Origin of the sequence: Paenibacillus sp. JJ1722 (genome assembly GCF_048282685.1) — a bacterium.
In the GTDB taxonomy this organism is placed as follows: domain Bacteria; phylum Bacillota; class Bacilli; order Paenibacillales; family Paenibacillaceae; genus Paenibacillus; species Paenibacillus polymyxa_B.
This window is the reverse complement of sequence record NZ_CP182500.1, coordinates 2,242,985-2,300,655: the sequence shown is the minus strand read 5'-3', so window position 1 is coordinate 2,300,655 and position 57,671 is coordinate 2,242,985. Positions and strand designations below refer to the sequence as shown.

Sequence of the window (57,671 nt, the reverse complement as noted above, 5' to 3'; positions counted from 1 at the left end):
GAGATGCAATCGCTTTGCGATAGGTAGCATCCAAATCCACCTCCAGTCCGTTATAGCCTGGAATAGCCTTCCATACCCTGTCGATCTTGGCATCAACTGGTTCCCGCCGCTGACGGGCTGCTTCTGTTCTTAGTCGCTGCATAAGCGCATTATCGGGTAAAGCCGCCATCGCCATCGTTGTTTCAGCTTTAGGCTCCCCAACTCCTGTAGCGTCTCCATTGCGTAATTGATTAGCGAAGTCACGAACCCCGCTAAACTGTCCGATTACCAGTGTGATGGCTAAACTGGCTACCACCCACACTGCTCTTTTTGCCCTACTCATGATTCCTTCATCCTCCCGCCCGTTTGTCCACATTGTATGCGGGGAGGACAAGAACTATGACGCAGTAGCCTCTAGAAGCCTACTTTGGCGAAGCTTGTGCATATGTATGAAAAAAGAGCCAGAAACGTAGCTCTGCCTCTTTCCAAAAGTTTAAACAATGCTATTCAAATCCCTTGTACTATTAATACGAAAAGCTACTCCTGCCTTTCTAGTCTGCAACATGCAGGTACCTAGGATTTTGCAGGTGCTTCTGCAGTCAGAACAGCCTTACGGGACAGATTGACACGACCTTGTTGATCAATTTCGGTTACTTTCACCGTAATTGTATCCCCAATAGCAATTACATCTTCAACCTTGGCTACACGTTCAGTAGACAGTTGAGAAATATGAACCAGACCATCTTTGCCCGGTAAAATTTCAACAAATGCACCGAATTTCTCAATCCGTTTTACTGTACCGATGTAAATCTCACCGACCACGACTTCCTTTACGATACCCTCAATAATGGAACGTGCTTTTTCATTCATCTCTTGATTTGTGGAAGCGATGAACACACGACCATCTTGTTCAATATCGATTTTCACGCCGGTTTCTTCGATGATTTTGTTGATGATTTTACCACCAGCTCCAATAACATCACGGATTTTGTCCGGGTTAATGTGCATCGTCATAATTTTTGGAGCATACTGAGACAACTGCTCACGTGGCTTCTGGATCGCTTCCATCATTTTGCTAAGAATGAACAAGCGTCCTTCTTTAGCTTGCTTGAGCGCATCCTGTAAAATCTGGCGGTCAATACCGTTAATTTTAATATCCATTTGAATGGCAGTTACGCCTTCCGCGGTACCAGCAACTTTAAAGTCCATATCGCCCAGGTGGTCTTCCATCCCTTGGATATCAGTCAATACGGAAACATGGTCTCCATCCTTGATCAATCCCATCGCTACACCTGCAACCGGAGCTTTAATCGGTACACCTGCATCCATCATAGCCAGTGTACTTGCACAAATACTAGCTTGTGAAGTCGAACCATTTGATTCCAGTACCTCGGAAACCAAACGGATGGTGTATGGAAATTCAGTTTCGGAAGGAATTACTTTGGAAAGTGCACGTTCACCAAGAGCACCATGTCCGATTTCACGACGGCCTGGCGCACGCAAAGGACGAGCCTCACCTACGCTGAATGGCGGGAAATTGTAATGATGCATGAAGCGTTTTGTTTCTTCCAGATCAATACCGTCCAAAATTTGTACATCACCCAATGCACCAAGTGTACAAATGCTAAGTGCTTGCGTTTGACCGCGTGTAAATAAGCCCGAACCATGAGTACGCGGCAAAATGCTAGTGTCGCTTTCAATCGGACGAATTTCGTCAAGCTTACGACCATCAGGACGCACTTTATCATGCGTGATCAGACGACGTACTTCTTCCTTGACGATATCATAGAGAACTTCGCTCACGTCGCTCAAAAGCTCAGGTGTCTCTATGTATTGTGATTCAAAATGGGCAACTGTCTCTTCGTTGACTGCATCAATCGCCTCTTGACGGGCGTGTTTTTCTGCAATTTTAACAGCTTCCATTAAACGTTCAGCTGCATAAGCACGTACTTCACTGTTCACTTTTTCATCAACAGCATGCAGTTTAACCTGCATTTTTTCTTTACCTGCTACTTGCACCAATTGTTCAATGACTGCCACAATGTTCTTAATCTCATCATGACCGAACATAATAGCTTCCAGCATAACTTCCTCTGGAATCTCATTGCCCTCGGCTTCTACCATCATGATGGCATCTTTCGTTCCGGCTACAACCAGGTACAGATCGCTTGCATTCTGCTGTGCAATATCCGGGTTAATCACAAATTGCCCGTCTACACGTCCTACAGCGACTCCTCCGATTGGTCCATTAAAAGGTACATCCGAAATGCTAAGTGCTGCCGAGGTTCCGATCATTGCTGCAATTTCAGGTTCGCAATCCTGATCGACACTCATAACCAGGTTCAACACCTGTACATCATTCCGGAAACCTTCCGGGAACAATGGGCGAATTGGACGGTCTGTCAAACGGCTGGACAAAATCGCTTTTTGACTCGGACGTCCTTCACGTTTAATAAATCCGCCAGGAATTTTCCCTACAGCATACAATCTTTCCTCATAGTTTACGGTCAGAGGAAAAAAGTCCAAATCTTTCGGTTCACGGGAAGCGGTCACGGTACAAAGCACAACTGTTTCTCCGTAGCTCACTTTAACTGCCGCATTGGCTTGTTTCGCAAGACGTCCTGTTTCCAGCACCAGCTTTCTTCCGCCGAGCTGCATTTCTACGCGTTGCTCCATGGTATCCCTCCATTTCATTTCATTGTAAAAGTTCTATACATATCCAGTATTTCCTGCGCAGGGCTTATTCATAAGAAGCTAGCAGACAAATCAGGATATGTAATTCAAAAAAAGATTCCTCATTTCAAAAAAGAACCCGGCTGCTGTCCGCCGTCGCCTTAGCAGGGACAAGCGGTGAACAACCAGGCTTCTTTTCTCATTACATGTCTGAAAATTAACGACGCAGTCCGAGACGCTCGATCAACGCACTGTAACGTTTAACATCAGTCTTCTTCAGGTAAGCCAAAAGTTTACGACGCTGACCGACCATTTTCAACAACCCGCGGCGGGAGTGATGGTCTTTCTTGTGCGAACGAAAGTGACTTTGCAAGTTGACGATGTTTTCAGTAAGGATAGCGATTTGTACCTCTGGTGATCCTGTATCGGATTCATGAGTTTTGTACTCCTCGATCAATTGCTGTTTACGCTCTTGAGTCAATGCCATCCTGTTCACCTCCTTCATTATAATCGCCATTAGCCTCGTAGCCGCCGGTGAAAGCGGACAACCAAGCTAAGGTTCATCGTTGTTTACACAACATAAGTCAGTATAACACAGCGCCTGTCTTATGTAAATAAATTAGCCTAACAGCTTTTTAGCCGTTTGTGCGTCATTGCCAATTTGGCTGATCAGCTCATCCACCGAAGAGAATTTGCGTTCAGGGCGGATGTAATGGTGAAGCTCCACAAGCACAGAATTCCCATAAATTTGCTGATTAAAATCAAATAGGTGTACCTCAAACGACGGATTCAGCACACCTTCATGAAAAGTAGGCTTAACCCCTACATTCATTACACCATTTATCCAACGATCGCCTACAAGCGCCCGTACAGCGTATACACCCTTAATCGGAATCACGTAGGTATCATCCAGTTTGAGATTAGCGGTCGGAAAACCGATCGTACGTCCGCGCTTCTCTCCATCCATTACAGTACCTTGGATACGATAAGGACGTCCCAACCAGCGAGAGGCATGTGCTAGATCCCCGTTCTGTAAAGCACGGCGAATGCCAGAACTGCTCACCTTGTCCCCATCCAGCTCGAACGGTGATACGGTGTGTACAGACATCAGCTCTCCTCCCAGCTTACGGAGGGTATCCTCATGCCCGGCTCCCCGGTGGCCAAACCGAAAATCAAAGCCTACTACCGCTGTTCGAATTTGCAATGGAAGCAGCACATCGCTTATAAACGCCTCAGGGCTGACCTTAGAAAATTCTTCGTTAAAACTCAAAATATAAAGTACGTCCACACCCATATCAGCCAGAATAGTCTGCTTGTCCGCAAGCGGTGTTAAATAACCTTCATAATCGCCTTTTTTCATGACTTCCTTTGGGTGAGGATGAAATGTCATGACAGATACCGGCACTTGCTGTTCACGAGCCAGCGCAACGGCCTTACGTATCACGCTTGCGTGTCCCAGATGAAGACCATCAAACTGACCGATCGCCGTGACCTGTGGACGTCCCCATTGCTGCAAAAGCTCATCACTCAATGGATAAGATAACGATACGGTAATCATTATTAATTCACCTGCATTTCACATCATTTGACTAACTTCGTCAAAATTATAGCACAATTCAAGGTAAAAAAACTTTAATGGGAGCGATCGCGTCTGATTCATCCCGACCATATATGCCTAAAAACGTTTTATCCTCTTTATACAAACGGAAGGGCTGGTTGTCCGTCACAGGTGGTGAAATCATATTCAGCGACAGACGTTGGCCTTGCAGAGCCGCAGTTACCTTGGCTTCAGCCACTATATGCTCAGGCATATAGTCAATCGCCTGATCCGTTGTAATAAGTCGCTCTCCAAGACTACCATCCGCTACGAAACGCTCTATCTCTTCGAAAGTCAGACAACGTTCCGCAGGAATTCCCGCAGACATGGTTCGCTCCAGCTTAACCATCGTTGAAGGATATCCTAATTCACGGCCAATATCAACACATAGTGTACGGATATAAGTACCTTTGGAGCATAAGGCACGAAAAGAAATATCCACATACGCCCCCGTCTCCGCGAATCCCGTCATTTCCAACTCGTAAATGCTCACTTCACGACTTTTGCGTTTCACGGTTTTGCCTTCTCGAGCCAGTTCATATAGACGTTTGCCATCCACTTTTAGCGCGGAGAACATTGGAGGCACTTGGGAAATCGTACCAACAAAACGTTTCAAAACCGCTTTGACTTCCACTTCCGTCACCTCTACTGGACGTTCACTCTCTTCCGTGATTTTCCCAGTTAGGTCTTCGGTATCCGTGGCAATTCCTAATCGCAGTGTAGCCCGATATTCTTTGGGCCGCTCTTGCATGTATTCCACCACACGGGTGGCACGTCCCAGACACAAAGGCAAAACACCAGTTACTTGCGGATCAAGCGTTCCAGTGTGTCCGATTCGCTTCATACCTAATAAACGGCGAGCCTTGGCCACCACATCATGAGAGGTAAATCCAGCAGGTTTATAGACAGGTAGAACGCCTTCCCAAGTTGCCTGTTCCTTCTTTATCGGGTTCATAGCTCAGACTTCACCCGCCCTACAACTGTCTCAATGATATCTCCCAGCTTACCCTCTAGCCGGCAGCCAGCTGCACGTACATGTCCACCGCCTCCAAATGATTGAGCCAGCGCAGCTACATCAACATTCCCTGCCGACCTCAAGCTGGCCTTGACCGCTTGATCATTAATAACCTTAAAGAAAATGCCTACCTCAACTCCACGAATATTTCTTGGATAATTCACAATGCCTTCCAAGTCCTCATTTACAGCGCCACATTCCGTCATGTCGTCAGGTGATACTACGACCCAAGCAACTTTTCCATCCTCCGACATCGTGAGCGTTTGCAATGCTTTTGTCAGCACCTTCATTTGTGGAAAAGTCATCTCCTCGAGCAATTTCTCGGATAAAGATGGACCATCTACACCGTAAGCAAGTAGCTGTGACACAGTAGACATCACTTTCGGTGAAGTGTTGGAGTAACGGAAACCTCCTGTATCCGTTAGTAACCCTGTATATAAAGCCGTAGCTATTTCGACATCCCAGGTTACTGCAAACTTTTTCAGTAGGTCAAAAAGAATTTCTGCTGTTGCCGCAGCATCCGACTTAATCACATTAACTGTACCATACGCATCATTCGTTGGATGATGATCAATATTCAGGATAATGGCATCTTCCGTAAAAAACTGCTCTGTCAAACCAACACGACGGTAATCCGCACAATCTACACAAATGATCCGGTTGTATTTCCGTTCTGGCGGTTGCTGGCTCATATCCATAATCTCATCGGCATGCCATAAAAAATCCATACGCTTGGGAATAGGTCCCTCATTTAGCATGGTAAATTTCTTCCCCAGACATGAGAGAAGCCAGCCCACCGTTACGGTGGAGCTGACTGCGTCTCCGTCCGGCTGTACATGCGATACGATCAGGAAATCATCATGCTCCAGAATAAATTCCTTCGCTTGTTGAAGCGCCTGTTCATAGGTATGCATTGCCTTCTCCTTTACATTCAGTTCATGGTTCCTTCAGACAAACTAAAAGTTGTATTTTTCATCCTTGTCGATATCACTCAGCAGTTTTTCAATTCGACTACCGTAAGCAATAGATTCGTCAATTTTGAAAATCAACTCAGGAATATGGCGCAGCCGTATCCGTTTGCCGAGTTCAGAACGAAGATAACCGTTCGCTTTGTCCAATGCCTTCAGGGAAGAATTTTTTTGTTCTTCATCCCCGAGCACGCTCAAGTATATTTTCGCTTGGGACAAATCATTTGTAAGATCGACACCCGTTACCGTGATAAAACCGATGCGGGGGTCTTTTAATTCAGTTTGTATGAGTTGGCTTAGCTCCTTCTTGATCTGCTCGCCAACCCGACCTGTACGTATTTTAGCCATGGATGCTCACCTCTCTGCCGTTAGCGCTCCACTGTTTCCATGACGAACGCTTCAATAATGTCGAGTTCCTTAACATCATTATAGCCATCAAGGGTAATACCACATTCGTAACCTTGGGCAACTTCTTTTGCGTCGTCCTTAAAGCGTTTCAGTGAGTCGATTTTACCTTCAAAAATGACGATACCATCACGAATCAGGCGTGCTTCTGCTGAACGGGTAATTTTACCAGATGTAACCATACAACCAGCGATCGTACCGACTTTAGTAACTTTGAATACGTTACGTACTTCAGCATGCCCAATCACATTTTCTTTATATTCAGGATCCAGCATGCCCTTCATGGCTTGCTCTATTTCTTCAATGACATTGTAAATGACACGGTGTAGACGAATATCCACTTTTTCAGCTTCCGCTGTAGATTTCGCCTGGTTATCCGGACGAACATTAAAACCAATGACAATAGCATTGGAAGCTGCTGCCAAAATAATATCGGATTCAGTGATTGCTCCTGCACCACTGTGAAGAATTTTAACGCGCACACCTTCGACTTCAATCTTGTTCAAGGAACCTTTCAACGCTTCGACGGAACCTTGTACGTCACCTTTAATAATGACGTTCAGATCCTTCATTTCGCCATCCTTGATGTGTTGGAACAGGTCATCCAGTGTTACACGGGTATTACTGCCCAGATCAGATTGGCGTTGCGTGATCGCACGTCTGTCAGCAATAGCACGAGCTTTGCGCTCATCCTCAAACACCATGAATGGATCGCCAGCAAGTGGAACTTCTGTCAAACCAGTAATTTCAACTGGAGTGGAAGGACCTGCTTCCTTAAGACGACGACCTTTATCGTTGACCATGGCACGCACACGTCCGAAGCAGTTACCCGCTACGAAAGCATCGCCGACTTTCAGTGTACCGTTCTGAACGAGGATACGGGCTACAGAACCGCGACCTTTATCCAGTTCTGCCTCGATGATGGTACCACGTGCCCGTTTGTTCGGGTTCGCTTTGTACTCATTCACTTCAGCTACGAGCAGAATCATCTCGAGAAGGTCTTCCAGACCCATTCTTTGTTTCGCGGAAACGTTGACGAAAATTGTATCGCCGCCCCACTCTTCAGGTACCAATTCATATTCAGTGAGTTCTTGCTTCACTTTATCCGGGTTGGCATCCGGTTTGTCGATCTTGTTCACAGCTACGATAATTGGCAGACCTGCCGCCTTCGCATGGTTAATAGCTTCGACCGTCTGTGGCATAACACCGTCGTCAGCTGCAACCACGATAATCGTCATATCTGTCACTTGGGCACCACGTGCACGCATAGCAGTAAAGGCTTCGTGACCCGGTGTATCCAGGAAAGTGATTTTTTTGCTGTTAATTTCAACTTGGTATGCACCAATATGCTGTGTAATACCGCCAGCTTCGCCACCGGTTACATTAGTTGAGCGAATGGCATCCAGCAAAGTTGTTTTACCATGATCGACGTGACCCATAATCGTTACAACCGGTGGACGTGTTTTGAGATCCGCAGGATCATCATTTTCTTCCACGGTTTCAAAACGATCTTCTTCGACAGGAATTTTCACTTCTACCTCGACACCAAAGTCTCCGGCAAGCAAGAGGATGGTATCCATATCCAGTTCCTGGTTGATGGTCGCCATTGTTCCGAGCACAATCAGTTTTTTGATGACTTCTGACGCATCCTTATGAAGAAGCTTGGCTGTTTCGCCTACGGTCATCTCACCACGCACAATAATTTTCTTAGGCGTGTTGTCGATTTTCTCGCGACGCTCCTGTTGTTGACCTTTACCACGATTGTTAAATTTCCCGCCACGATTGCTGCCGCCGCGATTATTGCCTCCACGACCACCGTTACCACCGCGTCCGCCGCCTTGACGGTTATCGTCAAAACGTCCTTGACCGGAACGGTTACCACCGTTGCTGGAGTTACTACCTGTACGGTTGCCACCACTACGGTTCGCATTGTTGCTACCTGTGGAGGATGATGTTCTTACAGCCGTACCACCCTGACTACTTCCCTGAGGGCGTGAGTTAGTGCTTTGGTTACCTTGAGGACGCGAACCTGTGTTACCGCCGGGACGCTGTTGTCCTCCCTGTTGTTGACCATTACTGCGGTTCTGTGTACTTTGCTGACCAGTGGGTCTGCTAGTACTTTGTTGACTGCGGTTTTGACCGCCCTGCTGACTGCTTTGCGCTTTTGGAGCGCTACTTCGGTTACTGTTTTGGTTGTTGTTTGTCCTATTCATACTTACCTGCTTTTCCTGTTGATTTTTGGTTTGCTCAGTTGAATGATTACTATTCTGGCTTGAACCGGCCTGATTCGAGCTTACTTGCGCCGTACCTGCTCCGCCTTGCTTGGCCGCAGCATTGGATTTAATATTCTTAAAAAAACTTTCCACTTTACCTACGGCATCATGTTCCATGACGCTCATATGGTTGTTCACGGGAATATCCAGCCGTTTAAGAATGGTGATAATTTCTTTGCTGCTCATGTTCAACGATTTGGCGTATTCGTATACCCGCACTTTGTCTTTGCTTTCTTGTTTACTCAATATACTCCACCTCCGACATTATCCCCGCATGTTTCTTGATCAATTTCGCGAATCCTTGATCCGTCACAGCCAGCACAACCCGTTCAGGTTTGCCGATACTGCTTCCCAAGCTTTCCCGGTCAAATCCTATCAATAAGGGGATTTTGTACGTCCCGCACTTGTCGCGGAATTTCTTTTGAGTATTCATTGAAGCATCTTTCGCAAGAATGACCAGCTTGGCTTCTGAAGACCTGATCGCTTTAAAAACGATCTCATCACCTGTTAGCAGCTTGCCAGCTCTCATGGCAAGACCCAATCCAGACAGCGCCTTATTCATCCTGCACGCTGCCTTGTGCCGCCAGGAATTCTTCCTCGACGGCAGCAAAATCACGACTTAGCTGCTCATAAATATCAGGATGAACCGAGTGCTTCAATGCTCGATCCAGTGCCTTGCTCTTTTGAGCCAGCTTGAAGCAGGCGGCTTTGCCGCACAAGTAAGCGCCGCGTCCCGACTTTTTGCCAGTCAAGTCAATCAATACTTCGTCTTCAGGGGTTTTGACGACACGGATCAACTGCTTCTTTGGCATCATTTCATGACAGGCCACACATTTGCGCAAAGGTATCTTTCTCTGTTTCATGCATTAACCCCCCCCTACACTCCGCTTAATCTACAGAAACGGAATCCTGATGCATTTCATCGGTGGATGTTCTCGGTCTGCCGAGTTCTTCCTCCGCCTGTGTTTCACTCTTAATATCAATTTTCCAGCCCGTAAGCTTAGCAGCAAGGCGAGCATTTTGCCCTTTGATACCAATAGCAAGAGAAAGCTGATAATCAGGCACAATAACACGCGCCATTTTCTCTTCTTCAAATACTTGCACTTCGAGCACCTTGGATGGACTCAGCGCATTAGCCACGTATTCATCAACATTATCGGAATAACGTACAATGTCAATTTTTTCGCCACGCAGCTCATTTACAATGGTCTGTACACGTGTACCTCTAGGACCCACACAAGAGCCGACCGGATCAACCTCGGCGTTACGGGAATGAACCGCGATTTTAGAACGGAAGCCTGCTTCACGCGCTACGGAACGAATCTCTACAACACCATCAAAAATTTCAGGCACTTCGAGTTCGAACAAACGCTTAAGCAGACCCGGATGTGATCGGGACAGCATAATTTGCGGTCCTTTGGTTGTGTTTTCTACCTTGGTGATATAAGCCTTAATTCGATCCAGATGGCTAAATTTCTCATTAGGCATCAATTCACCTAACGGGAGAACCGCTTCCACCTTACCAAGATCAATATAAATATTACGTGGGTCTTGGCGCTGTACAGTTCCTGTTACAATATCCTCTTCCTTGTCCACAAACTTGTTGTAGATCAGTCCCCGTTCCGCTTCGCGGATACGCTGGGTCACGACCTGCTTCGCAGTTTGTGCAGCAATCCGTCCAAAATCACGTGGTGTGACTTCAATTTCAGCGATATCTTCCAACTGAAAATGCGGGTTAATCTCACGGGCCGCAGGCAACGAAATCTCGGTGCGAGGATCCAATACCTCCTCAACGATCAGCTTGCGGGCATATACCTTAATGACTCCCGAGTTGCGGTTCATATCAACACGCACATTTTGTGCGGTGTTGAAATTCCGTTTGTAACTGGAAATCAAGGCTGCTTCAATGGCCTCAAACAGCACATCCTTGCTGATCCCCTTTTCTCTTTCCAACTCGTTCATTGCTTCAATAAAATCCATACTCATGGATTACTGCTCCCCCTTTCAAATGATGCACCTGCGTACTGGTCGGCACACGAGGTAAAAAAACGTGTAGTACATGTCAAACAGCAACAGTCAAATCTGAATTAAAATATGATCGCGAGCCTTGCACCAGCTACCTTGTCATAAGGTATAACATGCTTCTTTTGTCCGTTTTGAACGGTGAGTTCCCCATCTTCAAAAGAAAGCAAACGACCTTCGAATTCCTTCAGGCCGTTGATCGGCTCGTATGTAGTAACGAATACGTTTTTGCCTACCGCTTTAGTAACGTCCTCCGCTTTTTTCAGCGGTCTTTCGGCGCCTGGTGAAGACACTTCCAGAAAATATGCTGTAGAAACAGGGTCATTTTCATCCAACTTTTGACCCAGATATTCACTGATCATACTGCAGTCGTCCAGATCAATTCCTCCGTCTTTGTCTACAAAAACGCGAAGAAACCAATTGCTGCCCTCTTTGACATACTCGACATCGACCAGTTCAAAACCATGCTCATCGAGGTAAGGTTGGGCCATTTCTTCTACTACTGATTTGATCTTTGGTGTGCTCAAAGATTATAACCTCCAAAAGTGAACTTTCCTGTGGTGAAAAAAAGACGCCCTATTGCCATGGACAATGCTTCTCCATCACCGGCATTTTCATTTTCATTTGATGTAATGTTCATTTCGGGCTCACTGCAAATAAACCGGCGTACCGGTTTCGTGCCCAAAAATAACCTTTTCACGTTGTAACTGTATATCAAACAGTAAAGAGTGGGTTTCCCCACTCTTTTAGCAACGGTTTTATCTCCATGATTACCAAAAAAATTATAACATAACCATAGTTATGTGACAAGTGCCAGAGCTTGACTACTGTAGTTCGGATTAAAACAGAGACAGCTGATTACTCTCTGGCAGACCTCGAAAGCATCCCAACTGGGATAGCATTTCGACAATGGTTTTACTTGCCTTCGATTTTTGTTGAAAATCCTCGACAGACAAAAATTCACCCTGTTCACGGGAGGCTGCGATGTTACGTGCTGCATTGTCTCCAATTCCCTGAAGAGCTCCGAATGGCGGAATGAGTGAATCTCCATCGACCTTGAAGCGTGTAGCTTCGGAACGGTACAAATCAATGGATTTAAAACTAAACCCGCGAGCCGTCATTTCCAGAGCCATTTCTAGGATCGGAAGCATCCCTTTTTCTTTGGGCGGTGCCTGAAAGCCGAGCTGCTCGATTTCGACAATCTTCCGCGCGATTGCATCATATCCCTGACAGCACAGCTCAATATCAAAATCGGCTGCACGTACTGAAAAGTAAGTCGCATAATATTCAATCGGATGATACAGCTTAAAGTACGCTGTGCGCACTGCTGAAATAACATAGGCTGCAGCATGCGCCTTCGGAAACATGTACTGGATTTTCAGACAAGAATCAATGTACCACTGTGGCACTTTGCATTTTTTCATTTCCTCAATCCATTCAGCACTAAGCCCCTTACCTTTACGTACGCTCTCCGTAATTTTAAAGGCCAGACCTGCGTCCATCCCTGCCTTGTAAATCAGAAACAGCATAATATCGTCACGGCAACCAATTACAGTCTTGATGTTGCAGGTATTATTCTTAATCAGTTCCTGTGCATTCCCCAGCCATACGCCCGTGCCGTGAGACAGTCCGGATATTTGCAGTAAATCAGCAAAAGAACTTGGCTGCGACTCTACTAGCATTTGGCGTACAAACTTCGTCCCCATCTCTGGTACACCATAGGTTGCTACAGGCGTGCGGATTTGCTGGGGGGTTACACCGAGCGCCTCCGTGGAGTTGAACATGCTCATCACTTTAGGATCATTCATTGGAATGGTCGTAGGATCGACACCGGTCAAATCCTGAAGCATTCTCATCATAGTCGGATCATCATGACCCAGAATATCGAGTTTGAGTAAATTCGCATCAAAAGCGTGATAATCAAAATGCGTTGTTTTCCATTCCGAGCTTGTATCATCGGCGGGATACTGTACCGGCGTAATATCCTCGACCTCAATATAATCGGGAACAACGACAATTCCGCCTGGATGTTGCCCTGTACTACGTTTGACCCCTGTACAGCCCGAAGCCAGCCTGTTCAGCTCAGCCCCACGCCATTTTTTATGATGCGCCTCTTCATATTTCTTTGCAAAGCCAAAGGCAGTTTTTTCGGCAACTGTACCTATGGTTCCAGCACGGAATACACTTTTCTCACCAAACAGTACTTTCGTATAGTTATGTGCGACAGGCTGATATTCGCCAGAGAAGTTCAAGTCAATATCGGGAACTTTATCTCCCTTAAACCCAAGAAACGTTTCAAACGGAATATCCTGTCCCTCACCCTTCAATTTGCCACCACAGTTCGGACAGTTTTTGTCTGGCAAGTCAAATCCACTCGGCACACTACCGTCCAAAATCCATTCGCTATGTCTGCATTCAGGATTACCACAAATATAATGTGCAGGCAGTGGATTAACCTCGGAAATTCCGAGAAAGGTAGCGACCACAGAAGATCCAACAGAACCCCGTGAACCTACCAGATATCCATCCTTATTAGACTTTTTAACCAGACGCTCGGAAATGAGATAATTGGCAGAGAAACCGTATTTAATAATCGGCTCCAGTTCTTTTTCAAGGCGGGCTACAACCACCTCGGGCAATTCCTCACCATAGATGGATTTAGCCGTCTCGTAGCAAGTGTTGCGGATTTCCTCGTCCGCCCCATCCAGCAAAGGTGTAAACAGCTTGTCAGGGAACAACTCCAGCTCCTCAAACCGATCCGCCAGCTCAATGGTATTCTTCACAACGACTTCATAGGCTTTCTCCTCGCCCAAAAACTCGAATTCTGCCAGCATTTCGTCTGTGGTGCGTAAATGCGCATCTGGCTTACGAATATCTTTTAGCGGGCTAAATCCCGTAATGCCGTGTATCGTAATATCACGGTACAGCTTATCGCGAGTTTCCAAATAGTGAACATTACCTGTGGCAATTACGGGCTTATCAAGTCGCCGACCAATTTCGCATACTTTGCGTATCGCCGTTTTCAGAGCATCAGGCCCACTTACCAATTGCTTTTCCACTAGATGCATATACATTGTCAAAGGCTGAATCTCCAACACATCATAAAACTGTGCAATTTCCTCGGCCTCTTCCTCGGACTTGTTCAACACAGCCTCGAAGAACTCTCCTTTTTCGCAGCCAGAAATAATAAGCAACCCGTCTCTCATTTCTGACAATTTTGATTTAGGAATACAAGGCACACGCTTGAAATATTCGGTATGAGACATCGAAACCAGCTTGTACAGATTTTTTTTACCAATCGGGTTGAGGGCATAAATACAGCAGTGAAAAGGACGAACGGTCGATAAATCCTTACCCACATAATCATTCAGACGATCGAGCATTTTTAAACCCTTAATTTGTTCCGCATCATTCAGCAAGCCATTCAGCACTTCAGTCAGTGCGACTGTATCGTCAATGGCCCGGTGATGGCTTTCGAGCGCCACTTTATATTTGGTCGTCAGCGTATTCAGACGGTGGTTTTTCATCGTTGGAAACAGTAAACGAGCCAGTTCGAGCGTATCCAGTACCGGATTGGTCATTTCAGGCAAGCCCATATTTCGAAGGGTGGCCTGGATAAAGCCGACATCAAATCGCGCATTATGGGCAACCAATACAGCATCGCCAGCAAAAGCTACAAACTCCTTCATAACAGGTTCTACATCCGGCGCATCCTTGACCATTTCATCGTTAATGTTGGTCAGTTGTTGGATATTGTAGGGTATACGCTCATGCGGATTGACAAAGGTAGCATAACGATCAACTTCTTTGCCATCATGCATTTTTACAGCCGCAATCTCAATAATTTTATTCTGTGTAACCGATAAACCGGTGGTTTCAATATCAAAAACGACATAAGTCGCTGTTTTCAAATTTAATGGTTGTGCCTGCATTACAACCTCAACGGCATCATTAACCACGTTAGCCTCAATACCGTAGATCATTTTAATTCCGTTTTTCTTCGCTGCTTTTGCTGCATCAGGATAGCATTGCACACCACCGTGATCGGTGACCGCAATCGCTTTGTGCCCCCATTTGGCGGCTGTTTTGACGTATTGATCAATCGAGGCGACAGCATCCATTGCACTCATCTTTGTGTGTAGATGGAACTCAACCCGTTTTTCCTCTGCCTTATCCTTACGTGTGGGTGGAGCCTGTACTTCAACTAGATCGGAAGGAATCATAACCAGCTCGGGAATTTGCATAAAACGATCATATTCAACTCGCCCCCGCACTTTGACCCATTTCCCGTTAGCCAACAAACTGAGGATCTTCAGATCTTCTTTAGTTTTAGCAAACATTTTCATTTGCAGGGAATCACTAAAGTCGGTCAAATAATACGTAAACAACGTACTGCCATTGCGCAATTCTTTACTATCCAAACCGAAGATTGTCCCTTGTAAGGTGACTTTCTTTTCTTCGTCCTGAATATCTTGCATCGGAACAGCCGGTTCTTTGATGTCATAACCAAATTGAAGCCGTACGTCTCCTTCTTCTTCGTCCAAAGGCGGCATTTCGGATTCCATACTTTCCATCATCTGCTGAATAACTTCGCGTTCTTCCTGCATCTTCTTCTCTTGGAATTGCTGTAATGCCTCCTGGTTACTTTCACCCACCTGGACTTTAATGCGCATAGAGAGCCCGAAATATTTATTGTAAAATTTGATGATAGCTTGATCTATCTGCTTTTTACGCGCCAGTTCCAATGACATACTGTCGCTCATCGTTAGCAATAATAGACCGTCTTCCCACTCATGCACAGCCCGATTCAACCAACCGTTAACAGAAGGAATCTCACGATGTACCCACTCTAGAAAAAGTTTCCAGTATTCACTAATGATATCACCCGGCTGAATCTGCTCACTATACTGAAAACGGAACGTAATTTTTGCGATGTGACTCATTTTTTCCTGTACTTGAATACAGAACGTACGATACACCTGAGCGGGGACCAGTGTCTCCTTGGCAATAGTGATATTCCAATCCTTATTGGTACGGCTAATCTCCACTTGATCAATCCAACCGTCCAAAAAATAAGGTTCAACCACTCCCGTCGGCATCACAACCTGCTTCATCAGCAGTTCCAGCCGCTTTCTCTTTTCTTCAGCTCCGCCCATGGCTCTCCCCCCAATTTCAAATCTACCATTCTGAAAACATGAAAAGCTTCTGCGTCAAAAACATCTCCGACCGCAAAAGCTTTTCGTAACCCTCTTTAATCCTCCTCACAACGACATAGATCCTTCGGAACATTGTCCGGTAACAGCTACCCTGTCGGCGAAGAGAATGAAGTGAGTATAGTGGTATTGCCCTACTTCTATATTAGTACGCCCGTGCGAACACTACTGTATGCTTGGCAGGTTTGCCACAGCACAAACATGTGGACTTTTGCTCGGTTGTTTTAAACGGTATATTACGGCTTGTAGCACCTGTCACTTCTTTAACTTTGTCTTCACATTCTTCAGATCCGCACCAACCTGCCAAAGTAAAACCGCGTTTTTCCTCCATGAGAGTCTTCATTTCGTCCAACGTATCGACAGAATAGAAATTTTCTTCCATGAAATTTTTCGCACGATCAAACATCTCCTGCTGTACCTGTGCGAGCATCGCGTGTACTTCCTCAACCAGATTATCCTGCTGCACGATTTTTTTCTCACCGCTGATACGGGATACGAGCACACAGACGCCGTTTTCCATATCACGAGGCCCGATTTCCATACGAACCGGCACACCGCGCATTTCATATTCATTAAATTTCCAGCCTGGGCTTACATCACTGCGGTCGTCCATTTTAACACGCACTCCCGCTTGTTTCAACTCAGCAAATAGTTCATCTGCACGAGCGATAACGGCATCACGCTTCTTAGGTGGTCCAATTGGAACCATAATAACCTGCGTAGGCGCAACTTTAGGAGGTAATGCCAGACCACGGTCATCTCCATGGACCATAATCAGTGCGCCGATCAAACGTGTACTTGTTCCCCATGAAGTCGTATGCGCGAATTCCAGGTTGTTTTCACGGCTCAAATATTTAATGTCAAATGCAACAGCAAAATTAGTTCCCATATAGTGGGAAGTCCCAGCTTGTACCGCCCGTCCATCCTTCATCATCGCTTCCAGTGAAAATGTATCCTTCGCACCTGCAAACTTTTCAGAAGGTGTTTTCTGTCCAGTAATAACTGGAATAGCTAGAACTTCCTCAATAACCTCACGGTATACTTCCAGCATTTTCATCGTTTCTTCACGTGCTTCTTCTTCTGTTTCATGGGCCGTGTGACCTTCTTGCCACAAAAATTCACTTGTGCGCAAGAAAGGCAGTGTGCGTTTTTCCCAACGCACTACGTTAGCCCATTGGTTAATAAGCACCGGCAGATCACGATAGGATTGAATCCATTTAGAGTACATATGACCTATCATGGTTTCCGAAGTCGGACGTATTGCAAGACGCTCTTCCAGCTTTTCTCCACCAGCCTCGGTTACCCAAGGTAGTTCAGGATTAAACCCTTCAACATGCTCTTTTTCCTTTTGAAAAAAGCTTTCGGGAATGAACATTGGGAAATAGGCATTACGGTGGCCTGTTTCTCTGAAACGCACGTCCATGGCTTCCTTGATATGCTCCCAAATTTCAAAACCATCGGGGCGGAATACAATACATCCGCGAACAGGGGAATAATCCATCAGTTCTGCTTTTTTAATAACATCAATATACCATCGGGAAAAATCTTCGCTCTGCGGCGTAATTTCCTCGACAAACTGTTTATCATTCGACATAGAAATGCATGTCCTCCCATATAGACCGTTTTTATATAAGTCCGTCTCTAATTAACCATTAATTAAGCGTAAAATATCGTTATACGTGACCGCAATCATAAGCAGGAATAGCATAGCAAAACCAACGAAATGGACCATTCCTTCCCTGCTCGGATCAACGGGACGTCCTCTTACCGCCTCCACACCAAGGAAAACAAGTCTGCTTCCATCCAGCGCCGGAATAGGCAATAAATTAAATATCCCCAGATAAAGACTCATTATAGCAGTCCAATATGTCAACTGCTCAATCCCCTGCTTGGCAATTTGCCCCGTCACTTCAAAAGTACGTACCGGGCCTCCCAGGTCGTTGATAGAAAAACGTTGAATGAGCTGGCTAAATCCTTGGAAAATAATATCGGTCGTTCTGACCATGGATTGTCCGGCAAATTTGAACGTTTCACCCACACCTGCTTGGCGTTTTGGAAGTTCAGGCACAATGCCCACCTTGCCACCCTTTTGTCCTTCCATTGCACGAGGTGTAATAGTAAGATCAAAGGTCTTATTATCACGGCGAACCGTCCACTTCATCGGCTTGTCTTGAGAATCCGCAATCAGTTTGATCATGTTTTCAACATTTGCACCAATGGCTATTCCATTCACCGATTCGATGATATCTCCCTTATGCAAATCAGCTTCAGCAGCGGGCATACCTGCTGTAATTTCACTAATTTGGACATAGGTCGGGTTGTCCACTTGTATGCCGACCATCTGAATATGAAGACCAAACAGAATAAAGGCAAGTATAAAATTCATCAGTGGTCCAGCAAAAATAGCCATCGCACGCTGTCCTACTGTTTTACTCCCATACTGCCGATCCTTTGGTGCAATCTGAATGGATTGTCCTTTGGTTACCATCATCGCTTGCGGGTGTACTGTGTATTGCTGATCTTCGCCATCTACATCCAATTTTAAAGTTAACGACTGTTCCAGATCAATATCCAACACTTCGCCGCGTACCACATTCTTGCGATTATCCAGTTGATCTAGATAGATGGTTTTAACGACGTCATCCGTTACGCGTACAGCAATCGTTTGTCCGGTCTCAATTTCATTGATCTCCGGATCCTCTCCCGCCATGCGGGCAAAGCCACCAAACGGCAACAAACGCAGCGTAAATCGCGTCTCGTTTCTTTTATAAGAAAACAGTTTCGGACCGAAACCGATCGCAAACTCCCGTACCAGAATCCCGGCGCGCTTGGCAAAATAATAATGCCCCCATTCATGCACCGTCACTATGACGAAAAACATGAGCACCGTCATCAACACTATTTGAATCGTTTCCAATCGTTTCCGTTCCCCTTTCAATGAGATCGAGTTTGTCTTCCTAGATTATCATTATTCTCCAATCCCGCACAAGAGAATCACATTTCGTTTCTTAACCCAGCATTAGCCTACAACCCCGCAGCTATGCTACGAGTCTCTCCGTCACAGGCTTCAATCGCAGAAAGATCAGGATTAGCCACATTGACATGCCGCTCCAGCACACGTTCAATAATAGCTTCAATATGCAGAAAAGAAATTTCTCCACGCAGGAAACGGGCAACAGCAATCTCATTAGCTGCATTAAATGCGGTCGGTGCTGTACCACCCATTTTACCACATTCGAAGGCAAGCCTTAAACAAGGAAAACGATTATAATCCATTTCCTTAAAATGGAGTCTACCCACTTCAGCCAGTGACAACGGCTTCGCCGGGGACTTCATACGCTCAGGGTAAGTCAACGCATATTGAATGGGTACTCTCATGTCCGGATTCCCAAGTTGAGCAACAATGCTTGTATCCTGAAACTCAACATAGGAATGAATAATGCTTTCCGGATGAAGCAACACATGAATCTGCTCATAATCAAGTCCGAATAGCCAATGCGCCTCAATGACTTCCAGCCCCTTGTTTACCATCGTTGCTGAATCAATCGTAATTTTGGCCCCCATTGACCAATTGGGATGCTTGAGTGCATCTTCCACGGTAACTTCACGCAACTGTTCTCTTGTCAAATCTCGAAAAGAACCCCCTGATGCTGTGAGGGTAATATGTGCCACATCTTTCATACGCTCACCATTCAAGCATTGGAAAATAGCTGAATGCTCACTGTCAATCGGCAGCAACGGCACTCCTTTCGCCCGAGCCCGCGCTGTGACCAGATGACCAGCAGTAACCAGTGTTTCCTTATTGGCCAAACCGATCTGTTTTCCAGCCTCAATCGCGGCCAGCGTGGAGTGCAATCCGACACTGCCCATTACAGCCGTCACAACCATATCCGCCTCTGTGTTCGCAGCAAGCTCAACGAGTCCTTCATTTCCCCAATACAGTTCCATTCCAGAAGGCAGTAAAGGACGAATTTCATCCGCCAACTGCCGAGTACCCACAGACACCTTTTTGGGTTTATAGAGATGCGCCTGCTCAGCAAGTAACTTTATATTAGAACCACCTGCTAAAGCCTCAACAGTAAACTGATCCGGGTGCATGGACACTACATCCAGCGTTTGAGTTCCAATAGATCCGGTTGAACCAAGTACCGTAATTCTTTTCATGATGCACCTTCCTATCCTGAAAATCACTTTTAGCCAGGAGCTCATTGTTTGTTATTCAGGCAGCTATGCTACTGGTTCCATCCTTCTAATAACGCAGAGTGAGCAACATAGAGATTAAGCCTGAGCATAAACTGTAATCAACAGACTCATGGAAGCAGCATCAGCATATGTACAAATGGAAAAACGACAATCCAGCTGTCGCAGCGGTCTAGTATACCACCGTGCCCTGGCAGCAGATTACCGGAATCTTTAATGCCGTACACTCGTTTGTATGCAGATTGTACCAAATCGCCCAGTTGTCCCACAACTGCACACGACAAACCGATGCCGATGGCTTTGCCCCATGGCAGCAGTCCACCTGACAATCCAGCGAATACTAGAGCTATAACCAACGCTAAAACAATGCCGCCAATGGATCCTTCGACCGTTTTGTTTGGACTAATCGCAGGCCATAGTTTCGTCTTCCCTGCCATTTTGCCTACAAAATATGCCCCTGCATCACTTGCCCAAATACAAGCCAACAATAAAAAAGTCCATAACAGTCCATGTTCCATATGACGTGATTCCGCTATATACGAAAATCCAAACCCTATATAAACGGTACCAAGGAATAGTATAGCTACCGTTTGAATTGGGATTTTATTTTTCGTTCCTACCGTGATGATCATAAAAGCTATCATTACCAGCCAAAGCATACTGGCAATGGGTAAGGGTGAGTGCAAACCAAAAGGTTCATATGGAAATACAAAAGCTAATATGCTTACGTATCCGAGTATTGCTGTACCTCCAAAAGGAGATACCTGCGTCATTCGTGCGAACTCATAAAATCCGATTAGGGCCATCGCCAATATAAGCAAATGGTAGGCCAAGCCGCCCCACAGGACCATCGCCAAAAAGAATATGCCTGCCAGAATACCGGTAATTAATCTCTGTCTCAACGGCTTTCATCCTCCATTTACTTCAGTCCGCCATACCGCCGTGTTCTTTGCTGATATTCGATCACTGCTTCGTATAAGTGTTCTTTCTTAAACTCAGGCCAATAAATATCAGTAAACCACAACTCACTGTAGGCAAGCTGCCAGAGCATAAAATTACTAAGTCTAAGCTCACCGCTTGTTCGAATCAGTAAATCAGGGTCTGGCATACCACTAGAAAGCAACGTATTACCGATCAGCTCAGATGTTATATCTTCTGTTTTAAGCTTCCCATCCGCAATTTGACGCCCCAATGTTTGCATGCATTCTGTGATTTCCAACCGACTTCCATAATTTAATGCGAAATTAAGAACAAGTCCGGTATTATTTTCAGTTCGTCGAGTCGCTTCAGTCAGCGCCTCAACGGTATGGGAAGGTAAATGTTCCTTGTTTCCCATCATACGCACTTGCACATTTTTTTCAATCAGCTCATCTAGCTCAATAGCCAGAAATTCCTGCGGTAAGCGCATTAGAAAATCAACTTCGTCCTTTGGACGCGTCCAATTTTCAGTTGAAAATGCAAACAAAGTCAAATACTTAATACCCAGTTCATCCGCCGCAATTGCTGTGCGTTTCACTGCCTTCATTCCATTTTGGTGCCCTACAATCCGCGGCATTCCAATCCGTTTGGCCCATCTGCCGTTCCCATCCATGATGACAGCAACATGCTGCGGAATATTGTCTTTTGAAATGGCCGGTGTTTGCTGTTTTTGTTCCCCGTTCCACCAAGACCGAACCCGTTTGATCATTCCAGTTCCTCCAGCATTCTCTGAAAATGTGCCTCAGGCTTGAAAAGAGACAAACCCCACCGTAAGGGAGGGGCTGCCAATCTTTTAAACTTCCATAATTTCTTTTTCTTTTGCAGCTAAAACTTTATCCACTTCAGCAATAAATTTATCAGTTGTTTTCTGGATATCTTCCTGATATTTACGAGATTCGTCCTCGGAAATATCACTTTTCTCCATTTTTTTGATGTCATCATTTGCATCACGACGAATGTTACGAATAGCGACCTTCGCTTCTTCACCGTTCTTTTTCGTCAACTTCACCAAGTCAGTTCTGCGCTCCTCCGTCAAAGCAGGAATGCTCAGACGAATGGTGTTGCCATCATTCGAAGGTGTCAAACCTAAATCGGATTTTTGTATAGCGCGCTCGATATCGGCCAAGGAAGATTTGTCCCAAGGCTGAATCATCAAGGTCCGGCTGTCAGGTGTATTGACATTCGCCAGCTGGTTGACTGGAGTCATTGCACCATAATACTCTACCTGCACACGGTCCAGTAAAGCTGGTGTCGCCCGTCCTGCACGCAAAGATGCAAGATCACGTTGCAATGCTTGGATTGCTTTTTGCATGCGCTCCTCAGCACTCTTTTTCACAGATTGTGGCATTAATTTACACTCCCTTTGACGATCGTACCAATTTTTTCACCCAGCACGACACGTTTAATGTTACCTTGCTCTGTAATAGCAAAGACAATCAACGGAATATTGTTATCCATGCACAACGAGGAAGCAGTAGAATCCATGACACCGAGATTTTTGTTGAGCACATCCAAATACGTAAGCTGCTCATATTTCTCAGCTGTGCTATCTTTAAACGGATCAGCAGAATATACGCCATCCACTTTATTTTTAGCCATCAGAATCACTTCCGCTTCAATCTCAGCGGCACGCAGTGCAGCTGTAGTATCAGTCGAGAAGAACGGATTACCTGTACCTGCTGCAAAAATTACAACCCGACCTTTTTCCAAATGACGGATAGCTCTACGGCGGATGTATGGTTCTGCAATCTGTTGCATCGCAATGGATGTTTGTACACGCGTAGGTACTTCAATCTGTTCCAAAGCATCCTGTAAGGCCAGTGAGTTCATCACTGTTGCCAGCATACCCATGTAATCTGCCGTGGCCCGGTCAATTCCGTTGGCACTTCCAGCAATACCACGCCAGATGTTACCGCCACCACACACGATAGCAACTTCTACTCCCAGTTCCACCACATCTTTGACTTGTTCAGCAATGGACGCAATCGTATCCGCATCAATACCGTAACCGTTAGGGCCTGACAGCGATTCACCACTAACTTTCAGGACAACACGCTTAAACACAGGTTTTTCCAAATGATCACCCTCCAATATCATTTATACTTTATGTAACAGGATAGGTGTCCTGTTGCAAGAAAAGGAACACTGATGTGTTCCATTTCCGTTTTTTTCATATGCAATTACCGTTCGTTGGTAATTATTGTTTCACTTGAGACATAACTTCTTCGTAGAAGTTGTCTTCTTTTTTCTCCAAACCTTCACCCAGTTCAAAACGAACAAAGCGACGCAGGGAGATGTTTTCGCCAATTGTACTGATTTTTTCGTTGATAAGCGTGGAGATTGTTTTGTCCGGATCTTTGATGAAAGATTGCTCCAGCAAACAGAACTCTTCATAGAACTTACCAATGCGGCCTTCAACCATTTTCTCAACGATTTTCTCTGGTTTACCTTCGTTCAGAGCTTGTGCTTTCAGGATTTCTTTTTCTTTTTCGATTTCTTCCTGTGGCACTTCTTCACGACGGACATAACGAGGGTTCGATGCAGCGATATGCATTGCAATGTCGCGTACAAAATCTCTGAACTGGTCTGTTTTAGCTACGAAGTCTGTTTCGCAGTTTACTTCTACCAGTACGCCGATACGGCCGCCAGCATGAATGTAGGATTCAACAACACCTTCAGTAGCAATACGACCTGCTTTGTTGGCTGCAGCTGCAAGTCCTTTTTCGCGCAGAACTTCAACCGCTTTTGTCAAATCACCGTTTGCTTCTTCAAGCGCTTTTTTACAATCTAGCATTCCTGCGCCTGTTTTTTCACGAAGCTCTTTTACTGCGCTAGCATTAACTGCCATATTATTTCCCTCCAAATTTGATTTTCAGTGGTATACCGTGCTTTATTCCTTAAAAAAAGGGTAGTGAGAGGTTATACACCTGCCAACCACCCTTTTCATTTAATTCATATAGGTATTTCCTAATGGAAATATTATGCTGTAGTTTCTTCGCCTTGGTTTGCTTCCATAACTGCATCAGCCATTTTACCTGTCAGCAATTTAACAGCGCGGATTGCGTCGTCATTACCTGGGATAACATAGTCGATTTCGTCTGGATCGCAGTTTGTATCAACGATACCTACGATTGGGATACCCAATTTGCGAGCTTCAGCAACCGCGATACGTTCTTTGCGTGGATCAATGATGAACAGAGCACTCGGAAGGCCCTTCATGTTTTTGATACCGCCCAAGAATTTTTCAAGACGATCTTTTTCTTTGCGAAGAATGATAACTTCTTTTTTAGGAAGAACTGCAAATGTACCGTCTTCTTCCCAAGCTTCCAGTTGTTTCAAACGGTCAATACGTTTTTGAATCGTTTGGAAGTTAGTCAGCGTACCACCCAACCAACGTTGGTTAATGTAGAATTGACCAGCGCGTGCTGCTTCTTCTTTAACGGAATCTTGTGCTTGTTTCTTCGTGCCTACGAACAGAATTGTACCATTCTCAGCTGCAATGCTTTTTACGAAGTTGTAAGCTTCCTCAACCTTTTTCACTGTCTTTTGCAAGTCAATGATGTAAATACCGTTTCTTTCAGTGAAGATATAACGATCCATTTTCGGGTTCCAGCGACGTGTTTGGTGACCAAAGTGAACCCCAGCTTCCAAAAGCTGTTTCATGGAGATTACTGCCATCTTCACGCACCTCCTAAGTTTGGTTTTTTGTGTGTCCTCCGCCGACATCATTTTTCATAAAGACTTTCCATTGGAAAGCACCCTCTATAAAATTAACCGACGTGCGTTTTTAACACCGTCAATTAATATACCATAACACTTGCATCGTTGCAACCAACTTTTCGACAATAGTTGGAACAACGCAAAATGTGACGTTTTACGCCACTTATCGAACTTGTCAGCATGAATAAAAGCCGTCCACTTCCCGGTCTGGTCAGTTGGACGGCTTTTTCGTAATTTTAGTAATAATAGAACTGAAATCCTCACCTTTAGCAAACTGATAGGTACCCGTACGAATTTTGGTATTGATTTTTTCGGCCTTAGCTGCTGCCTCAAATGCACTAGCATCAGATACGACCCCTGCCCGTTGCAATCCTGATGCCACACTTCTCAAATTGCTTCCCGATGCAATGCTATACTGCACTTGTGGGGTGGCAGGCTGCTTGGGGATATTGGGAGTCGGTGTAGTGCCGGATCTTTGAGTTTGCGGCTTATTCGGACTTTGTGGAACCGATGTGCTAGTCGAAGGTTTAGACGCAGTCGAGGATGTGCTGTTTGCAGGTGCCTTTGGTGTTGCCGGCGTTTGAGCTGGTTTAGCCTTTTGGGGTGCAACCGGAGTTTTATTACCTTCCTTGATCACCTTATTACGCCATTCCTCTTCTGTCATTTTCGGATCAGAGCTGTCACTGATCTGAAGATTTAATTCGGCTGCTGCCTTTTCTAACTGCTCTCGCGTCATGTTTTTCGGGTCTGTGGAAGATTGCTGTGATTGTCCCTGACCGATCATTGCCAATTGCAACAGCAATGCCCCCGTTATCAGACCAGTACCCATGCCTAGCATAAATGAACGGTTTTTGATCACGTTACATCCTCCCGCTCCGCGAGTTGCAATATGAGCTGTACTTCACCCCGTTGAATGCCTGATTGCTTGGCTATATAGTCCACTGACTTGCCTTGCTCATGCAGCGCAAACAACTCTTGATAACGATCACGGATGGACTCTGCTTCCTGCTCAGTTTCAGGGTCTTGTAATACCGTCTGCTCCTCCATAGTTATGAGGGGAGCTTCTGAACCAGAGTAGCCTTCCTGCACAGACATTCCAGGTTGCGGACTTTGAAATTGACCGTATGCAACCGCTGCCTGATGAGAAGTAGCTGTATGTTGTATTTCCTTAGATACAGGCTCGGTTTGCATAGAGACAGTCGCAAACATAGCCTGGTGCTCAAGCTCCACGATACGGCGCCGAAGCTCAGCTACTTGCTCCTGTAATGCCGCCTGTTTAACTGTATGCTCCTGCTTCATACCCGAAACGAGCTCAATCAACTCGTCATTATCGTTTTCAATATCGGCCATATATTGCTCCAATGTGGCCTCGACCTTTTGGACGACGGCCTCTTCTGTTCCCCGGCTTGGCTGACGCTTAGGCAGAAGCCAGGCGTAGACAACAGCTGCGGCGCCCAGCAGAACAATATAAATCCATGGTTGATCCACTGCCCATCGTCTCCTTTAATAACGCTTCTCCACCTGTCGGATCAGAGCGAAAAATCAATATGGTGTCCCTTGAACGGATGCTCTGCCGGATGCTCCTTAGGTAGCTCAGACTCATCTGAGCGGGAGCGGCTCTGCTGGGAAGAATCTCTGCTCTGCCCTCCTGTTTGCCGCTCACCGACGAATGTTTCCGCAGACTGGTCTACGGCACTGCTTCGCTGACGCATGTTTTCCGTCTCCAACGCGGCCTTTTGTCCAAGCAATGCTTGATCATTCATCGGCCGCTGCTGGGACTCACTTTGGTATTTTCCTGCTTCGCTGGTGCGAGGTACGGCAATTTGCAATTCAACAGCCTTCAAGCTCATTGGACCACACCCTTTCCGATTGGGCATCCGTTCTGTCTTCCAAGGAATACAAAGTTTAATGTTGTTTTTCAGTGTGCCGAATTACACGTAGGAGGACATGCTGATGTCTCCTTCGTGATAATAAAACGCCATTCTTTCCACTGAATCTTTAATAAATTTTGTATATCTGCCGATAACTATTTTAGAGCCACCGTAAATCACATTTTTCACTTCTACCCGTGCGCGGCTTGTATCCTCTAATGTTCGTTCAATTTCAAGCATTCTGGACTTGGTTTCCAAAAGCTCCTGTTCATTAGACTTTTTAGTAGATGTCAGCTTGATTCGCATAGCCATTCTTTCAGGTGCAAGCTGTCCGGCGGCGGCAAGCTGATCCAATATGGTAAGAGCCTTATTCGTTTTATCCTGACTGTCTGTCTGCTGCTTCAAACGTGCGCGGAGTTCTGTCAGTTCATCGCGCAGTTCGGGAAGCACACCAACTTCGATAACAGTAGCTGTGGACATCGTATTACCGATGGTACGAGCCACTACCTTTTTACCAGCTTGTACACTGCCACCTACGATAAGCCCTTTGGTCCCCTCACAGAGTACATTTACACTCGCTTTAATCTGGGAATGCATGATGCTCTGGGATACAAGTATATCGCCTCCGGCAATCACGTTACCATCTTGTATGAATGAGCATTTGACATTTTGTGCAGCTTTCACGAACCCCTTATGGTATCCGATAATACCGCCACTGATTTCCACTGAACCTTCCGCCTCAATTTCAGCGCCTTCCACACCACCGATGACACGAATGTCGCCAGCCGCCCGAACACGAAAACCAGTCAAGACATTCCCACGAATGACGACGGTTCCAACAAAATCAATGTTACCGACACTATAATCGACGTCCCCGTTCACTTCATATACAGGGAATACATTAAGTTTGCCCTTTTCAGTCGTAGTCACCAGTCCGTCAATAGCCGCATACATCGCAACACCTTCTGGATGGATCACTACATTTTTTCCGACTTTAAAACGCGCCTCTTTACCTGGAAGAAAAGGAATTTCCTCTCCGGTTACAGCAATCCCCGGTACACCCGGCACAGGATCAACCCGTTCGGCAATCAGTTGACCACGTTTTACATTTCTTAAACGAGTTAATTCTTTATAATCCACCCGTCCATCCACGGTTTCAAGCGGCTTATGTGCATCTTCGCCAGTCACAATATCAGCCAGATTAATTTTTCCGTCTGTGCCATGGATCGGCTGCTTTCCCTGAGCAATCAGTAATTTTCCGAAGAAATGATCTTCCGGACTTGCCGCAAATACACGAATTGCATCGGTCATTAAACCGTAGGATATTTTTTGGTTGCTTAGAAAACGCTCTAATTCTTCCACAGAACAGGCAAAGCCTTCTTCACGTTTGGCAAACTCCAAGTAGGCGGTTTGTTTGTCAGGTGAGACAACCACTTTTAAAAACTGGTCCAAAGCATATTGCTTCTCCACAAGGGTGCTCCTTCCGTCTAACTGTTACTGTAACCTCCCGTACGTTAATCTTTACGCATTAGCAAATCCCGTTGTTTGTCCAATGTCGCTCTCAGACGTAATATTGCTTTGGAATGCAACTGTGAAATTCGCGATGGAGATAGCGACATGACCTCAGCGATTTCACTGAGTGACAAATCCTCGTAATACAATAAAGAAACAACGATACGTTCTTTTTCAGTCAATTTATCAATGCCTTGTGCAAGGGCATCACGAAGTGTAAATTCATTGACCTTATGATCCGGATTTTTCGCCTTCTCGTCCACCAAAAGGGAAAGCCGTGTTTCCGATTCCTCTTCGCGGATCGGGTCCTCCAGTGAGACAATCGACATAACGGCGACCTCCTGGATCATATTTTGAAACTCTTTCTCAGAAACGTCCAAATAATGACTCATCTCTTCGTCGCTTACCGTGCGTAGATATCTTTGTTCCAAATGCTGGTAGGCATCCTCGATTTTTTTCGCTTTTTCCCTAACTGAACGAGGAACCCAATCCCCTTGACGAAGACCATCCAAAATCGCTCCACGAACACGCCAAGAAGCATAGGTCTCAAACTGCAAGCCACGCTCATAGTCAAATTTCTCTAAAGCGTCAATCAAACCCATAACGCCATTACTCGCCAGGTCATCCTTGGATACATTTTTAGGCAATCCTACTGCAAGACGGCCTGACACATATTCCACAATATGGAGATACTTTTCAATTAACTGTTTTTTTGCTTCCTTGTCACCGTGTTCTTTCCATTGTTCCCATAGTTCGGAATGGTTTAAATGAGCGGCTTTTCGCTCGTTCATCGGCTTCACCCTCCTTATTTGTCTGTCAGGTGACGAACGGCCTTGGCCAATTCTTCAGGGTCCTTGTTGGAAACCAGCTTAGGTGGGTTTAAAGGTGCGAAACCATTATTCCCCTCGTCCGTCTGCTCTGGTTTCGGTTTCAGCAATTCATTCAGGTCTTCATTTTCGTCTGGTGTCGTCAGGTCCAGGTTACCCCCTACGCCATCTACCTGAGAGCTTGCCCGGCTTTGGGCATTCCCCAGATCTGGCCGCGCCACAACACCTAGTGTCCAGCGCAGCACAAATGCAAGTAGGAACCAAAAAACGAAGGCGATCAAGCCACGAATTAAGCTCGTGGTCAGCAGATTGCTGCCAACGGACAACACAAAAGTCAGAATAAATCCGACTACTCCAGACCAAAGATTAATGCGTAAGCTGCCAAATAACATGTTTATAATTCCTTTACACCTTTTTGTACGCTTCGAATATTCAAAACGCCAGTTTCAGAGTCCAACTCAATCGTTCGTCCATAATTGCCACCTGTGTCCTCCGCAATCAAAGGAATGCCGAGATCTACGAGCATTTCCTTGCATGATTCTACATTACGTGGACCAATCCGCATGGTGTCTCCACTACCAGCAAAGGCGAACATCTGCGCTCCCCCTGCCATTTTGGCAATCAGTCTGCGTCGTTCAGCACCCAATTTCAGCATCCGCTCAAATAACTCGGGCAGCGCCGTATCGGCGTATTTAGCAATATTCAGTTGCCCTTCACGTGCAATATCCGAGGATGGTAGCATCACATGTGCCATACCTGCCAATTTCAAATGAGGATCGTAGAGAGTCAATCCGACGCAGGAGCCAAGTCCTGTCGTGCGAATCGAGTTCGGGTTACTGGTAACATTTAAGTCAGCCATACCGACTTTAATGATGCTTTTATCCTCAATCATCGTTCATCGGGACTCCTAACGACCTAAAGATTTTCCCGAACGATTCTGGATCAGGAATCAGGAAAAATTGACCCTCTATCTGATTCTGCCCTTCCAGAAACGATGTGTCAATCAATAATGCAGCATCCCCCATCTGCCCAAACTGCAGCAGTCCATAGCTGAGAATTGCTCCTGCCATGTCCAACGCCAGCGCAGGGACTGTTGGATACATAGATAAACGCGTAAAGTCTGCCAGCGAAGACAGGTATGAGCCCGCTAAAATGTTTCCGATCTCCGACAGGGCTGAGTGCTCCATTTCGTTAAAACTGTCCTCGTCATCTGAAGGAATATTCGCCAAACGGGAAAGTAAGCTTTTTGCCGCCTGAGGCTGCAATATGAAGAATAGATTCCCGGGGGCTTCCCCTTCTACCCTAAAAAATATTGCAACAACAAGTTGCTCATAGCCGCCGACTTTCTCGGCAATTTCCTCAAAGGGCAGCATTTGTACTTTGGGGACACCCATATCGACCGGTTTATTGAGAAGCCGGGAGAGCGCTGTAGCAGCGTTCCCCGAGCCAATGTTGCCGACTTCTTTCAACACATCCAACTTGAAGTCTTCAAGATTTCCGAGATTTTCCATATGTTAATCCTCTAAGCCTTCCAGTTGGTTCATCTCGCTACGATTCAGGACTTCGGACAAGTTCAGCATAATCAACAAGCGCTCTTCACCAATTTTAGCAACTCCGCGAAGGTATTTAGCCTTAACTCCGCCAATCACTTCCGGTGGTGTCTCGATATTGTCAGTATTCAGGTCAATAACGTCATTCGCTGAGTCAACGATAAAGCCGACTTGCATTTCACCCACTGCAACGATAATGATGCGAGTTTGATCGGTATATTCAGCTTCAGGCAATCCAAATCGGCCACGAAGATCAATAACCGGAATGACTACGCCTCTCATGTTGAATACGCCTTTAACAAAATCGTAGGTTCTTGGAACCCGTGTAATCGGCACCATGCGTTCAATAGATTGGACTTTTTCTACTTCAACACCGTATTCCTCTTCACCAAGCTTAAATACGATAACTTTAATTTCTTCTCCCATGTCTAAAAACCCTCCTTATTGATGTCAGCAACTTCACATTTCTTTCATTTCTGATGAAGACATTATTTAATGAAAACATTCGGGTCAATGATCAAAGCAACCTGACCGTCACCCAGAATCGTGGCGCCTGAAATTCCTTGGATGTTTGGAAGGTATTTGCCCAGATTTTTAAGGACAATTTCACTTTGCCCCAAAAAGTCCTGTACGGAAAGAGCTGCCAGACGGTCTCCCTTGCGGATGACCACGACCTCTGTCTCTTCTTCTTCATCTTCATTGAAGTCCGGTACCTCAAACAGCTGACTCAAGGAGATGAGCGGGATATGAGAATCGCGGAAAGCAATCATTTTATTGCCATGTACAGAACGAATTTGTGTCCGTTTGACGATCGCAGTTTCCACAATGGAGGACAATGGAATCGCATATTTTTCAGAACCGATCTGTATCATCATGGCTGCAATAATGGATAGGGTCAGCGGCAATTGCACAGAGAAATTAGTGCCTTGGCCCAGTGTAGAGTGAACCGTAACATTGCCACCCAAAGCGGTGATTTTGGATTTAACAACGTCCAAACCGACACCGCGTCCTGATACGTCTGAAATGACTGCAGCTGTGCTAAAGCCCGGAGCAAACAATACCTGATAGGCTTCCTCGTCGGTCATGACCGCTGCCTGCTCTGCCGTCAAAATCCCTTTAGAAATAGCACTGTTTAGTACCTTATCGCGATTAATACCATTTCCGTCATCTTCAATCTCGATGAATACGTTATTTCCGCTATGGAAAGCACGCAAGTTAACCGTTCCTGTCTCAGGTTTACCAGCTGCTATCCGATCGGCTACCGACTCAATGCCATGATCCACGGAGTTACGAAGCAAATGCACCAGAGGATCGCCAATTTCGTCGATAACAGTGCGGTCCATTTCAGTCTCTGCTCCAGTAATAACCAAATCAAGTTTTTTATCCAGCGATTTGGCCAGATCGCGCACCATACGCGGAAAACGATTGAAAACAGTATCTACTGGTACCATCCGCAATTTAAGAACGACGTTTTGCAAATCGCTGCTCACACGACTCATGTGCTCTACGGTTTCTGTCAGTGCTGGATTGGAAGCTTCACTTGCCAACTGCTCTAACCGCACACGGTCAATAAGCAACTCGCTAAATAAGTTCATAAGTACATCCAGACGTTCAATATCTACACGAATCGTACGGTTATGCGTAGGCGCAGCTGCCTTAGCTGCTGGCGCCTTACCTGCAGCTGGCTTAGCCACAGAGGCCGCAGCTGGAGACTGCGGCTGGGAAGGAGCAGGTGGTTGCACGGCAACAGGAGCTTCCTGTACTGCAGCAGTCTCAGCCAGTCCAGCAGTAACTTCGCTCATTTGTTTAAGCGATTCCTGATCTAGTTGTACCACTGAGACAGTCTCAATTTCAGAGATACCCGCGATTTCCTTTTCCAGCTCCCCAACTTCTTTCTGCGTTATGTAATATAACGAGAAGCTTTGCTCGAATTTCTCCTGCTCAATATCCTGTACCGACGGATAGGCCTTGACGATTTCACCAGAGTTTTCCAGCGTATTGAACACCATAAAAGCACGTGCCGCCTTCAACTGGCTCTCTGAGCTGATTGTTACCTGTATATAGTGAACACGATGTCCTTCAGAAATAGATTGCTCCAGTACAGAATACTGGAACTGATCCAAGACAAGCCCAGCACTATCGTTTTTGTCCACTTTTTTAGATGGAGACTCCTCAGTGGCAGCATTTGCGCCAGACTTTTGGAAATCCCCGCTCACGATGGATTGTAGTGAAGATACAATAGAGGAGACATCCGCTTTTCCGTCGCCTCCCTCTGTAATGTGCTGCACCATGGACTCCAAAGCATCCAATCCTTTAAATAAGGTATCGAATATAAATTCATGCATCGCCAGCTTGTTGTTACGTACCAGATCAAGAACGTTTTCCATTTGGTGAGTGAGCGATGCTAGGTCTTCAAACCCCATCGTAGCAGCCATTCCCTTGAGGGTATGGGCAGAACGGAAAATCACCTGAACGATGCCTAGATCGGTTGGATTGCTTTCCAGTTGAAGCATTTTTTCGTTAAGAGATTGCAGATGATCATTCGACTCATCAATAAACATGTTTAAATATTGGTTCATGTCCATTGTGAGACACCTCCTCCATGAGTTACACTCCGATTATTTCACAACTTGTACAAGCTTGGGGGCGATCTCCTGCATTGGCAGAAGGTGACGCACACATTTTAACTCTACTGCTGAGCGGGGCATTCCGTACACTACACAAGTTTCCTCATTTTCAGCAAATGTGGATTGCACCCCAGCATCATAAAGCTTTTTCATCATTTTGGCCCCGTCGCTCCCCATTCCAGTGAGCAATACTAGATGCCGCTCCAACGAGGTTAACGAGAGCAACGATTCAAACATCGTATCTACGGAAGGACGGTGACCATTGCGAGCTTCCTCCATCTTCAGTGACACAGTGTATTTACCACCGGCTCCTGGCACAATTCTTAGTTGATATCCCCCTGGGGCAATGTAGGCCGTTCCAGTCTCCAGCGTCATTCCCTGCTCAGCCTCCACAACTCGGAGTGGACTTAACGTGTTTAAGCGTTGTGCCAGCGAACGAGTGAAGTTTGGCGGCATATGCTGAACGATAACGATTGGAGCAGGAAAATCACCAGGAATGCGTTCCAACAGCGTCTTGAGCGCCCGCGGACCGCCCGTAGAACATCCCACCGCCACCAGTTTGCGAAAGCTGGACGTGTGCACACCTTTTTTAAGAGAAAATCCCTTAGGTGTGGCAGTAACTGTAGGTGCCGTTACTGGAGGCGTAGCAGCCGCAGGAGTAGGCGTAGCTGATGAAATCACCGTCTTACGGGGCTCCGGCTTAACCAGCCCTGCTTTATCCTTACCATGCAGCGATTTGCCAGCGGCCGCATTAGAACTGTTTAGTTGCCCTGGTGTTCGTCCCATCCCCTTGGACAAGTCTTCCTTCTTCTGAACAGTAGGTGCTTGGACTGACTTGCTTGGCTGAGCAGCTGGCTGTTCTATGCGCCCCGCTGTAACAGATGTTCCAGACTGTTGTCGTTTAGTTTCCTGCTTGGCTGTTGCCGGGGCGGACTTGCCCGCATCACGCTTCGGCTGAGCTGATACAGCAGGTGAAGGAGCAAGCGGAACAACAGGAGGCTTGTCTGTCGAAGCTTGACTGCCTGTTCGTTTCTCAGTCACAGCCTGTCCTGGAGGCTTTTCCTGTGGCGTTTTTTCCGCTTGTTCCAATGCAGCTTTGCGCTCATTAGCTTCCTTGCGTTCCAGGCGGCTCCGCACTGCTTGCATAGCAGTGTGCATCTGTTCCAGCAGCGCCTTGCTCACTTGCTCAATATCTTGCGCATGAGCAATGGAAGGCTTTCTTATAAAATCGAAAGCTCCTGCCTCCAGAGCCATGATGGTCTCCTTCATACCTTGTTCATTAATGCCTGACAGCATAATAACAGGTAGCGGATGGGCTGCCATAATCAATGGTAATGCTTCAAGACCATTCATTTCAGGCATCTCGACATCCATGGTGACCAAATCGGGCTGCAATTCCTTCACTTTCTCTACAGCCTCTTTGCCATTGGCGGCTGTACCTACGATGTTGAACGACTCATCCCTTACAATTAAATCTGTAATAATTTTGCGCATAAAGGCCGAATCATCTACAACCAGCACCTGGTAAGCACACATGTTAAACACCTCTGTTTCCTCTCATCAAAATCAATGTACAGAACGCCGCAACCATTTTTGCATAAACCCTTTAATTCCACTCAATGCACCTGATTGCGGAATCTGTGGCATTGCTGCAAAACGGTGTGCCAGATTCAATACATCTCTTGAAGCCGCACATCCCGGAAAAGCAACCATAAAAGGTACTTGCCTTTTGACTGCTTGCATGACATGAGTATCATCACTGATATGTCCAAGCAACGGGATTTCGATCTCCAAAAAGCGTTTCGCAACCAGTGCGATCTTATCGGCAACTTGACGGGCCTCATTATCGTTATCGGCACGATTGACTATAATTTTGAATACCGTATCCTTTTGTAACCCGCTGACGACTTTAATTAGCGCATACGCATCTGTTAAGGACGTCGGTTCCGGTGTGGTTACGACCAGGCATTCGTCAGCTGAAGTGATGAATTTAAGGTTTTCTTTGGATAAACCTGCACCTGTATCAAATAGAATGTAATCCATATCTGCCGCCATTTTCTCTACTTCTTCGGCAAAATAATTCAGATCGTTATCCGATAACGTAAACAATTCGCTCAAGCCCGATCCTCCAGCAATATAAGGCAAACCACCTACACCCGTTTGAATAATTTCATCAATTGATTTCTCTCGTTTTAGCAGGTGAAGAAGATTGTATTGTGAATTGGCTCCCATTAATACATCAATATTGGCCATACCTATATCAGCATCAAACACAAGTACCTTTCGACCAAAGGATTGCAGAGCCAGAGCAAAGTTCAGCGTGAAATTGGATTTGCCCACCCCGCCTTTACCACTGGTGATCGTTATAATTTTTGCTTGACGATTACGTGGGGGCAATCGATATTTATCCAAGGAAGAAGCCATTTGTCTAAGTGATTGGGCTTGGTCACTCATATGGAATCTCCGTTAACTCCTGTTGATGCTTTGGGTCCAAGCAGCATGCTTGTCACCATTTCTGTATCGGGATGAAGCAGGTCGTCAGGAACATTTTGTCCATTGGTAATATAGGCCAGCTGCATCGGAAAATGATGCAAAAGGTTAAACATCCCACCACAGCTACCTGTCTCGTCCATCTTAGTAAATACAACCTTACCAAGACCAAACTTGCTGAAATGTCCAGTTATATTGAGCATATCTTTACTTTTGGATGTCAGACTGAGTACCAGATACGTCTCACTTTCATTAATAGGCGAGAGCAGACTTTGCAGTTCCGAAACAAGTAATTCATTACGATAATTTCGTCCTGCGGTATCCATGAGGATCAGGTCACAATGTTCCAGACGTTGAATGGCTCTGTGGACGTCACCAGGAGATTGCACAACTTCAAGCGGTACATTCAAAATCGTAGCATATGTACGCAGTTGCTCGACGGCTGAAATCCGGTACGTGTCAGAAGTAATAAATCCAACTTTGCGATGATGCTTAAACAACTGCTCTGCTGCTAACTTGGCAATGGTTGTCGTTTTCCCTACTCCGGTAGGACCTGCCACATACACAATTTTGGTATCTTTAGAGATCCCTTTGTCCAGTCTTGTCTGAATAAAACTGGCCACTTCCTCACGAAAGGCTTGTTCCCAATCAAAAGTTTCAGGCGCAAAAGGGTGCTCACTCCGACGCACATATACCTGTTCGAGCCAATACTCCAGTAAATCACGTTCCACTTCCTGCTCCAGTACACGCTCACAAATCTCTTGCAACGGCTCCGGCCAAGTACTTTCCAATGAAGAATTTCGGGAAAACCGAGTCATCATGGCTTTCATTTCCCGCAATTCATTAAGCAGAGCCTGATTTTCTTCTACTCCGCTCTTATCTGGAGCACTTACTTCAATGGGCTGTTTAAACAGTTCACTGGATGATTTCATGTTCGAAAGCAATGCTTCATGATCAAGTGCTTGAGATATAGTCTCCAGATTATTTGCAGACCTAGATGACAAATGCTCAGTTGCTGAAGCAGCTTGTTCTTCATTAATCGTTAATTCAGCTTGTTCTTCTTTGGAACCACCCGTCATCTGCGTTACCCGTCGATAAGCTTCTGGAGCAGCTTGTCTGGGAACCACAGGCATAAATGATTTTTCTGGCTGTTCAGGAGCGTTCATTAGAGGTGAAGCCGCCTGGGCAAGTTCTTGTGAAGAGGGTCCAAACCGTCGTGGCTTTTGAGGTTGCTTCTCCTCTACCGCAGCAACCACTTCGATTTTCTTTTTACTGAACATTCCCATGAAACCGCCGACCTTCATTTCTTTTGTACTTAAAATGACGGCGTCTGTTCCTAAGTCACCCCTGATTTGCAGCATAGCTTCTGGCATGGTATCCACTACATATCGTTTCACTCTCATAAGTTCACCACCCCGACACTTTGAATTTCAACGTTCGGCTCCAGCTCACTGTACGACAGCACCGGGACATCCTGCATCGTCCGCTCCATCACTTGCCGCAAATACATACGAATTGTCGGTGACGTTAACACAATAGGCTGCTGTCCAGATTGAATAAGGCGGTTGATTTGCTCCATCATTCTTTGATACACCGTTTGCGTAGACACCGGATCAAGAGCCAAATAGCTACCTTGCTCCGACTGTTGCACGCTTTCAGCAATTTTCTTCTCCAATCCTGGTCCCACTGTAATAACGCGTAACGTCTCCCCTTGTTGGGCAAATTGCTGCGTAATCTGGCGGGACAACGCCTGACGGACATATTCAGTCAGCACGTCGGGATCTTTTGTATAAGTGCCGTAGTCAGCTAATGTTTCGAAAATAGTCACCATATCGCGAATGGAGATTTTTTCTTTCAACAGCTTGGCCAGCACTTTTTGTACATCCCCAATCGCAAGCACAGAAGGAATAAGGTCGTCCACCAGCACTGGATAATTCTCTTTGAGATTGTCGACCAGCGACCGTGTTTCCTGTCTGCCAAGCAACTCATGAGCATGTTTCTTGATCGTCTCCGTAAGATGAGTAGCTACAACTGAAGGTGGATCAACTACGGTATAACCCGATAGTTCCGCAACATCCTTGGTGTTCTCATCAATCCAGAGCGCAGGTAATCCGAAGGCTGGTTCCGTCGTTTCGATTCCTGTAATAGAATCATCGTCGTATCCTGGACTCATAGCCAGGTAATGATTTAACAGAAGCTCTCCGCCGCCCACGGTATTACCTTTAATTTTAATTACATACTCGTTAGGCTTGAGCTGAATGTTGTCCCGAATACGAATGACCGGCACAACCAAACCCAGCTCCAAAGCACATTGACGACGGATCATAATAATCCGATCCAATAAATCCCCGCCCTGCTGTGTATCCGCCAGCGGAATTAACCCGTATCCAAATTCAAATTCAATTGGATCTACTTGAAGCAGATTAATGACACTTTCCGGACTACGGACTTCTTCAATTTGTTGCTCCTCTTCCAGCTGTTCATCGGCTATCTGCTTGCGCTCCATATTGCCCTGCATTCTTCGAGCCGCGAAAAACAGCAGTATCGCCAGTGGAAGAGTTGTAATGATATGAATAGGTGTGAAAAGTCCCAATAATGCAATTGTGGCTGCCACAATGTAGATCAGTTTTGGATAAGAAAAGAGCTGTCCAGTTAAATCCTCCGCCAAGTTGCCATCCGACGTAGCCCGCGTAACAATCAAGCCTGACGCCGTGGATATGAGCAGTGCGGGAATCTGGCTGACCAGTCCGTCACCGATGGTGAGGACAGAATAAGTCGACAGCGCCTCTTGAAATCCTTTTCCCTGAACGGCCATACCGATAATAAAGCCACCGACCAAGTTAATGATCAAAATGATAATACTAGCAATGGCATCACCTTTAACGAATTTACTCGCACCATCCATCGCTCCGTAAAAATCTGCTTCCCGTTCGATTTTACTGCGTCGTTCACGGGCTTGCTGCTCATTGATCAAACCTGCATTCAGATCAGCATCAATACTCATTTGTTTACCCGGCATCGCATCCAACGTAAAGCGTGCGCCTACCTCAGCAACCCGCTCAGATCCCTTGGTGATAACAATGAACTGTACGACCACGAGAATGAGAAAGACAACAAAACCGACGGCAATTTGCCCTCCTGCAATCCAACTACCAAACGTAGCAACTACTTCCCCTGCATGGCCCTCTCCTAAAATAAGTTTGGTTGTAGAAATATTAAGTGCCAATCGAAACAACGTTGTAATGAGCAACAATGAAGGGAAAATAGAGAACTGTAATGCTTCCTTCGTGTTCATAGAAACGAGTAGAATCATCAAAGCAATAGAAATATTAATGACGAGTAGGATATCCAGCAGCCATGATGGGATCGGGAGAATCATCATAAGAACGATACCGATGACGCCTGCAAGGACAGTTATTTCTTTTATTTTCACGGGTCTCTAGCCCTCCGATCCCTTTATTTCACTTTACCTTTTAATTTATATACATACGCCAGCACTTCGGCAACGGCCTGGAACAGATCAGCTGGTATCGCATCCCCGATTTCGGCTCGTTGAAACAGCGCCCGCGCCAGCGGCTTGTTTTCCATCGTTATTACGCCGTTTTGCTTGGCAATTTCTTTAATTCGGAGTGCAACGTAATCTTGCCCTTTCGCAATAATCTGCGGCGCTTCCATCTCCGAACCGTCATATTTCAATGCCACAGCAAAGTGCGTAGGGTTGGTGATGATGACATCTGCATTAGGAACCTCCTGCATCATACGCTGCATAGCCATACGGCGCTGACGCTCGCGAATTTTCCCCTTGATCAGCGGGTCACCCTCCATTTTCTTGTATTCATCCTTGATGTCCTGTTTGGACATTTTCAGGTTTTTCTCATGTTCGTAACGTTGATACATATAATCCAACACCGCTAAAACGAACAGCACCACACCAATTTTGAGCCCCAGTTCCATTGTTAATGAAGCTGTAAAGCTCAACATCTGATCGCCGGACATTTCAGCTAGTTTGGGTAGGTCAGCCTTTGTTTTCCAGAGTACGCTGTACACCAGATAACCAATTACGGTCATCTTTAAAACAGATTTCAGGAATTCAACCAATGACCTCATGGAAAAAATATTTTTGAATCCTTTAATCGGATCAATCTTGCTAAACTTGGGCGTAATGCCCTCTCCGGTTAATAAAAAACCGATCTGCATGTAATTTGCTACTATCCCGATGACAATAGCCCCAATAAAAATAGGTGCCAGCATAATCAAGATTTGCACGCCGTACTCACCCATCATCAGCAGCGTTGTGTTCGGCGTTACCTCCATAGAGAGCCGATTCACAAAAATATCTCGAAATAGTCGAACTGCATGATCCTTAAAATACCCGCCGAAAATCATGAGGCAAAAAAACGTAACCAGCAGGACACCAGCGGCGGGCAACTCCATGCTTTTGGCAACCTGCCCTTTTTGTCTTGCATCCTGTTTCTTTTTGGGTGTAGCTTTTTCCGTTTTTTCCCCTGAGAACAACTGCAGGTTCATAGCATATTTAAATGACAAACTACGTTCCTCCAGACCAGACATTAAGGACGATTACCCATAATATCCAACAAGTTGCGCATGGATTCGAACATCACAGAAAACAATCTTTCGAATATAAAAGCAAAACTTGGCATGAGAAGCAGTAACATGAACAGTCCCACAATAATTTTAAGAGGTACACCAATAACAAAAATGTTGAATTGTGGCGCTGTTTTAGCTAAAAAACCGAGTCCCACATCTGTTAAAAAGGTAGCCACTACAATGGGAGCAGCAATTTGAAAAGCAAGCATAAATGATTCCGCAAAAGAACGTACCAGGAATTCAGTTACACTGCCACCATACAGCTTTACAAAAAAATCATTTGTCAACGGTACCCAATCATAGCTGTATAAGATAGCATTTAGCAGATGATGGTGCCCATTTATACTTAAAAAGAACAATACAGCTATGGCAAACTTGAAATTCCCCGTTAAAGGCGTTGAAGCCCCTGTCATGGGATCAAACACACTCGCCATTCCGAAACCCACCTGTAGGTCTATAAAAGAACCTGCGGTTTGGATCGCTGTCATGAACAGATATGCAGTAAACCCCAATAACAACCCAATCAGCACTTCACGGCCCACTAAGAGCACATACGCTACATCAGTCGGTACCTGTTGATGCGTACCATATGTAAGATACACGACCAAAGCTAGAAATCCTGAAATTCCGACCTTAAAGATATTAGGTACCCCTCGGGTTGAAAAAATAGGCGCTACTACAAAAAATGAGGTAATCCGACAAAAAATCAGCAAAAAAACAGGAAAACTCTGTAACAATATGTTCATAACATTCAGCCTAACCTATATATTTGTACAAATTGTCCAGAATGTTATACGTAAAGTCCACTAATGTGGTCAATATCCAGGGCCCGAACAAAAGCAATGCCAGCAATACGGCGACAATCTTCGGAACAAAGGCCAGTGTTTGCTCCTGAATTTGGGTTGTCGCCTGAAAAATGCTGATAATCAAACCCACGACTAGCCCCAAAATCAGCATCGGAGCGCTCACCTTGAGTACAATGTACACCGCTTGCCCAGCCAGGGAAATAATAAACTCCGAAGTCATTGCCGTCCTCCTTGATTGCTGTCCTTGCATGAAGTATTCATGTGTTAAAACTCAGAAGCAATGATTTGACAACCAAATACCAACCATCTACAAGTACGAAAAGCAGTATCTTAAAAGGAAGTGAAATCATTACTGGTGGTAGCATCATCATCCCCATAGCCATGAGTGTACTCGACACCACAATGTCTATAACTAAAAACGGTATGAAAATCATAAAGCCCATCTGAAATGCCGTCTTCAACTCACTGATTGCATAAGCCGGAACCATCACCGTTAGTGGAATATCCTGATAATTCTTTGGTTTTTCCATCTTGGTGTATTTCATAAAGAGCAGTAGATCCTTCTCACGTGTATGAGAGAACATAAAGGTCTTGATCGGTACCGATGCCTTATCCAGCGCCTGAGACTGTGTTATATCCCCCTTGAGATACGGCTGAAGTGCAGTTTCATTCATAGCTGAGAACGTCGGTGCCATAATGAATAAAGTGAGAAACAAAGCCAGCCCGACAAGCACCTGATTAGGCGGCATCTGCTGGGTTCCCAGCGAAGTTCGCACAAAGCCAAGCACAATCACAATTCGCGTAAAACTTGTCATAAGTACAAGCAACGCCGGCGCTACACTAATGACAGTAATAAGTAAAATAATAGACAGCGAGGTGGCACCGGGCTGTCCTTTGTCCGAATTGCCGACTTGAATATCAATGTTCGGAATCGGTTCCGCAGAGGCCGCCGTCACCGAAATGAAGCTGAACAAGACAAGCAGCAAACATGCAAGTATAATCTTTTTTCTCATGAATCTCCCGACCGATCTGTAGTATTCTCCTCATTGCGCAGCTTTTCAAGTTTATCCTTGCGATTCGGCATTTGCCGAAGCTTGGATTCAAACATCTCGTGAAAAGATGTCTCCTCTTCAGGCTGCTGCTGTGCCGCGTTGTTCCGGCGAAGCTTATCCGCAATTTTAGCGAATAGCGGGGCAATCGGGCCGCGCTGCAGAGAAGCTTCTTGCTCCAGTGCGGCCAAAATTTGCTCCACTTCTTCAGGATCGGATACTTTGTCAACAAGCCGGATATCTTCTCCCACACCAATGAGGTACACACTGCTACCAACTTCAACAAGCTGAAGGGATTTATTGGGACCAAGTCCCACGCCTCCCAGTATGCGAACGGAGCGGTTGCTGAACCAGCTCTGATTTCTTTTACTCAAAAACCGTATCAAGTACACGATCAGTACGATGATAAAGATTAGCACGAAAAGGACCCAGGCAATGTTGCCTATATTGCTGGATGTACTCAATGCGTCAGAGGCACCCTGTTGTGTATCCATACTGGGTGCGCCTTACACACCCAGTGTTTTGTTGATGGCTTCGATAACCCGATCCGATTGGAAAGGCTTAACGATAAAATCTTTTGCGCCAGCTTGAATGGCATCAATAACCATTGCTTGCTGACCCATCGCGGAACACATGATAACCTTTGCGTTCGCGTCAATTTGTTTGATTTCCTTCAGAGCGGCAATGCCGTCCATTTCAGGCATCGTGATATCCATCGTAATCAGGTCCGGACGAAGCTCCTTGAATTTTTCAATGGCCTGTGATCCGTCCTGGGCCTCTCCTACTACTTCAAATCCATTTTTGGACAGGATGTCCCGAATCATCATTCTCATAAATGCAGCATCGTCCACGATCAAAATACGGTTTGCCATCTGAAATAAATCCTCCCTAAATTATGCTTTTATTGTAATTTTTGAATACGGTCCCATTGGCTTACAATATCTGTTACACGCACGCCAAAGTTCTCGTCGATTACGACAACCTCGCCCTTGGCAATCAGTTTGTTGTTAACCAAAATGTCCACCGGCTCCCCGGCAAGCTTGTCCAGTTCAATAATTGAACCTTGTGAGAGCTCCAGAATATCTTTAATTTGCTTTTGGGTCCTTCCTAATTCTACGGTGACTCTAAGGGGAATGTCCATCAATAAATTTAAATTGTTTTCATCCACTTGCGCAAATGCACCGGACTGCAAGTTAGAAAATTGTACAGGTTGTACATTTACATTACGTCCCGGTACTGCGCCGTAGTGATGAGGCGTTCCGTAAGGAGCTTGCGGTGGTACACCAGCTGGCATTCCATAACCCGGTGTTCCATAGCCTGGAGCGCCCTGCTGCCCGTATCCCGGGTCTTGAGGATACATTGGCGGTTGTTGCCCATAGCTTGGGTCTTGCGGCGCCTGCGCGGCTGCAGGCGGCTGCTGATAGGCTGGTGCAGGCGGTTGCTGCGGAACGCTAGCTTGTTGCGGCGCTTCAGGAGTTGCTGTTGCAGCTACCTGCTGTGCGGACGCTTGCGGTTGTTCCTCTTCCTCTCCGCCATTCATTAGGATGCTCACCATTTTTTTGGCGAAATTAACAGGTAACAATTGCATCAGCGTAGAGTCAATAAGATCCCCGATCAATAACCGGAAGGATACTGTAATGAGCGTCTCTTCATCCGGCAGACTGGATACTCCATCACCGTGCATAGGATCCAAAATATCAATCCCCGGTGGAGAGATATTAACAAAACGATTAAACATGGTAGACATAGAGGTCGCCGAAGATCCCATCATCTGGTTCATCGCTTCTTGCACGGCACTGATGTGGATTTCATTCAATTCTTCATCTACTGGGTTTCCTTCACCACCAAGCATTAAGTCCGCTATCACTTGTGCATCACGCTTTTTGATTACGAGTGAGTTAATACCCTCGAATCCATCGACATAATTTACATGTACAGCTACGTGTGGCTTTGGAAATGCAGTTTCAAATTCAGAACGGGTAATAATTGAAACTTTAGGTGTCGTAATATCCACCTTTTGACCGAGCAGTGTGGAAAGAGCCGTAGCTGCGCTGCCGAACGTTATATTACCGATTTCCCCGAGAGCATCCTGCTCCAGAGGAGTCAGAAAATCGTCAACGGTCTTGTTGGCGGGAGTAGAATCCGTCCCCGCTTCAGACTGTTTCAGCAAGGCATCGATTTCCTCCTGGGACAAATAGTCTTTACTCGTCAATTTCTTCAACTCCTTCGTTGACAATTTCATCAATTTGTACGGCAACACGATCTCTTACCATGCCGGGACTTCCCATAAACTTCAATTTCTCGCCTACCCGGATGGATAGTCCTTCTTTGACAGGCTTGTTCAATGAAATGACATCCCCTACCGAAAGACCCAGAAACTCGGCTACATTTATCCGGGATTCACCCAACTCCGCAATAATAGGGAGCTCTGCTTTGGTGACCCGTAATCTCAAGGCGTCGATCTCTTCGGGCGCCCTTGATTTCTTTTCGGATGTAAACCACTGGTGCGTGGACAGTCTAGCCATAATGGGTTCCAATACCACGTGCGGGATACAGAGGTTAATCATCCCTGTGGTATCACCAATTTTGGTGCTAAGCGAAATCAGAGCAATCGTTTCATTCGGCGAAACAATCTGCATAAACTGCGGATTTGTTTCCATCGCCTCTAGGCGCGGTTCAATGTCTAGTACCGTTTTCCAAGCCTCTTGCAGGCTATCAAAGGTACGACTGAAAATTCGCTCCATGATCGTCGTCTCGATTTCGGTCAACGCAGCAACCTTTGACGGTGCCGAACCTGTTCCTCCGAGAAGCCTGTCCAACATGGCATAAGCAACGTTCGGGTGAACCTCAAGCACCATACGGCCTTCCAGCGGTTCAGCTTCAAAAATGTTTAGAATGGTCATTTTCGGAATGGAGCGAATGAATTCATCATAAGGAAGCTGCTCCACCTGAACGACATTAATTTGGACAAAAGTACGAAGCTGCGCTGAAAAATATGTGGTCAGATACCGTGCAAAGTTCTCGTGTATCCGCGTCAGACTCCGTATATGATCCTTGGAAAACCTCAGCGCTCTTTTAAAATCATAAGCGCGAACTTTCTTTTGGGTATCTTCCTTTTTAAGTTCTTCCGCATCCATTTCACCGGACGAAAGAGCTGCTAAAAGGGCATCAATTTCCCCTTGTGACAGTACATCCACCAATGTTATTCACCCCCTTACGTGTTCCTGACAAGTTCACCTGGAATCAAATGGCTGCCAGCAAAAAGTCTGTAATTTTGGCGTTCCCCAGGTGACCTTCAGGGAGCGACTTGTTGATGAGATCCGTCAGCTTGTCACTGAACTGGTCCCGGCCTTTAGCCGTTCTGAGCTCATCAGGTTTGGTGTCTGCAAGTAATTGAATAACGATGGGCTTAATACTGATATCTTTGATTTTTTCAAAAGATTCTTTTGCTTTGGCATCGTTCAATTGAAAAGATAGGTTCATCTGGACAATGTAATCTGCGTCTGCCAAATTCGTTTTGATACCGGTAATTTCAGAGCTCACTTCCACCAATTCATCTGCTGACAATCTTGGAAGTTGTTCTGCTTGAGCAGCTTGCGCATTCGGTATGACTTCCGACTTCTTCCCGCTAAGCGCTGGTATAAGTACAAAGGCCGCGCCTGCAATCAAAGTAATCGCGAGTAAAATTGTAATGAGCCATGGCAGCATCTTCTTCATTCGTCTTCCTCCATTTGTTGCACTTTTATCGTGGCGGCATGCATGCCGATTTCACGGCTGTAACCCTTGATCAAGGAGACGACATCTGCCGCTTTTTCCAATACAATCAACCGTTTCCCCGTCACCAAAGTGACGTATGTATCCGGTGTTTCCTCCACAGTCTCAATGAGCAGCGCATTAAGCCACATAGGCGAGCCGTTCAGCCGCGTTAACGGGATCATCGTAACACCAACCTCCTGATAGGTGCGGAGGAGCCTCTACTCCTCCGCGTTTAAATGAGATTATCGTTTCAAGTTTACAACTTCCTGAAGCACTTCATCCGAGGTCGTAATGATACGCGAGTTCGCTTGGAATCCGCGCTGAGCTACGATCATTTCGGTAAATTCGCCTGTCAGATCAACGTTGGACATTTCCAGCTGACCCGCGATGATAGCTCCACGCCCCTCTGAGTTGGCTGCTCCAGGCTCAATTGCATCAATATTTGAGTTGACCGTAGTACGGTACAAGCTCCCACCGATTTTTTCTAAACCTTCTGGATTCGTGACTCTGGCTAATCCAATTTGTGTACCATTATCAACTGTTCCGTCATCCAATTGTTGTACAATTGTACCGTCCTGTGAGATAGAGACTGCCGTAACATTGTCAGCAAGTGTGATTGGATCTCCACCCAAATCTCCCACAAAAAATCCATCGGAAGTAACCAGATTCCGGTTTGCATCTATGTGGAAATCACCCGCACGAGTCAGATAAGGAACTTCCTGTGCATCATTCATTTTGACCAGGAAAAATCCGTCACCGTTAATACGTAAATCCGTTGGGTTGTTCGTAGTCATTGCACTACCTGGAAGATGCAGTGTATCAATTGAGCTGACCGATACCCCCAAACCTACCTGCTTGGCATTCTGCCCGGCGGTTGTTGTTCCGTCTGGTGCACTTGCGCCTGAACTCGTTTGGCTCAAGATATCCTTGAACATTACTCGGCTGGACTTGAAGCCTGTAGTATTTACGTTTGCAATGTTGTTACCGATAACGTCCAGCTTCGTTTGAAAGCCCTTCATGCCCGATACACCTGAATACATTGATCTCAACATTGAGTATAAATCCTCCTCTGATTGGTTGCTTAGTTGACCGCATCAGTCGATCCGCGGCTTTTTCATGGCTTTCCTATTCGGGCCAGCCACTTCGTATACATTTTTCATGAAATAATTACAGCACTATCTATCTGCGTAAATACGTTATCCTCCATGGATTTCTTATCCATCGCGGTAACAACTGTTCGATTAGGTACACTTACAATCAAAGCCATATCCTGCATTAAAATCAATGATTCTTTGGCGCCTTTGGCAGCTGCTTTATCCACAGCAGAGTTGATTTTCGCCATTTGGTCACTTCTCAACTCTATTCCCCGCTGCTCCAGACGCTTGGCTGCATGGTTGCTCAGCTTGAGCACCTGATCCTGCAACACCTGACCGAACGGTCTGGCATCCTTGGATACCGAATTCACTCGGTTTTGTGTGATTGCTGCCGGGGGCACGTTGGCGGGAAAAAGGCGTCCGACCGTTATCCTGTCATTCATGAGTTCTCACCGCTTCCAGTAGAGGAAGAAGATGAAGTATCCGATGTACCTGTAGCGGGAGTCGTTGTGTTAGCTTGGCTCACTGATGTTACATCTTTTAATGCCACCTCAGCCGCTCCCATTTTGGCATACTGCACACCGTCGCGAATAACGATGGAATCTACGATTCCACTTTTTACTGTACCCGCACCTGTTTCACCTGTAATGGAGTCTTTTTTACCTGCCTCAATCCAGCTGACTTCTTTTCCTATCAAACCGGAAGCCGTACCTAAAGACTGTCCCAATGCATTCAACTGCGTAGAAATGTTCATTAGTTGTTCCACCGAGGAAAACTGGGCCATTTGAGCGATAAATTCTTTATCCTCCAAAGGCTGCATCGGATCCTGATTTTGTAGCTGGGTGATCAAAATTTTCAGAAATTGATCTTTACCCATCGTTTTAGTATCCTTGGCACTTGCTGTTTTGACATTATTCACATTGTAATTCGGCCAGACGTTACTGGTGGATACATTGTTGTCTGTAGTCGTCATTGTGTTCTCACCTCCATCATTACGCTTGTGCTGTAAAGGAGCCTGTCCGATTCATATCATCTGCGCGTTGTTCTGCTGTCCAGTTACGAAGCTCTTCTGCCATTTCAGCTACCTTCATAGCATCCTCGCTCTCTTCTCTACCACGAGCTTTGGAACGTTGGTTGGATTGCTGCTGCTGATTAGCTCCAGATCCGCGTCCATCCTGATACATATGGGAGGAAAGCGACTCATTGTGCGTTACTTCTACCTTATCTACCTGGATACCTTGGCTCTGCAGGCTCGAACGCAGCTGCGACATTTGCTGTTCCAGCAAATCCTTCGCTCCGCTATGCTCAGTCATGAACTGGGCAACCAGATGACCATTTTGCATCGTCAGCTTAACCTCCAGCTGGCCCAGATGATCTGGACGAAGCATGATGGTCGCTTCCGTCAAACCAGTGTGTTTTACAATGTCAAGTTTCTGAACTACAAATTCGGTCATCTCCTTGGCAAATTGCCGTACATGTACGACTGGTTGAGCTGGAGCCGAAGGTGTTGTTCCTTGCGTTTGTACCGAAAGCTGTCCCGCAGTTGTGATCACTGGAGTCTGATTGTCAGTTGCTGTCGGATCCGCTTGCTCAGTTGCATCTACGAATGCACTCGCTTCATCCGCTCCAGTCGTCTTAACTGTAGACTGAACGAGAATATTAGTTGATGAACGTTGCCCTTCTGAACCTTGCTGATTAGTTTCGCCCTGACTTGCTTGCTGCTGAGAAACAACAACCTGTTTGTCTGTAGTAGCTGTAGCTACGGTCTGAGTACCATTTGCTCGATTTGCAGAAGGCTGAACCGCTTGTGAATCCCCACCATCAGCAAGTTCCACAGCTTTCATTACACCATTCCACTGCTCATCGGAAATAGCTCCCGTCCCTGCCGTTGCGCTTTGGAGCGATTGTAGCAACTGTGCCACCTGGGACTTTTGGTCTCCAGAAGCCTGCTCTGCTACATTGGCAAGTTGTGACAAAGCGTCCTGCAATGCAAATCGAAGAGTAGCCGGGTTGGCTGCCAAGGCTGTTAAGCCTGTCGCCTCTGACGTTTCTCCACCGTTTAACTGTTGATTTGTTCCGTCGCCTTGCAAAAACTGTTGTACTTGCTGAATCCACGCTTGCAGAGAAGCAAGCAGAGCAGGATCGGCAGCTACCTGATCATCCAGCTTTTCGAGATTTTGCAGCAAAGGAGCCAGTGTTTCGACCAGCGGCTCGGTTGGAGCTTCCGTGGATTCTCCGGTTGCAATCAGCGGAAGTACCATAACTAATGGAGAACCGTTCGCATCTGTGCCTGCTGAGTCCGTTTGCCCGCCTGTCATCATTTGCGTAAGTGTTTGATTAAAAGCACCCGTGGTTGCTCCGGCAGCCGTGGCTGTACTCGTTGTTGAGGCTGTCGTACTGCTAGCTGTTTGACTGGAGCTGAGCGATACACTTTGAGAAATAAGGGTCATTTATTTTTCACCTCCCTTCATTTAAATTACTTACTGCCCATCAGTTTGTTCAAAATTTTTGCAGTCTGAGCCGCATCCTTGGCAGACATATTTTGTAGTAAAGAACCACGTGTCGAATCATCTACTGTATTTAATATGTTTAATGCCTTGTCTGGACTGATTTTGTAAGTTTGTAAAATAAGTTCGGCACCGCTCTTCTTGTCCATGGAAGCAAATGTGCTACTGATTTGAGTGCTTTGCAAACTCTTACTCGTCGTGCCAGCTGTGGTACCTTGATCCTTTTTCAGACGAGACTGCAACGCAGCAACTGACAAATCCGTAGATGGCGTTACGTTTTTCAGAGCCATAGTAATATCGGCTGCTTTTTTAGCGTCCATCTTTTGCAAAATCTTTGCACTGTTGGCAGGGTCCATGTAGCTTAGCAGCTGCACAGTCTCTTCCGTAGTCAGATTCTCCATAATCGGTGCCGCTTTACTAGCTGTCATTCCTTCATACATGCTAGCAAGATCTCTGGCCTGTTTTACATAAGGATCTTCATTTGTTGTTCCACCTGTAGTTTGCGTACCAGCCTGTCCCTGCTGACTGGCCTGTGGCTGCTGTTCCTGTTGCGTTTGCAGCGTATTGACCTGATTCTGCAGTTCAGTAACCTTTTTATCTTGTGTCGTCTTAGCAGCGGTAGCCTTCTTAAGCTCCTCCGTCTGCTTGGCTAAATCTGCCTTTAACTGCTGAATGGTTGCTTCAGAACTTTCAGACTGTGCCTTCTGATCTGCCTCTTTCGTCTGGGTAGCCTTATCTTTCGGTTCAGGCACCCAATTTTTAACAACTGGTATTTTGTTCCCTAATGAAATCATTTCGCTTCTGAAGTCCATATTGAACAATGTAAGCAGGACCCCGACCAGAACGATTGTGAACACAATCGGAATCAGGAAAAACATAAACCGTTCAAATCCCCCGCCTGATTCTTTTCCTAAATCCATATCCAGTTCATTTTCTGCTAACTTCTGTGCCATCGTCTTCCTCCTCAGGCAGCTGATATGCGTATCCTATGACTTTCCGCTTACCGGGCTTTCATGGCAAATCGCACGGAAGCCATTTCATCCAGCTCGTTCTGCTCGCGCAGGAGCATTTCCTGTTGGAATTTCACGTTGGCCTTCTCTCTCGCTTTCAGCCAAACCTGTTCATCCAGCATTTTATCGGTCAAAACGGTTTGTTTGCTTTGCACATTTTGCTGCGCATATTGAACATCCCTATGCTTGCGTGTAATACATTGGTCCAGATGATTAACATAAGCCTGTAATTCCTGAATAGTAGAGAGTGGCGCGCAATCCTCGGCAGCCTTTTGAATGGCTGATATGACCCGATTCCTTTCGCCTACAAGCTGTGTTAATGTCTGCTCCTCAGCCTGCAATTGTCCGACAGCACTGGAAAGCAACCATTCGGCCTGTGACTTTTCGTTGGTTTTCAAGTCTACAACTTTCTGAAAGGAATACTGAAATCTCATCGTTCAACCTTCATCTCCTCGTAAATTCAGAAATCAAACGCTCCCTTACCTCGTCCAGCTCAGCCTTTTCATCTGTTCTTTGTCTTGTAAAATCCCATATATCCCGTATACGCTCCATGGATTCGTCAATTTCTGCATTTGAACCCTGCTGATAGGCCCCGATATTAATCAGGTCCTCCGAATCTTTGTAGACGGCCATCAAGCGCTTAATGTTCTCGGCAGCGTCTATCTGATCTCGTGGTGCGATATCCTTCATAACCCGGCTAATACTCGCTAACACATCAATTGCGGGAAAATGTCCTTTGTTCGCAATCCCACGATTCAAGACAATGTGTCCATCCAAAATCCCGCGCACCGCATCCGCGATGGGCTCGTTCATATCATCACCATCGACCAGTACCGTATAAAAAGCGGTTATGGAGCCAGTAGGACCTGTCCCTGCACGTTCTAGAAGCTTAGGTAGACTAGCAAACACGGAAGGTGTGTACCCTCTCATTGCTGGCGGCTCCCCTACGGCTAGTCCCACTTCACGTTGGGCCATCGCATACCGGGTAACTGAATCCATCATCAGCATGACATTTAACCCGCGATCCCGAAAATATTCCGCGATCGTCGTTGCAATAAGTGCACCCTTAATACGGATTAACGCAGGCTGGTCGGAAGTTGCCACAATGACCACGGAACGTTCTAGTCCCTCCGGACCTAAATCCCGTTCAATAAAGTCCAGCACCTCGCGTCCACGTTCCCCGATCAAGGCAATTACATTCACATCAGCTTCCGTATTACGAGCAATCATTCCCATCAAGGTACTTTTACCTACACCCGAACCTGCAAAAATACCAACCCGTTGTCCTTTACCGATAGTAAGCAACCCGTCGATAGCGCGCACCCCGATACTGATTGGTTCCTGCACACGCGGACGATTCAGCGGATTGGACGGAATATTGAAGGTTGAATATCTCGCCATTCGAGAGGGAATCAATGAGCCATCCAGAGGCTGACCCAATCCGTCCAGCACTTTGCCTAACAGCTCCGACCCGACCTGCACATTCAACGGTTTCCCTGTTCCTACAACATCACAACCGGGACCAATGGATTGCAGTTCTCCAAGTGGCATCAGAAGCACTTTATTGTCCCTGAAGCCTACGACCTCCGCTTGCAACGGCTTTGCCGTTTTACCCGGATAAATGTAACAAACATCCCCGATACTGGCGTCTGGACCTTCCGATTCAACCATCAGGCCGATAACCTGCGTAACCTTGCCATTTACCCGAACAGGGTCCAGCTGGCGCAAATGATCCATGTAGCGCTGCGCATTAAGCCCCTTCATGTCTTCGCTCCTCATTCTCATGTGCCAGACGCAATAATTCCTTTTTGATCTCAGCTAATTGCGTATCAATCCGCGCATCCACACTTCCAAAGGAAGAACGGATAACACAACCGCGATCTTTCACGGTACCATCAGGAATAATTTGCAGTTCTGCCTGCGAATCGACAGTTAATGACAATTCTTCTCGCGCACCTTGCACAAATGCGAAATGCTGAGGCGACACACACAATGTAATGGTTCCTTTTTCCCGCTTACGAGCCAAATTTTTACGAATTAATTCAATCGTGTATTCAGGCTCAAGGCTAAGCTGTTTCTCAATGACCTTCTCAGCAATAGCACTACTCAGTTCAACCAGGAAAGGCTCAGCTTCCTGAATCAGTTGTTCCTTGATCTCATAGGCCTGACGCAGAATATCCTGTGCTTCTTCCATCATCTGCTCTGATTTCGTCTGGAGCTCGGCCTCAGCCAGCTTCTGACCTTCTTCATATCCTTGCTGAAACCCATCAGCTTTTAACGACTGAGTTAACTGCTCGTCATGCTCGCGTCGTTCCTGCCACCAGGCTTCAATCTGCTGCTGTGCCTCCTGAAGCATCCGTTCCGCTTCTTCAGCTGCGTCGCGAACCTGACGTTCGGCAAAATCCTTAGCATCATTCAGCATTTCATCCCGCAGCCGTTCAGCCTCGTGATCTCGCTGAGGCTCCGGCTCCGTATATTCAGTTGTGATTTCTTCATCCGTCGTTTCTGGCGCATACGTATGTGCCACATCAATTGTTTTCAAAGCCTCTACAGGAACATATTGGAAAGATTTAATCAAGTTAGACAATGATGTCATCTCCTCCGCCGCGTGCGATTATAATCTCACCGGCCTCTTCCAATCTGCGGATCGTCGATACGATACGTGTCTGTGCTTCTTCCACATCACGCAACCGCACCGGTCCCATGTACTCCATTTCCTCTTTGAAGGTTTCTGCCATACGTTTCGACATATTTCGGAAAATCACATCGCGTACTTCTTCACTGGACACTTTAAGCGCCAATTGCAAATCTGCATTGTCGATATCGCGGATAATGCGCTGAATGGAACGGTTGTCCACATTGACGATATCCTCGAACACGAACATTCTTTTCTTGATTTCCTCAGCCAGTTCTGGATCTTGAATTTCAAGCGAGTCGAGAATCGTACGTTCGGTTCCGCGGTCTACGCCATTCAAAATCTGAACAATGGACTCGATACCGCCCGCATTCGTGTAATCCTGCGTTGCGGTTGCAGACAGCTTTTGCTCCAACACTCGTTCCACCTGGGAAATAACTTCCGGAGATGTACTGTCCATGACAGCGACACGCCGGGCCACATCTGCCTGTTTTTCCTGTGGCAGAGACGACAGAATTGCAGCCGCCTGCTCGAATTGCAAGTACGAAAGCACGAGAGCAATCGTTTGCGGATTCTCATTCTGTATAAAATTCAATATCTGGTTTGGATCAGCCTTGCGGGCAAAATCGAAGGGTCTTACCTGTAACGTCGCTGTTAGACGGTTAATGACCTCAACTGCTTTTTGCGATCCGAGTGCTTTTTCCAATATTTCTTTAGCGTAATTAATACCGCCTTGGGAAATGTACTCCTGAGCCAAACAAATTTGATGAAACTCGGCCATGATGGAGTCCTTCTCAATGGCATCGACCTTCCGCACATTGGCAATTTCCAATGTAAGTTGCTCGATCTCCTCATCACGCAAATGCTTGAATATTTGAGCAGATACCTCTGGTCCCATTGTGATCAGAAGTATAGCCGCTTTCTGTCTTCCCGTTAAACCTTGACTGCTTGCCTTTGCCAATGAACTCACCTCTATTCGTCAGCCAGCCATGTACGAAGCAGATTGACGAATTCGTCGGGTTTCTTTTTCGCCAGACTTTCAAGCTGTTTACGCACTTGACTTTCATTTGTCACACTTTCCATGGTAATAGACGGGAACTCCGTCGGCGTTGGCATGAGTTGCAATTCTTCATCCAACTCTTCTTCCTGATTACGACGACCGCGTACGATGAGGAAGATTACACCCGCCAGCAGTGCCAGAACAGCAGCTCCGATGCCCCATAGCCAAGGGTTGGAAGCTGAGAAGAATGTATTCGTGCTCGCAGGCGCCGGAACAGCTTGTGAGAACACTGAAACCTTCTTAGCCAAATCAGCGTCTGTAATAGTAGTACCAGAATTCGCTAACGACGCTCTTACAATATTAACCAAAATATTTTGAATTGCTGTCTGAGTTGCAGTATCCAACGTTTGCTGACCTGTTGGTGGTTCAACTGCTACATTAATGGTTAAATCTTTTACAGTGTACGGACTTTGGATAATATCCCTTGCAATTCGGTTAACTTCGTAGTTAATCGTACTTGAACTCTTATCTGAGCTGGTATTGCCGGAATTAGTTCCTCCAGGATAGCCTGGAACATCCTGTGTTCCTGTTCCTGCAACTCCTCCGGTTTGTCCACTACTGCCCGTATAGCTTTCCTGAATTTGTTGGGCGCTAATTTCAATACCCTTCATTTTCGTTTGATCAACAGGTGTGACCATTTGTTCCTTTGATGTTACTTTGTCGAAATTTAGCTGGGACATAACCAGCACATTTACCTTGTCGTCTCCAACAATTTTCGACAAAAATTGTTGAACATTATTCCTTACATCGCTCTCAAACTTCTTCTGTAGAGCCATGTTTTCCTGAACACCACTAGTGAGCCCACCTTGGCCGCCCTTGGCCGTTGGAATCAACTCATATTCCTTATTGGTGATCGTAATGTTTTCCACTGGCAGATTCGGTACGGCCGTTTTTACCAGATTAAAATATCCGTCGATCGCTTGCTGATTTGGAGTAAAGCCAGGCTCGAATTCCATTTGAATCGAAGCGGAGGCTTTGTCCTTTTCTTCAAGTCCGGCAAAAATGTTTTCCTTTGGCATATTAATGACAGCTTTGGAGCTTTGGACACCATCCATCCGTTCCAACAGTTGCTGTATTTCGCCGTTCAATGCATTATTGTACTTCACATTGAACTCGTTCTCCGTCATACCAATGGCAGAGGAGGACTGGTCAAAAGCACTCATGCCGATTGAACCCTTCTGAATCAGGCCTTGAGACCCAACATCTACCTTCGCCTTATCCGCATTAGCGGTTGGAACTGAGATTTGTGTCCCACCAGCATTAAGTTGATACGGTATACCCGCAGAATCGAGATATTTAATGACTCCGGCTGCATCGTTAGCATTTAAATCTCGGAAAGCCACTTCATACTCGGTTTTAGTAAACTGCATCGTTAGCACTACAACGGCGATAATGATGAATGCTAATGTCGAAACAAGTAATATCTTCTGTTTTTTGCTGAAATTATTCCAATACCCGGAAATCTTATCCCGATATTGGGCGATTCTCTCGTTCACTCCGTCACCCCATCCGAAACTTTGCTAAACCCTCTTTACATCTGTGTACGCATGATCTCCTGATAGGCTTCGATCGCTTTGTTTCGGACCTGTGTAGTAAGCTGCAGGGAAAGCAGCGCTTGTTGGGAAGTGATCATGACCTGATCTACATCAACTTTGCCTGCCATGAATTGGTCGGACATCTGGTGCGTAGCGGCTTCCTGCTGCCCTACTTCATTGAGAGCATCCTTTAGGAAGGAACCAAAATCCTTCAAGGATTCGGAAGGCGTCGCTTTCGTCAACTCATTGTTAGGCGATTGAATCTGCTGTATTACCGGTGTCTGTACATTAAACATGGCGTTCTGAATCATGTTTTACTCTCCCTATTAAGTAGTTAGTAGTCCTAGAACTTAGCGACCGATTTCAAGCGCTTTGGAAACCATAGCCTTTGATGCATTCAGAGCTGTTACATTGGCTTCGTATGAGCGTGTTGCGGAAATCATGTCGACCATTTCTTTCATAATGTCTACATTAGGCATATATACATAGCCATCTTTATCAGCGTCCGGGTGACCCGGATTGTACACAGGCTTCAAAGGTGACTGATCTTCCTGAATTTGCGAAACCTTAACGCCAGCAGCGCTTGTGCTACTTCCTTCCATTTGAGCCTTTAAAACATCGGCAAAGCCAGATTGGTTCGGCTCCAAAACAACCGTTTTTCTCCGATATGGAACTGCTTGTCCATTCTCTACTTTCGCCCGAGTTGTCTCTGCGTTGGCAATGTTGCTAGATATAACGTCCATCCGCAACCGTTGGGCCGTAAGAGCAGATGCACTAATATCAAAGCCGTTGTTAATCTTCACCTAGTCCTATCTCCCTTCTACCGCTGTTCTCATCATTTTGATGCGCTCATTAATTTCTTGGATGTAGGTATTATATCTTAGTTGATTTTCAGCCATAAGACTCATTTCTCTGTCGATATCTACGTTGTTCATATTGTTATTCATGACTGAGTACCCATCTTTGGTGACCGTGGCATCTGGAATGGAGTTCACAGGTCCTATTTGAAAATGTCTTGAATTGGTTACTTTTCCACGTAGTGGTGTGACATCACCGTCCATTTGCTGCTGAAGCAGTTCTTCAAATGAAACCTCCGAACGCTTAAAATACGGGGTATCCGCATTGGATATATTGTCCGCCATCACACGTTGTCTCGTATTTGCCGCCTGTACACCTGCCTGAAGCTTTTGAAAGCTCATATCACCCAGCAGATTCATTTAGCTCCTCCCTCCCAGCGTCTACTCCAAAGTAAGATTCAATAAAACAAGATTTTTCACTTTTTTTCGACAATAAAATTTCATAATTATACATTTCTTTTAGGTCTTAAGTAGAAAATAATAACTTTCTGTCATATATTCTAAGTTTCGTAGAGTTGGGACCTAATTACAATAAGAAAAAAGCCCTATCTTTTTTAAAAAAGAGGGCTTTAGATGCATAAAATGTTAAATTTTTCAGGTTTATTTCAAGAAAATGAATGTTTTCTTAGCACTTTACACCTGTAAAAGATTATACGTCCTACTTTTGGAATAGACAGAAAAATCATCAACTTGACCATTATCTAGGTCTAAACGACGGTGCAAGATAGTGTTATTCTGGACCACACACCCTATTTTTAGAAACCCTATTCATAAAATATACTGACTAAGGTCCCTGTTTTGGGCAATATCTCCCAGCTTCTCACGTACATATTC

Annotated in this window: 60 protein-coding genes (2 of these 60 running past the window's edge); all 60 read right to left on the bottom strand. The window is 45.8% G+C overall.

Annotation, left to right across the window (positions count from 1 at the left end):
* Positions 1–322, bottom strand: the beginning of a protein-coding gene (locus tag ACM1ND_RS10465; RefSeq protein ID WP_179085422.1) for a polysaccharide deacetylase family protein. The gene continues 683 nt to the left of window position 1, outside the view; only the first 322 of its 1,005 coding nucleotides appear in the window; its start codon is at positions 320–322; its stop codon lies beyond the left edge, outside the window.
* Positions 323–552: 230 nt separating this feature from the next.
* Positions 553–2,655: a polyribonucleotide nucleotidyltransferase gene (pnp, locus tag ACM1ND_RS10460; RefSeq protein WP_023988221.1), complete on the bottom strand. Its 2,103-nt coding sequence runs from the start codon at positions 2,653–2,655 to the stop codon at positions 553–555.
* 214 nt (positions 2,656–2,869) lie between these two features.
* On the bottom strand, positions 2,870–3,139 hold the full coding sequence (gene rpsO, locus ACM1ND_RS10455) for a 30S ribosomal protein S15 (RefSeq protein WP_007430074.1): 270 nt from the start codon (positions 3,137–3,139) through the stop codon (positions 2,870–2,872).
* Positions 3,140–3,271: 132 nt separating this feature from the next.
* The gene (locus ACM1ND_RS10450; protein WP_028542712.1) at positions 3,272–4,210 is read right to left on the bottom strand and encodes a bifunctional riboflavin kinase/FAD synthetase; all 939 of its coding nucleotides are present in this window, start codon (positions 4,208–4,210) and stop codon (positions 3,272–3,274) included.
* Between the two features lie 58 nt (positions 4,211–4,268).
* Positions 4,269–5,204: a tRNA pseudouridine(55) synthase TruB gene (gene truB, locus ACM1ND_RS10445; RefSeq protein ID WP_418027635.1), complete on the bottom strand. Its 936-nt coding sequence runs from the start codon at positions 5,202–5,204 to the stop codon at positions 4,269–4,271.
* Positions 5,201–6,178, bottom strand: a complete 978-nt coding sequence (locus tag ACM1ND_RS10440; RefSeq protein ID WP_264453879.1) for a DHH family phosphoesterase — start codon at positions 6,176–6,178, stop codon at positions 5,201–5,203. The genes truB and ACM1ND_RS10440 overlap by 4 nt, the downstream gene beginning before the upstream one ends.
* A gap of 42 nt (positions 6,179–6,220) precedes the next feature.
* Complete coding sequence (rbfA, locus tag ACM1ND_RS10435; RefSeq protein ID WP_418027634.1) at positions 6,221–6,580, bottom strand: 30S ribosome-binding factor RbfA; 360 nt, start codon at positions 6,578–6,580, stop codon at positions 6,221–6,223.
* A 20-nt stretch (positions 6,581–6,600) separates the two neighbouring features.
* Complete coding sequence (infB, locus tag ACM1ND_RS10430; RefSeq protein ID WP_028542714.1) at positions 6,601–9,156, bottom strand: translation initiation factor IF-2; 2,556 nt, start codon at positions 9,154–9,156, stop codon at positions 6,601–6,603.
* Positions 9,149–9,472 (bottom strand): L7Ae/L30e/S12e/Gadd45 family ribosomal protein, encoded by a 324-nt coding sequence (locus tag ACM1ND_RS10425; RefSeq protein WP_025720915.1) that lies wholly within the window; start codon positions 9,470–9,472, stop codon positions 9,149–9,151. The genes infB and ACM1ND_RS10425 overlap by 8 nt, the downstream gene beginning before the upstream one ends.
* Positions 9,465–9,773, bottom strand: coding sequence for an RNase P modulator RnpM (rnpM, locus tag ACM1ND_RS10420; RefSeq protein ID WP_007430067.1), 309 nt, complete (start codon positions 9,771–9,773; stop codon positions 9,465–9,467). Before rnpM ends, ACM1ND_RS10425 begins: the two co-directional genes overlap by 8 nt.
* A 25-nt stretch (positions 9,774–9,798) precedes the next feature.
* Complete coding sequence (gene nusA / locus ACM1ND_RS10415; RefSeq protein ID WP_013309927.1) at positions 9,799–10,896, bottom strand: transcription termination factor NusA; 1,098 nt, start codon at positions 10,894–10,896, stop codon at positions 9,799–9,801.
* Positions 10,897–10,997: 101 nt separating this feature from the next.
* Positions 10,998–11,459 (bottom strand): ribosome maturation factor RimP, encoded by a 462-nt coding sequence (gene rimP, locus ACM1ND_RS10410; RefSeq protein WP_418027633.1) that lies wholly within the window; start codon positions 11,457–11,459, stop codon positions 10,998–11,000.
* Between the two features lie 312 nt (positions 11,460–11,771).
* Complete coding sequence (locus ACM1ND_RS10405) at positions 11,772–16,088, bottom strand: PolC-type DNA polymerase III (RefSeq protein WP_068940658.1); 4,317 nt, start codon at positions 16,086–16,088, stop codon at positions 11,772–11,774.
* Between the two features lie 202 nt (positions 16,089–16,290).
* The gene (gene proS / locus ACM1ND_RS10400) at positions 16,291–17,739 is read right to left on the bottom strand and encodes a proline--tRNA ligase (RefSeq protein ID WP_013309924.1); all 1,449 of its coding nucleotides are present in this window, start codon (positions 17,737–17,739) and stop codon (positions 16,291–16,293) included.
* Between the two features lie 51 nt (positions 17,740–17,790).
* Positions 17,791–19,062 carry an RIP metalloprotease RseP gene (rseP, locus tag ACM1ND_RS10395; RefSeq protein WP_023988213.1) on the bottom strand — a complete coding sequence of 424 codons (1,272 nt, stop codon included), beginning with the start codon at positions 19,060–19,062 and terminating at the stop codon, positions 17,791–17,793.
* A gap of 107 nt (positions 19,063–19,169) precedes the next feature.
* Positions 19,170–20,309, bottom strand: a complete 1,140-nt coding sequence (locus tag ACM1ND_RS10390; RefSeq protein WP_053325266.1) for a 1-deoxy-D-xylulose-5-phosphate reductoisomerase — start codon at positions 20,307–20,309, stop codon at positions 19,170–19,172.
* A 146-nt stretch (positions 20,310–20,455) separates the two neighbouring features.
* Positions 20,456–21,247 carry a phosphatidate cytidylyltransferase gene (locus ACM1ND_RS10385; RefSeq protein WP_023988211.1) on the bottom strand — a complete coding sequence of 264 codons (792 nt, stop codon included), beginning with the start codon at positions 21,245–21,247 and terminating at the stop codon, positions 20,456–20,458.
* Positions 21,248–21,264: 17 nt separating this feature from the next.
* Positions 21,265–22,032 (bottom strand): isoprenyl transferase, encoded by a 768-nt coding sequence (locus ACM1ND_RS10380; RefSeq protein ID WP_023988210.1) that lies wholly within the window; start codon positions 22,030–22,032, stop codon positions 21,265–21,267.
* A gap of 84 nt (positions 22,033–22,116) precedes the next feature.
* Positions 22,117–22,671, bottom strand: coding sequence for a ribosome recycling factor (frr, locus tag ACM1ND_RS10375; RefSeq protein ID WP_023988209.1), 555 nt, complete (start codon positions 22,669–22,671; stop codon positions 22,117–22,119).
* The gene (gene pyrH, locus ACM1ND_RS10370) at positions 22,671–23,399 is read right to left on the bottom strand and encodes a UMP kinase (RefSeq protein WP_013309918.1); all 729 of its coding nucleotides are present in this window, start codon (positions 23,397–23,399) and stop codon (positions 22,671–22,673) included. The genes frr and pyrH overlap by 1 nt, the downstream gene beginning before the upstream one ends.
* A 121-nt stretch (positions 23,400–23,520) precedes the next feature.
* Entirely contained in the window at positions 23,521–24,171 is a 651-nt protein-coding gene (tsf, locus tag ACM1ND_RS10365; protein ID WP_013309917.1) for a translation elongation factor Ts, read from the bottom strand.
* Positions 24,172–24,302: 131 nt separating this feature from the next.
* Positions 24,303–25,001: a 30S ribosomal protein S2 gene (gene rpsB, locus ACM1ND_RS10360; RefSeq protein ID WP_013309916.1), complete on the bottom strand. Its 699-nt coding sequence runs from the start codon at positions 24,999–25,001 to the stop codon at positions 24,303–24,305.
* A gap of 253 nt (positions 25,002–25,254) precedes the next feature.
* A complete protein-coding gene (locus ACM1ND_RS10355) occupies positions 25,255–25,902 on the bottom strand; it encodes an endolytic transglycosylase MltG (protein ID WP_209941773.1) in 648 nt (215 codons plus the stop codon).
* A complete protein-coding gene (locus ACM1ND_RS10350) occupies positions 25,899–26,531 on the bottom strand; it encodes a hypothetical protein (RefSeq protein ID WP_209941764.1) in 633 nt (210 codons plus the stop codon). The genes ACM1ND_RS10355 and ACM1ND_RS10350 overlap by 4 nt, the downstream gene beginning before the upstream one ends.
* A gap of 41 nt (positions 26,532–26,572) precedes the next feature.
* Entirely contained in the window at positions 26,573–26,893 is a 321-nt protein-coding gene (locus ACM1ND_RS10345; protein ID WP_023988206.1) for a hypothetical protein, read from the bottom strand.
* Between the two features lie 81 nt (positions 26,894–26,974).
* Entirely contained in the window at positions 26,975–28,384 is a 1,410-nt protein-coding gene (locus ACM1ND_RS10340; protein ID WP_023988205.1) for a DUF342 domain-containing protein, read from the bottom strand.
* A gap of 44 nt (positions 28,385–28,428) precedes the next feature.
* Positions 28,429–29,217 carry a FliA/WhiG family RNA polymerase sigma factor gene (locus ACM1ND_RS10335; RefSeq protein WP_013309911.1) on the bottom strand — a complete coding sequence of 263 codons (789 nt, stop codon included), beginning with the start codon at positions 29,215–29,217 and terminating at the stop codon, positions 28,429–28,431.
* Positions 29,218–29,231: 14 nt separating this feature from the next.
* Complete coding sequence (locus tag ACM1ND_RS10330; protein ID WP_013309910.1) at positions 29,232–29,645, bottom strand: hypothetical protein; 414 nt, start codon at positions 29,643–29,645, stop codon at positions 29,232–29,234.
* A 2-nt stretch (positions 29,646–29,647) separates the two neighbouring features.
* Positions 29,648–30,145 carry a chemotaxis protein CheD gene (locus ACM1ND_RS10325; RefSeq protein WP_010346358.1) on the bottom strand — a complete coding sequence of 166 codons (498 nt, stop codon included), beginning with the start codon at positions 30,143–30,145 and terminating at the stop codon, positions 29,648–29,650.
* Positions 30,138–30,764 (bottom strand): chemotaxis protein CheC, encoded by a 627-nt coding sequence (locus ACM1ND_RS10320; RefSeq protein ID WP_023988204.1) that lies wholly within the window; start codon positions 30,762–30,764, stop codon positions 30,138–30,140. Before ACM1ND_RS10320 ends, ACM1ND_RS10325 begins: the two co-directional genes overlap by 8 nt.
* Before the next feature lie 3 nt (positions 30,765–30,767).
* Positions 30,768–31,229 carry a chemotaxis protein CheW gene (locus tag ACM1ND_RS10315; RefSeq protein WP_007430046.1) on the bottom strand — a complete coding sequence of 154 codons (462 nt, stop codon included), beginning with the start codon at positions 31,227–31,229 and terminating at the stop codon, positions 30,768–30,770.
* A gap of 62 nt (positions 31,230–31,291) precedes the next feature.
* Entirely contained in the window at positions 31,292–33,388 is a 2,097-nt protein-coding gene (locus ACM1ND_RS10310) for a chemotaxis protein CheA (protein ID WP_023988203.1), read from the bottom strand.
* 33 nt (positions 33,389–33,421) lie between these two features.
* On the bottom strand, positions 33,422–34,966 hold the full coding sequence (locus ACM1ND_RS10305) for a chemotaxis protein CheB (RefSeq protein WP_264454843.1): 1,545 nt from the start codon (positions 34,964–34,966) through the stop codon (positions 33,422–33,424).
* A gap of 30 nt (positions 34,967–34,996) precedes the next feature.
* On the bottom strand, positions 34,997–35,884 hold the full coding sequence (locus ACM1ND_RS10300; protein WP_023988201.1) for a MinD/ParA family protein: 888 nt from the start codon (positions 35,882–35,884) through the stop codon (positions 34,997–34,999).
* The gene (gene flhF, locus ACM1ND_RS10295; RefSeq protein ID WP_028542720.1) at positions 35,881–37,323 is read right to left on the bottom strand and encodes a flagellar biosynthesis protein FlhF; all 1,443 of its coding nucleotides are present in this window, start codon (positions 37,321–37,323) and stop codon (positions 35,881–35,883) included. Before flhF ends, ACM1ND_RS10300 begins: the two co-directional genes overlap by 4 nt.
* Positions 37,320–39,353, bottom strand: coding sequence for a flagellar biosynthesis protein FlhA (flhA, locus tag ACM1ND_RS10290; RefSeq protein WP_016820963.1), 2,034 nt, complete (start codon positions 39,351–39,353; stop codon positions 37,320–37,322). Before flhA ends, flhF begins: the two co-directional genes overlap by 4 nt.
* Before the next feature lie 23 nt (positions 39,354–39,376).
* On the bottom strand, positions 39,377–40,489 hold the full coding sequence (flhB, locus tag ACM1ND_RS10285) for a flagellar biosynthesis protein FlhB (RefSeq protein WP_023988199.1): 1,113 nt from the start codon (positions 40,487–40,489) through the stop codon (positions 39,377–39,379).
* Positions 40,489–41,274 (bottom strand): flagellar biosynthetic protein FliR, encoded by a 786-nt coding sequence (gene fliR / locus ACM1ND_RS10280; protein WP_023988198.1) that lies wholly within the window; start codon positions 41,272–41,274, stop codon positions 40,489–40,491. Before fliR ends, flhB begins: the two co-directional genes overlap by 1 nt.
* A gap of 10 nt (positions 41,275–41,284) precedes the next feature.
* Positions 41,285–41,554, bottom strand: coding sequence for a flagellar biosynthesis protein FliQ (gene fliQ / locus ACM1ND_RS10275; RefSeq protein WP_007430038.1), 270 nt, complete (start codon positions 41,552–41,554; stop codon positions 41,285–41,287).
* A gap of 37 nt (positions 41,555–41,591) precedes the next feature.
* Complete coding sequence (fliP, locus tag ACM1ND_RS10270) at positions 41,592–42,347, bottom strand: flagellar type III secretion system pore protein FliP (RefSeq protein WP_013309901.1); 756 nt, start codon at positions 42,345–42,347, stop codon at positions 41,592–41,594.
* Complete coding sequence (locus ACM1ND_RS10265) at positions 42,344–42,877, bottom strand: flagellar biosynthetic protein FliO (protein WP_023988197.1); 534 nt, start codon at positions 42,875–42,877, stop codon at positions 42,344–42,346. The genes fliP and ACM1ND_RS10265 overlap by 4 nt, the downstream gene beginning before the upstream one ends.
* Positions 42,878–42,889: 12 nt before the next feature.
* Positions 42,890–43,255, bottom strand: a complete 366-nt coding sequence (locus ACM1ND_RS10260) for a response regulator (protein ID WP_010346372.1) — start codon at positions 43,253–43,255, stop codon at positions 42,890–42,892.
* A 29-nt stretch (positions 43,256–43,284) separates the two neighbouring features.
* A complete protein-coding gene (fliY, locus tag ACM1ND_RS10255) occupies positions 43,285–44,595 on the bottom strand; it encodes a flagellar motor switch phosphatase FliY (RefSeq protein WP_023988196.1) in 1,311 nt (436 codons plus the stop codon).
* Entirely contained in the window at positions 44,585–45,583 is a 999-nt protein-coding gene (gene fliM, locus ACM1ND_RS10250; protein WP_023988195.1) for a flagellar motor switch protein FliM, read from the bottom strand. The genes fliY and fliM overlap by 11 nt, the downstream gene beginning before the upstream one ends.
* 43 nt (positions 45,584–45,626) lie before the next feature.
* A complete protein-coding gene (locus ACM1ND_RS10245; RefSeq protein ID WP_023988194.1) occupies positions 45,627–46,100 on the bottom strand; it encodes a flagellar basal body-associated FliL family protein in 474 nt (157 codons plus the stop codon).
* The gene (locus ACM1ND_RS10240; protein WP_013309896.1) at positions 46,097–46,321 is read right to left on the bottom strand and encodes a flagellar FlbD family protein; all 225 of its coding nucleotides are present in this window, start codon (positions 46,319–46,321) and stop codon (positions 46,097–46,099) included. Before ACM1ND_RS10240 ends, ACM1ND_RS10245 begins: the two co-directional genes overlap by 4 nt.
* A 60-nt stretch (positions 46,322–46,381) precedes the next feature.
* Positions 46,382–47,191, bottom strand: a complete 810-nt coding sequence (gene flgF / locus ACM1ND_RS10235) for a flagellar basal-body rod protein FlgF (RefSeq protein WP_023988193.1) — start codon at positions 47,189–47,191, stop codon at positions 46,382–46,384.
* 104 nt (positions 47,192–47,295) lie between these two features.
* Complete coding sequence (locus ACM1ND_RS10230; protein ID WP_023988192.1) at positions 47,296–47,676, bottom strand: TIGR02530 family flagellar biosynthesis protein; 381 nt, start codon at positions 47,674–47,676, stop codon at positions 47,296–47,298.
* Positions 47,673–48,206, bottom strand: coding sequence for a flagellar hook capping FlgD N-terminal domain-containing protein (locus ACM1ND_RS10225; protein ID WP_023988191.1), 534 nt, complete (start codon positions 48,204–48,206; stop codon positions 47,673–47,675). Before ACM1ND_RS10225 ends, ACM1ND_RS10230 begins: the two co-directional genes overlap by 4 nt.
* A gap of 19 nt (positions 48,207–48,225) precedes the next feature.
* On the bottom strand, positions 48,226–49,683 hold the full coding sequence (locus ACM1ND_RS10220) for a flagellar hook-length control protein FliK (protein ID WP_023988190.1): 1,458 nt from the start codon (positions 49,681–49,683) through the stop codon (positions 48,226–48,228).
* A 26-nt stretch (positions 49,684–49,709) separates the two neighbouring features.
* A complete protein-coding gene (locus ACM1ND_RS10215) occupies positions 49,710–50,693 on the bottom strand; it encodes a magnesium transporter MgtE N-terminal domain-containing protein (RefSeq protein WP_023988189.1) in 984 nt (327 codons plus the stop codon).
* A 47-nt stretch (positions 50,694–50,740) separates the two neighbouring features.
* On the bottom strand, positions 50,741–51,184 hold the full coding sequence (gene fliJ / locus ACM1ND_RS10210; RefSeq protein WP_013309890.1) for a flagellar export protein FliJ: 444 nt from the start codon (positions 51,182–51,184) through the stop codon (positions 50,741–50,743).
* A gap of 10 nt (positions 51,185–51,194) precedes the next feature.
* A complete protein-coding gene (gene fliI, locus ACM1ND_RS10205; RefSeq protein ID WP_013309889.1) occupies positions 51,195–52,514 on the bottom strand; it encodes a flagellar protein export ATPase FliI in 1,320 nt (439 codons plus the stop codon).
* Positions 52,501–53,337: a FliH/SctL family protein gene (locus tag ACM1ND_RS10200; protein ID WP_023988188.1), complete on the bottom strand. Its 837-nt coding sequence runs from the start codon at positions 53,335–53,337 to the stop codon at positions 52,501–52,503. The genes fliI and ACM1ND_RS10200 overlap by 14 nt, the downstream gene beginning before the upstream one ends.
* Positions 53,330–54,346: a flagellar motor switch protein FliG gene (gene fliG, locus ACM1ND_RS10195; RefSeq protein WP_013370674.1), complete on the bottom strand. Its 1,017-nt coding sequence runs from the start codon at positions 54,344–54,346 to the stop codon at positions 53,330–53,332. The genes ACM1ND_RS10200 and fliG overlap by 8 nt, the downstream gene beginning before the upstream one ends.
* An 11-nt stretch (positions 54,347–54,357) precedes the next feature.
* A complete protein-coding gene (fliF, locus tag ACM1ND_RS10190) occupies positions 54,358–55,941 on the bottom strand; it encodes a flagellar basal-body MS-ring/collar protein FliF (RefSeq protein ID WP_418027632.1) in 1,584 nt (527 codons plus the stop codon).
* Between the two features lie 35 nt (positions 55,942–55,976).
* Positions 55,977–56,291 (bottom strand): flagellar hook-basal body complex protein FliE, encoded by a 315-nt coding sequence (fliE, locus tag ACM1ND_RS10185; protein ID WP_007430020.1) that lies wholly within the window; start codon positions 56,289–56,291, stop codon positions 55,977–55,979.
* Positions 56,292–56,330: 39 nt separating this feature from the next.
* Positions 56,331–56,783: a flagellar basal body rod protein FlgC gene (gene flgC / locus ACM1ND_RS10180; RefSeq protein WP_013309884.1), complete on the bottom strand. Its 453-nt coding sequence runs from the start codon at positions 56,781–56,783 to the stop codon at positions 56,331–56,333.
* A gap of 6 nt (positions 56,784–56,789) precedes the next feature.
* Positions 56,790–57,197: a flagellar basal body rod protein FlgB gene (flgB, locus tag ACM1ND_RS10175; RefSeq protein ID WP_013309883.1), complete on the bottom strand. Its 408-nt coding sequence runs from the start codon at positions 57,195–57,197 to the stop codon at positions 56,790–56,792.
* Between the two features lie 408 nt (positions 57,198–57,605).
* A protein-coding gene (gene hslU / locus ACM1ND_RS10170; protein ID WP_075154071.1) for an ATP-dependent protease ATPase subunit HslU crosses the window boundary here: on the bottom strand, positions 57,606–57,671 show its 3' end. It continues 1,335 nt past the right edge of the window; only the last 66 of its 1,401 coding nucleotides appear in the window; its start codon lies beyond the right edge, outside the window; its stop codon occupies positions 57,606–57,608.

Excerpts from the sequence above, each read along its gene's own strand:
- pnp (WP_023988221.1), bottom strand. The coding sequence starts at position 2,655 with ATGGAGCAACGCGTAGAAATGCAGCTCGGCGGAAGAAAGCTGGTGCTG.
- rpsO (WP_007430074.1), bottom strand. The coding sequence starts at position 3,139 with ATGGCATTGACTCAAGAGCGTAAACAGCAATTGATCGAGGAGTACAAA.
- ACM1ND_RS10450 (WP_028542712.1), bottom strand. The coding sequence starts at position 4,210 with ATGATTACCGTATCGTTATCTTATCCATTGAGTGATGAGCTTTTGCAG.
- truB (WP_418027635.1), bottom strand. The coding sequence starts at position 5,204 with ATGAACCCGATAAAGAAGGAACAGGCAACTTGGGAAGGCGTTCTACCT.
- ACM1ND_RS10440 (WP_264453879.1), bottom strand. The coding sequence starts at position 6,178 with ATGCATACCTATGAACAGGCGCTTCAACAAGCGAAGGAATTTATTCTG.
- rbfA (WP_418027634.1), bottom strand. The coding sequence starts at position 6,580 with ATGGCTAAAATACGTACAGGTCGGGTTGGCGAGCAGATCAAGAAGGAG.
- ACM1ND_RS10425 (WP_025720915.1), bottom strand. The coding sequence starts at position 9,472 with ATGAATAAGGCGCTGTCTGGATTGGGTCTTGCCATGAGAGCTGGCAAG.
- rnpM (WP_007430067.1), bottom strand. The coding sequence starts at position 9,773 with ATGAAACAGAGAAAGATACCTTTGCGCAAATGTGTGGCCTGTCATGAA.
- nusA (WP_013309927.1), bottom strand. The coding sequence starts at position 10,896 with ATGAGTATGGATTTTATTGAAGCAATGAACGAGTTGGAAAGAGAAAAG.
- ACM1ND_RS10405 (WP_068940658.1), bottom strand. The coding sequence starts at position 16,088 with ATGGGCGGAGCTGAAGAAAAGAGAAAGCGGCTGGAACTGCTGATGAAG.
- proS (WP_013309924.1), bottom strand. The coding sequence starts at position 17,739 with ATGTCGAATGATAAACAGTTTGTCGAGGAAATTACGCCGCAGAGCGAA.
- ACM1ND_RS10390 (WP_053325266.1), bottom strand. The coding sequence starts at position 20,309 with ATGAAAAGAATTACGGTACTTGGTTCAACCGGATCTATTGGAACTCAA.
- ACM1ND_RS10380 (WP_023988210.1), bottom strand. The coding sequence starts at position 22,032 with ATGATCAAACGGGTTCGGTCTTGGTGGAACGGGGAACAAAAACAGCAA.
- frr (WP_023988209.1), bottom strand. The coding sequence starts at position 22,671 with ATGCCACAATCTGTGAAAAAGAGTGCTGAGGAGCGCATGCAAAAAGCA.
- tsf (WP_013309917.1), bottom strand. The coding sequence starts at position 24,171 with ATGGCAGTTAATGCTAGCGCAGTAAAAGAGCTTCGTGAAAAAACAGGC.
- rpsB (WP_013309916.1), bottom strand. The coding sequence starts at position 25,001 with ATGGCAGTAATCTCCATGAAACAGCTTTTGGAAGCTGGGGTTCACTTT.
- ACM1ND_RS10345 (WP_023988206.1), bottom strand. The coding sequence starts at position 26,893 with ATGAGCTTGAAGGCTGTTGAATTGCAAATTGCCGTACCTCGCACCAGC.
- ACM1ND_RS10335 (WP_013309911.1), bottom strand. The coding sequence starts at position 29,217 with ATGAACGAGCGAAAAGCCGCTCATTTAAACCATTCCGAACTATGGGAA.
- ACM1ND_RS10330 (WP_013309910.1), bottom strand. The coding sequence starts at position 29,645 with ATGTTATTTGGCAGCTTACGCATTAATCTTTGGTCTGGAGTAGTCGGA.
- ACM1ND_RS10325 (WP_010346358.1), bottom strand. The coding sequence starts at position 30,145 with ATGATTGAGGATAAAAGCATCATTAAAGTCGGTATGGCTGACTTAAAT.
- ACM1ND_RS10320 (WP_023988204.1), bottom strand. The coding sequence starts at position 30,764 with ATGGAAAATCTCGGAAATCTTGAAGACTTCAAGTTGGATGTGTTGAAA.
- ACM1ND_RS10315 (WP_007430046.1), bottom strand. The coding sequence starts at position 31,229 with ATGGGAGAAGAAATTAAAGTTATCGTATTTAAGCTTGGTGAAGAGGAA.
- ACM1ND_RS10310 (WP_023988203.1), bottom strand. The coding sequence starts at position 33,388 with ATGGACATGAACCAATATTTAAACATGTTTATTGATGAGTCGAATGAT.
- ACM1ND_RS10305 (WP_264454843.1), bottom strand. The coding sequence starts at position 34,966 with ATGTGTGCTTACCAGGTGCTGGTTGTAGATGATTCGGCCTTTATGCGC.
- ACM1ND_RS10300 (WP_023988201.1), bottom strand. The coding sequence starts at position 35,884 with ATGAGTGACCAAGCCCAATCACTTAGACAAATGGCTTCTTCCTTGGAT.
- flhF (WP_028542720.1), bottom strand. The coding sequence starts at position 37,323 with ATGAGAGTGAAACGATATGTAGTGGATACCATGCCAGAAGCTATGCTG.
- flhB (WP_023988199.1), bottom strand. The coding sequence starts at position 40,489 with ATGTCTGGTCTGGAGGAACGTAGTTTGTCATTTAAATATGCTATGAAC.
- fliR (WP_023988198.1), bottom strand. The coding sequence starts at position 41,274 with ATGAACATATTGTTACAGAGTTTTCCTGTTTTTTTGCTGATTTTTTGT.
- fliQ (WP_007430038.1), bottom strand. The coding sequence starts at position 41,554 with ATGACTTCGGAGTTTATTATTTCCCTGGCTGGGCAAGCGGTGTACATT.
- fliP (WP_013309901.1), bottom strand. The coding sequence starts at position 42,347 with ATGAGAAAAAAGATTATACTTGCATGTTTGCTGCTTGTCTTGTTCAGC.
- ACM1ND_RS10265 (WP_023988197.1), bottom strand. The coding sequence starts at position 42,877 with ATGGATACACAACAGGGTGCCTCTGACGCATTGAGTACATCCAGCAAT.
- ACM1ND_RS10260 (WP_010346372.1), bottom strand. The coding sequence starts at position 43,255 with ATGGCAAACCGTATTTTGATCGTGGACGATGCTGCATTTATGAGAATG.
- ACM1ND_RS10245 (WP_023988194.1), bottom strand. The coding sequence starts at position 46,100 with ATGAAGAAGATGCTGCCATGGCTCATTACAATTTTACTCGCGATTACT.
- ACM1ND_RS10240 (WP_013309896.1), bottom strand. The coding sequence starts at position 46,321 with ATGATCCCGTTAACGCGGCTGAACGGCTCGCCTATGTGGCTTAATGCG.
- flgF (WP_023988193.1), bottom strand. The coding sequence starts at position 47,191 with ATGTTGAGATCAATGTATTCAGGTGTATCGGGCATGAAGGGCTTTCAA.
- ACM1ND_RS10230 (WP_023988192.1), bottom strand. The coding sequence starts at position 47,676 with ATGAATGACAGGATAACGGTCGGACGCCTTTTTCCCGCCAACGTGCCC.
- ACM1ND_RS10225 (WP_023988191.1), bottom strand. The coding sequence starts at position 48,206 with ATGACGACTACAGACAACAATGTATCCACCAGTAACGTCTGGCCGAAT.
- ACM1ND_RS10220 (WP_023988190.1), bottom strand. The coding sequence starts at position 49,683 with ATGACCCTTATTTCTCAAAGTGTATCGCTCAGCTCCAGTCAAACAGCT.
- ACM1ND_RS10215 (WP_023988189.1), bottom strand. The coding sequence starts at position 50,693 with ATGGCACAGAAGTTAGCAGAAAATGAACTGGATATGGATTTAGGAAAA.
- fliJ (WP_013309890.1), bottom strand. The coding sequence starts at position 51,184 with ATGAGATTTCAGTATTCCTTTCAGAAAGTTGTAGACTTGAAAACCAAC.
- fliI (WP_013309889.1), bottom strand. The coding sequence starts at position 52,514 with ATGAAGGGGCTTAATGCGCAGCGCTACATGGATCATTTGCGCCAGCTG.
- fliE (WP_007430020.1), bottom strand. The coding sequence starts at position 56,291 with ATGATTCAGAACGCCATGTTTAATGTACAGACACCGGTAATACAGCAG.
- flgB (WP_013309883.1), bottom strand. The coding sequence starts at position 57,197 with ATGAATCTGCTGGGTGATATGAGCTTTCAAAAGCTTCAGGCAGGTGTA.